The organism is Gloeocapsopsis crepidinum LEGE 06123, from assembly GCF_015207655.1.
GTDB lineage: Bacteria > Cyanobacteriota > Cyanobacteriia > Cyanobacteriales > Chroococcidiopsidaceae > Gloeocapsopsis > Gloeocapsopsis crepidinum.
Genome location: NZ_JADEWN010000042.1, coordinates 1 through 51348, shown reverse-complemented (window position 1 = coordinate 51348; position 51348 = coordinate 1). Strand labels below are relative to the sequence as shown.

53 protein-coding genes are annotated in these 51348 nt (G+C 41.8%); 30 read left to right on the top strand and 23 right to left on the bottom strand.

Annotation, left to right across the window (positions count from 1 at the left end):
• The first annotated feature begins 322 nt into the window (after window positions 1-322).
• Both IQ230_RS16560 and IQ230_RS16555 read left to right on the top strand, forming a co-directional pair.
• Window positions 323-547 (top strand): hypothetical protein, encoded by a 225-nt coding sequence (locus IQ230_RS16560; RefSeq protein ID WP_193933252.1) that lies wholly within the window; start codon window positions 323-325, stop codon window positions 545-547.
• Window positions 548-550: 3 nt separating this feature from the next.
• The gene (locus IQ230_RS16555) at window positions 551-820 is read left to right on the top strand and encodes a type II toxin-antitoxin system RelE family toxin (protein WP_193933250.1); all 270 of its coding nucleotides are present in this window, start codon (window positions 551-553) and stop codon (window positions 818-820) included.
• Between the two features lie 93 nt (window positions 821-913).
• Here IQ230_RS16555 and IQ230_RS16550 read toward each other — a convergent pair whose 3' ends face one another.
• Both IQ230_RS16550 and IQ230_RS16545 read right to left on the bottom strand, forming a co-directional pair.
• Complete coding sequence (locus IQ230_RS16550; RefSeq protein WP_193933248.1) at window positions 914-1357, bottom strand: type II toxin-antitoxin system VapC family toxin; 444 nt, start codon at window positions 1355-1357, stop codon at window positions 914-916.
• Window positions 1357-1599, bottom strand: a complete 243-nt coding sequence (locus IQ230_RS16545; RefSeq protein WP_193933245.1) for a ribbon-helix-helix domain-containing protein — start codon at window positions 1597-1599, stop codon at window positions 1357-1359. Before IQ230_RS16545 ends, IQ230_RS16550 begins: the two co-directional genes overlap by 1 nt.
• Window positions 1600-1961: 362 nt before the next feature.
• Here IQ230_RS16545 and IQ230_RS16540 point away from each other — a divergent pair, with 362 nt between their 5' ends.
• A complete protein-coding gene (locus IQ230_RS16540; protein ID WP_193933243.1) occupies window positions 1962-2477 on the top strand; it encodes a putative toxin-antitoxin system toxin component, PIN family in 516 nt (171 codons plus the stop codon).
• 9 nt (window positions 2478-2486) lie between these two features.
• Here IQ230_RS16540 and IQ230_RS16535 read toward each other — a convergent pair whose 3' ends face one another.
• Together IQ230_RS16535 and IQ230_RS16530 are read right to left on the bottom strand one after the other, a co-directional pair.
• Window positions 2487-3821 carry a class I SAM-dependent methyltransferase gene (locus IQ230_RS16535; protein ID WP_228055039.1) on the bottom strand — a complete coding sequence of 445 codons (1335 nt, stop codon included), beginning with the start codon at window positions 3819-3821 and terminating at the stop codon, window positions 2487-2489.
• Between the two features lie 137 nt (window positions 3822-3958).
• The gene (locus IQ230_RS16530) at window positions 3959-4294 is read right to left on the bottom strand and encodes a HepT-like ribonuclease domain-containing protein (protein ID WP_193933239.1); all 336 of its coding nucleotides are present in this window, start codon (window positions 4292-4294) and stop codon (window positions 3959-3961) included.
• A gap of 155 nt (window positions 4295-4449) precedes the next feature.
• On the opposite strand from IQ230_RS16530, the gene trxB reads away from it, so the two are divergent.
• The 3 genes from trxB to IQ230_RS16515 all read left to right on the top strand — a co-directional run bounded on the left by trxB (window position 4450) and on the right by IQ230_RS16515 (window position 8249).
• Window positions 4450-5820, top strand: a complete 1371-nt coding sequence (gene trxB / locus IQ230_RS16525; protein ID WP_193933238.1) for a thioredoxin-disulfide reductase — start codon at window positions 4450-4452, stop codon at window positions 5818-5820.
• A 287-nt stretch (window positions 5821-6107) separates the two neighbouring features.
• Window positions 6108-6920 carry an ABC transporter permease gene (locus IQ230_RS16520; RefSeq protein WP_407646676.1) on the top strand — a complete coding sequence of 271 codons (813 nt, stop codon included), beginning with the start codon at window positions 6108-6110 and terminating at the stop codon, window positions 6918-6920.
• An 87-nt stretch (window positions 6921-7007) separates the two neighbouring features.
• Complete coding sequence (locus IQ230_RS16515; RefSeq protein WP_193933236.1) at window positions 7008-8249, top strand: inorganic phosphate transporter; 1242 nt, start codon at window positions 7008-7010, stop codon at window positions 8247-8249.
• Here the strand turns inward: IQ230_RS16515 and IQ230_RS16510 are convergent.
• From IQ230_RS16510 to petJ, 5 genes are all read right to left on the bottom strand, one after another.
• On the bottom strand, window positions 8246-9289 hold the full coding sequence (locus tag IQ230_RS16510) for a hypothetical protein (RefSeq protein WP_228055037.1): 1044 nt from the start codon (window positions 9287-9289) through the stop codon (window positions 8246-8248). The two genes, IQ230_RS16515 and IQ230_RS16510, sit on opposite strands and share 4 nt — an antisense overlap.
• Window positions 9290-9377: 88 nt before the next feature.
• On the bottom strand, window positions 9378-9680 hold the full coding sequence (locus IQ230_RS16505; protein WP_193933234.1) for a hypothetical protein: 303 nt from the start codon (window positions 9678-9680) through the stop codon (window positions 9378-9380).
• 8 nt (window positions 9681-9688) lie between these two features.
• A complete protein-coding gene (locus tag IQ230_RS16500) occupies window positions 9689-11794 on the bottom strand; it encodes a TonB-dependent receptor plug domain-containing protein (protein ID WP_193933232.1) in 2106 nt (701 codons plus the stop codon).
• Between the two features lie 364 nt (window positions 11795-12158).
• Complete coding sequence (locus IQ230_RS16495; protein ID WP_193933230.1) at window positions 12159-12392, bottom strand: hypothetical protein; 234 nt, start codon at window positions 12390-12392, stop codon at window positions 12159-12161.
• Window positions 12393-12497: 105 nt separating this feature from the next.
• Window positions 12498-12869 carry a cytochrome c6 PetJ gene (gene petJ, locus IQ230_RS16490; protein WP_193933228.1) on the bottom strand — a complete coding sequence of 124 codons (372 nt, stop codon included), beginning with the start codon at window positions 12867-12869 and terminating at the stop codon, window positions 12498-12500.
• Window positions 12870-13131: 262 nt separating this feature from the next.
• Between petJ and IQ230_RS16485 the strand changes: the two genes are divergently transcribed.
• Together IQ230_RS16485 and IQ230_RS16480 are read left to right on the top strand one after the other, a co-directional pair.
• Complete coding sequence (locus tag IQ230_RS16485) at window positions 13132-13551, top strand: BlaI/MecI/CopY family transcriptional regulator (protein WP_193933226.1); 420 nt, start codon at window positions 13132-13134, stop codon at window positions 13549-13551.
• Entirely contained in the window at window positions 13551-14387 is an 837-nt protein-coding gene (locus IQ230_RS16480; protein WP_193933224.1) for a M56 family metallopeptidase, read from the top strand. Before IQ230_RS16485 ends, IQ230_RS16480 begins: the two co-directional genes overlap by 1 nt.
• Window positions 14388-14828: 441 nt before the next feature.
• Here IQ230_RS16480 and IQ230_RS16475 read toward each other — a convergent pair whose 3' ends face one another.
• Window positions 14829-15230, bottom strand: coding sequence for an ExbD/TolR family protein (locus IQ230_RS16475; RefSeq protein WP_099701954.1), 402 nt, complete (start codon window positions 15228-15230; stop codon window positions 14829-14831).
• Window positions 15214-15867 carry a MotA/TolQ/ExbB proton channel family protein gene (locus IQ230_RS16470; protein WP_193933222.1) on the bottom strand — a complete coding sequence of 218 codons (654 nt, stop codon included), beginning with the start codon at window positions 15865-15867 and terminating at the stop codon, window positions 15214-15216. The genes IQ230_RS16475 and IQ230_RS16470 overlap by 17 nt, the downstream gene beginning before the upstream one ends.
• 382 nt (window positions 15868-16249) lie before the next feature.
• On the opposite strand from IQ230_RS16470, the gene IQ230_RS16465 reads away from it, so the two are divergent.
• On the top strand, window positions 16250-17788 hold the full coding sequence (locus tag IQ230_RS16465; RefSeq protein ID WP_193933220.1) for an energy transducer TonB: 1539 nt from the start codon (window positions 16250-16252) through the stop codon (window positions 17786-17788).
• Between the two features lie 72 nt (window positions 17789-17860).
• Here the strand turns inward: IQ230_RS16465 and IQ230_RS16460 are convergent, their stop codons facing one another.
• From IQ230_RS16460 to cbiT, 4 genes are all read right to left on the bottom strand, one after another.
• Window positions 17861-21406: a WD40 domain-containing protein gene (locus IQ230_RS16460; protein ID WP_193933218.1), complete on the bottom strand. Its 3546-nt coding sequence runs from the start codon at window positions 21404-21406 to the stop codon at window positions 17861-17863.
• Between the two features lie 107 nt (window positions 21407-21513).
• Window positions 21514-21840, bottom strand: coding sequence for a glutathione S-transferase family protein (locus tag IQ230_RS16455; protein ID WP_193933216.1), 327 nt, complete (start codon window positions 21838-21840; stop codon window positions 21514-21516).
• 667 nt (window positions 21841-22507) lie between these two features.
• Window positions 22508-23377 carry a phosphatidate cytidylyltransferase gene (locus IQ230_RS16450; protein WP_193933214.1) on the bottom strand — a complete coding sequence of 290 codons (870 nt, stop codon included), beginning with the start codon at window positions 23375-23377 and terminating at the stop codon, window positions 22508-22510.
• Between the two features lie 112 nt (window positions 23378-23489).
• A complete protein-coding gene (gene cbiT / locus IQ230_RS16445) occupies window positions 23490-24092 on the bottom strand; it encodes a precorrin-6Y C5,15-methyltransferase subunit CbiT (protein ID WP_193933212.1) in 603 nt (200 codons plus the stop codon).
• Between the two features lie 76 nt (window positions 24093-24168).
• On the opposite strand from cbiT, the gene IQ230_RS16440 reads away from it, so the two are divergent.
• On the top strand, window positions 24169-25545 hold the full coding sequence (locus IQ230_RS16440) for a serine/threonine protein kinase (RefSeq protein WP_193933210.1): 1377 nt from the start codon (window positions 24169-24171) through the stop codon (window positions 25543-25545).
• 67 nt (window positions 25546-25612) lie between these two features.
• Window positions 25613-25783 (top strand): twin-arginine translocase TatA/TatE family subunit, encoded by a 171-nt coding sequence (tatA, locus tag IQ230_RS16435; protein WP_193933208.1) that lies wholly within the window; start codon window positions 25613-25615, stop codon window positions 25781-25783.
• A 216-nt stretch (window positions 25784-25999) separates the two neighbouring features.
• Here the strand turns inward: tatA and cphA are convergent, their stop codons facing one another.
• Both cphA and IQ230_RS16425 read right to left on the bottom strand, forming a co-directional pair.
• The gene (gene cphA / locus IQ230_RS16430) at window positions 26000-28693 is read right to left on the bottom strand and encodes a cyanophycin synthetase (RefSeq protein ID WP_193933206.1); all 2694 of its coding nucleotides are present in this window, start codon (window positions 28691-28693) and stop codon (window positions 26000-26002) included.
• A gap of 137 nt (window positions 28694-28830) precedes the next feature.
• On the bottom strand, window positions 28831-29691 hold the full coding sequence (locus IQ230_RS16425; protein ID WP_193933258.1) for a cyanophycinase: 861 nt from the start codon (window positions 29689-29691) through the stop codon (window positions 28831-28833).
• Between the two features lie 365 nt (window positions 29692-30056).
• On the opposite strand from IQ230_RS16425, the gene trmD reads away from it, so the two are divergent.
• The 4 genes from trmD to IQ230_RS16405 all read left to right on the top strand — a co-directional run bounded on the left by trmD (window position 30057) and on the right by IQ230_RS16405 (window position 34096).
• On the top strand, window positions 30057-30767 hold the full coding sequence (gene trmD, locus IQ230_RS16420; protein WP_193933204.1) for a tRNA (guanosine(37)-N1)-methyltransferase TrmD: 711 nt from the start codon (window positions 30057-30059) through the stop codon (window positions 30765-30767).
• A gap of 158 nt (window positions 30768-30925) precedes the next feature.
• Window positions 30926-31405, top strand: coding sequence for a 2-C-methyl-D-erythritol 2,4-cyclodiphosphate synthase (gene ispF, locus IQ230_RS16415; protein ID WP_193933202.1), 480 nt, complete (start codon window positions 30926-30928; stop codon window positions 31403-31405).
• Entirely contained in the window at window positions 31406-32317 is a 912-nt protein-coding gene (locus tag IQ230_RS16410) for an SMP-30/gluconolactonase/LRE family protein (RefSeq protein WP_322742443.1), read from the top strand. It begins immediately after the preceding gene.
• Between the two features lie 3 nt (window positions 32318-32320).
• Entirely contained in the window at window positions 32321-34096 is a 1776-nt protein-coding gene (locus IQ230_RS16405; RefSeq protein ID WP_193933200.1) for an ABC transporter substrate-binding protein, read from the top strand.
• Between the two features lie 129 nt (window positions 34097-34225).
• Here IQ230_RS16405 and IQ230_RS16400 read toward each other — a convergent pair whose 3' ends face one another.
• A complete protein-coding gene (locus tag IQ230_RS16400) occupies window positions 34226-34945 on the bottom strand; it encodes a Uma2 family endonuclease (RefSeq protein WP_193933198.1) in 720 nt (239 codons plus the stop codon).
• A 117-nt stretch (window positions 34946-35062) separates the two neighbouring features.
• On the opposite strand from IQ230_RS16400, the gene IQ230_RS16395 reads away from it, so the two are divergent.
• The 3 genes from IQ230_RS16395 to IQ230_RS16385 all read left to right on the top strand — a co-directional run bounded on the left by IQ230_RS16395 (window position 35063) and on the right by IQ230_RS16385 (window position 38780).
• Window positions 35063-36886: an ABC transporter substrate-binding protein gene (locus IQ230_RS16395; RefSeq protein ID WP_193933196.1), complete on the top strand. Its 1824-nt coding sequence runs from the start codon at window positions 35063-35065 to the stop codon at window positions 36884-36886.
• Between the two features lie 38 nt (window positions 36887-36924).
• Window positions 36925-37701, top strand: coding sequence for a nickel pincer cofactor biosynthesis protein LarB (gene larB, locus IQ230_RS16390; RefSeq protein WP_193933194.1), 777 nt, complete (start codon window positions 36925-36927; stop codon window positions 37699-37701).
• 74 nt (window positions 37702-37775) lie between these two features.
• On the top strand, window positions 37776-38780 hold the full coding sequence (locus tag IQ230_RS16385) for an endonuclease/exonuclease/phosphatase family protein (protein ID WP_193933185.1): 1005 nt from the start codon (window positions 37776-37778) through the stop codon (window positions 38778-38780).
• A 93-nt stretch (window positions 38781-38873) separates the two neighbouring features.
• Here the strand turns inward: IQ230_RS16385 and IQ230_RS16380 are convergent, their stop codons facing one another.
• Window positions 38874-39482: a hypothetical protein gene (locus tag IQ230_RS16380; RefSeq protein ID WP_193933183.1), complete on the bottom strand. Its 609-nt coding sequence runs from the start codon at window positions 39480-39482 to the stop codon at window positions 38874-38876.
• 181 nt (window positions 39483-39663) lie between these two features.
• Here IQ230_RS16380 and psbP point away from each other — a divergent pair, with 181 nt between their 5' ends.
• On the top strand, window positions 39664-40206 hold the full coding sequence (psbP, locus tag IQ230_RS16375; protein ID WP_193933181.1) for a photosystem II reaction center PsbP: 543 nt from the start codon (window positions 39664-39666) through the stop codon (window positions 40204-40206).
• A gap of 116 nt (window positions 40207-40322) precedes the next feature.
• On the top strand, window positions 40323-40913 hold the full coding sequence (locus tag IQ230_RS16370; protein WP_193933179.1) for a Maf family protein: 591 nt from the start codon (window positions 40323-40325) through the stop codon (window positions 40911-40913).
• On the opposite strand, the gene IQ230_RS16365 is transcribed toward IQ230_RS16370, so the two are convergent.
• Window positions 40910-41149, bottom strand: coding sequence for a hypothetical protein (locus IQ230_RS16365; RefSeq protein ID WP_193933177.1), 240 nt, complete (start codon window positions 41147-41149; stop codon window positions 40910-40912). The two genes, IQ230_RS16370 and IQ230_RS16365, sit on opposite strands and share 4 nt — an antisense overlap.
• Before the next feature lie 312 nt (window positions 41150-41461).
• Here IQ230_RS16365 and IQ230_RS16360 point away from each other — a divergent pair, with 312 nt between their 5' ends.
• Window positions 41462-42190, top strand: coding sequence for a phycocyanobilin:ferredoxin oxidoreductase (locus IQ230_RS16360; RefSeq protein WP_193933175.1), 729 nt, complete (start codon window positions 41462-41464; stop codon window positions 42188-42190).
• A 186-nt stretch (window positions 42191-42376) separates the two neighbouring features.
• Here IQ230_RS16360 and IQ230_RS16355 read toward each other — a convergent pair whose 3' ends face one another.
• Window positions 42377-42862 carry an allophycocyanin subunit alpha-B gene (locus IQ230_RS16355; RefSeq protein ID WP_193933173.1) on the bottom strand — a complete coding sequence of 162 codons (486 nt, stop codon included), beginning with the start codon at window positions 42860-42862 and terminating at the stop codon, window positions 42377-42379.
• 84 nt (window positions 42863-42946) lie between these two features.
• On the opposite strand from IQ230_RS16355, the gene rlmD reads away from it, so the two are divergent.
• Window positions 42947-44344 (top strand): 23S rRNA (uracil(1939)-C(5))-methyltransferase RlmD, encoded by a 1398-nt coding sequence (gene rlmD, locus IQ230_RS16350; RefSeq protein ID WP_193933171.1) that lies wholly within the window; start codon window positions 42947-42949, stop codon window positions 44342-44344.
• 17 nt (window positions 44345-44361) lie between these two features.
• Here the strand turns inward: rlmD and IQ230_RS16345 are convergent, their stop codons facing one another.
• A complete protein-coding gene (locus IQ230_RS16345) occupies window positions 44362-44580 on the bottom strand; it encodes a hypothetical protein (RefSeq protein WP_193933169.1) in 219 nt (72 codons plus the stop codon).
• Between the two features lie 482 nt (window positions 44581-45062).
• Here IQ230_RS16345 and IQ230_RS16340 point away from each other — a divergent pair, with 482 nt between their 5' ends.
• Entirely contained in the window at window positions 45063-45467 is a 405-nt protein-coding gene (locus IQ230_RS16340) for an ATP-binding protein (RefSeq protein ID WP_322742447.1), read from the top strand.
• 17 nt (window positions 45468-45484) lie between these two features.
• Here IQ230_RS16340 and IQ230_RS16335 read toward each other — a convergent pair whose 3' ends face one another.
• A complete protein-coding gene (locus IQ230_RS16335; RefSeq protein WP_193933254.1) occupies window positions 45485-45766 on the bottom strand; it encodes a DUF6439 family protein in 282 nt (93 codons plus the stop codon).
• Window positions 45767-45872: 106 nt separating this feature from the next.
• Between IQ230_RS16335 and IQ230_RS16330 the strand changes: the two genes are divergently transcribed.
• From IQ230_RS16330 to IQ230_RS16300, 7 genes are all read left to right on the top strand, one after another.
• On the top strand, window positions 45873-46208 hold the full coding sequence (locus IQ230_RS16330; protein ID WP_193933165.1) for a DUF2203 domain-containing protein: 336 nt from the start codon (window positions 45873-45875) through the stop codon (window positions 46206-46208).
• A gap of 88 nt (window positions 46209-46296) precedes the next feature.
• The gene (gene asnS, locus IQ230_RS16325) at window positions 46297-47685 is read left to right on the top strand and encodes an asparagine--tRNA ligase (protein ID WP_193933163.1); all 1389 of its coding nucleotides are present in this window, start codon (window positions 46297-46299) and stop codon (window positions 47683-47685) included.
• A 134-nt stretch (window positions 47686-47819) separates the two neighbouring features.
• On the top strand, window positions 47820-48026 hold the full coding sequence (locus IQ230_RS16320; RefSeq protein WP_193933161.1) for a DUF6887 family protein: 207 nt from the start codon (window positions 47820-47822) through the stop codon (window positions 48024-48026).
• Window positions 48027-48184: 158 nt separating this feature from the next.
• The gene (locus tag IQ230_RS16315) at window positions 48185-49246 is read left to right on the top strand and encodes a sulfate ABC transporter substrate-binding protein (RefSeq protein WP_193933159.1); all 1062 of its coding nucleotides are present in this window, start codon (window positions 48185-48187) and stop codon (window positions 49244-49246) included.
• A gap of 76 nt (window positions 49247-49322) precedes the next feature.
• Window positions 49323-50168 (top strand): sulfate ABC transporter permease subunit CysT, encoded by an 846-nt coding sequence (cysT, locus tag IQ230_RS16310; protein WP_193933157.1) that lies wholly within the window; start codon window positions 49323-49325, stop codon window positions 50166-50168.
• Complete coding sequence (gene cysW, locus IQ230_RS16305; RefSeq protein ID WP_193933155.1) at window positions 50158-51033, top strand: sulfate ABC transporter permease subunit CysW; 876 nt, start codon at window positions 50158-50160, stop codon at window positions 51031-51033. The genes cysT and cysW overlap by 11 nt, the downstream gene beginning before the upstream one ends.
• A 9-nt stretch (window positions 51034-51042) precedes the next feature.
• On the top strand, window positions 51043-51234 hold the full coding sequence (locus tag IQ230_RS16300) for an NIL domain-containing protein (protein WP_193933153.1): 192 nt from the start codon (window positions 51043-51045) through the stop codon (window positions 51232-51234).
• Window positions 51235-51348: the final 114 nt, after the last annotated feature.

The window sequence follows — 51348 nt, the reverse complement described above, 5'->3', positions numbered from 1 at the left end:
CTGATTGAGGTGTCACCTTGTGTGTATGCCTTAACTATTTTTTCTCGCAAGTCGAGCGAGTACGGTTTCATTAGACTTCATTTGTGTACTCCTCTTACTGTACCTCATAAACTTGCAATAGGCTGTAACATTAACCATAGCGCGATCGCCTGCATTACTGATTAACAAAAGTGCAATTTTGCTGTTGATAAATTGAAAGTGCGGTTGCTCTGTTCAATCAGAGTCATTCTAAAGAAGTGCGATCGCCTGAGTTAGCATACCAACTCACAACTTAGGTAAAATTGACTCAATATATTACTGTACAATGCTTTGTAATTGAAACATGACTGAACTACTTCGCCGTGCGATCGCACAAATCGAAAAACTCCCAGACGAGCAACAAGATGCGATCGCGCTTAAGCTTCTCAATGAACTCCAAGATGAACAAGCGTGGAGAACTCGCTTTGAGGCAACAACCGATCAACAATGGGATCGACTGGCTGCTACAATCCGCCAAGAGATTGCCAATGGTGAAACTATTCCACTCGATGACGTTTTTCCAAGTTAAATAATGCAATCGAGTGTAACCAAATCATTTCGCAAGCAACTTCGCCAACTTCCTACATCTGTGCAAGAACAAGCAGCAAAAGCTTACAAACTCTGGCGCGAAGATCCTTACCACAACAGCTTACAATTTAAAAGAGTGAGTCAACGTCAACCGATTTATTCAGTTCGCATCAGTAGCAATCACCGCGCACTAGGTTTGATTGAGTCAGAGTGCATTTATTGGTTCTGGATTGGAGTGCATGATGAGTATGATGAGTTGCTCCAACGGTTGTAAGTTCAAATCAATTGATGTGCGATCGCTCTGTTCAATCAGAGTCATTCCCAGAAGTGCGATCGCTTTTAGTGGTGCGCTACGCGCAATCGCTGCTCATTCTCTATCTGCTAACCCTTGATAATGACCTAAATACTCTACAAAATCTAACTTTGAAGCAACCGCATTATATAAGCGGAGATCAGCAGTAATCATATTAGCACTATTGACTTGAGCTAATGCAAGATATAAGGCATCATATACTGTTCGGTCAAAGCACTCAGCCAAACTATAAGCCTCTGCTAAGATGACTTGCGACTCGACAGTTGGGATCTCTAAATCGAGTAAGTCCAAGATCGAACTTGTTGCTTCTTCTTGCGTAATCAAGCCCAAACGCTGCTTTTTCCAAATAATATTACCAACTTCAACAAACATCAAGTTAGGAGCAATCAATTCAACTGTTGAGGATTCCCAGTCTTGACGTAAAGCCCTTGCTTGTGACTGCAACGGTTCTGGAAACAACCATTTAGCTAGAACGCTACTGTCAATCACTAATAGCATCAACGCTGGCGATCTTCTGCAATCATTTCAGCCGAGTCAGGTGTTATCCCTACACGTTTGGCAATTGTCGCGTTTCGTTGATCGATACTTGCTAATACTTCAACTCGCGATCGCTTCTGCTGCAATGACTGCTCTAGAAGTACAATAATTTGCTGATTTACTGAGCGACGTTGGCGATCTGCAATTTCTTTAATTCGCTGATAAAGGTCTTCTGGAACATCTCGTAAACTTAGGTTTGCCATAATTTGAAGAGCTTAACTTACTAGAGTCATAGCACAATGCTAGCAATTTGGTGTATTTTTGTATTAAAATTTATACACTTTAGCAACAATTTCCTGATGAGGAGTATGGCAGAAATGCGATCATCTAGGATCGTGACTTTGAGCAGTCAAACGCACTAGCTAGCTGAACTACTTCGCCATGCAATCGCAGAAATCGAACAACTCCCAGACGAGCAACTGTCTGGCGATCGCGCTTAAGCTTCTGAATAAACTCCAAGATGAACAAGCTTGAGTAACTCGCTTTGAGGCAACAACCGATCAACAATGGATTGAGCGATCGCATAGCAAGATAACTCAACCAACCGCGAGTTTGCCCTTGATAAATGATCGTAGTAACTGCTATTGTTCTTGTCTCTGCTATTTTGCGAGACAGAGATCCAGAGCCAGTAATTCAGTTCATTGTAGATTGCGCTGAGTTTGAGTGGATTATCTCACAGGAAATACTGATTGAGTACAAAGAGGTCTTGAGCAGACGTAAATTTCGATTAACACAAGAAGTAAAAGAGCAATGGTTTAAACTACTTGATACATTTCCAATTTGTGTTGAAGTCGATATATCTATTGATTTTCCTATAGATCCCAATAACGCTAAATTCCTAAACTGTGCAATTGCTTCAAATGCAGATTTCCTGATCGCAGGTGATACAGATTTGGTTCAGGGGCAGAATTTAGTAGAGACAGCTATTGTTACAGTAGCCACGTTTAAAACCTTTTCTATGACGCATAGTAAGCAAAATATGATGAACTGCTCCAACGGTTGTGAGTTCAAGTTTGATAGATACGAGAGGATGTCAATTGCGATCGCACGCAAAACACAAATCTCATGCGATCGCTCATGAAAAATGATTTTACCGCTCTACAAGAAGATAACCACGACTTTCTAAACCAAGTAGAGCATTACTTAGCACATCCAAAGCCTCCTTTTCACTATATGGCTCAAGTGTTGCCAGATTCACAGGGCGTAATTTCTGCCAGTGTTTTACTAGTGAGAGCATCGACCGCGGTGCTTCCCATAAAGGTAATAAACAAGCTGCAACTGTACTATCTACTGATACATGTTTTTCTGGAATAGGTAAATACTGGCTAATTTCAAACGTGTTTAATTGCGAGATGGATTTAAGCAGTTCTTGTTTAATCTCTGGTGTTCTTAGCTGCGGTACTATGTGAATTTGTGCGGTTTCCCAGTTAGATAACTCCCACTCGGCAACTGGAACAAAATCTTGACTTTGTTGCGGATGACCACACCAAAAGTCTAGTAACCGATGAACTGGATGCAACAATTCAAATAAAGTGAGTTGTTCTTCTACAGATGTTTCTGGTAAACTCATTGCAAGAAAAGCTGGTAAATCATCCGGTTCTTTAAATAATTCCATCAAATTCCATTGCCGCCAATTTACCATACTGATAAACTCAAGCTCAGCTTGATAAATAGCTGCAAATGTTTCAGGAATTGTATAGCCTTTATCTCCCTGAAATAAGAGATTCATCAAAATTCGTTCTGGATCAGCTTCTAACGCAGAACTCCATGTATAAGCTTTGAGTTTTACTTGATCTTTCAAAGCCTTCATTGTGTCTCGCACCAAGTCAATCTCTAATTCTTGTGGGTTGTCATCCATCAGCCCCATCATCTTGAAAACTTCTTGGGCGCGGTAGTAGTGGGTACGTTGCAACGAACTATGCAGATTAGCACGGATAATACCATCAGGCTTGAGAACTGACTTCATCGCCTGCAACCCAACAGCTGGTTCACTCAACAAATACAACACATCATCACAATTAATATAGTCAAACTGCAATCCTAAAGTTGCTAATTCTTCAATACCGCATACATAAAACTGTGCATTGTCAAAACCGTGATGTTGCAATCGCTGTTTTGCAAGTTCAATTGAGTTGGTAGAGATATCTACACCCACAATCTTTGCACCAGGGTTGGCTTGAGCTAATATGAGTGACTTATATCCAGAGCCACACCCAGCATCTAAAATTAACTTACCTTCAGTACTTATAACTTTTTGATTTCTCAAATAATACGCATTCACCAAGCTATGGATATACAGCGCGATCGCATCATTCTTCGGAGACTTCTCTAACGGAATGCGCGGATATGGTCCGGTATCAAACTGCTGCCGAATTTTTTCACTCAGTTCTTTAGTCTCTACCTGCATCGTGCGCTTCTCCTGCATGGACTTGTTTAGCATTCACTCACTAATATGCCCACAGGAAACAGGAATCTTTACAATGAATTTTGGGGAATTGGTAATTGGGGTTGCGATTGCCTACGGCACTGCGCTACGCGCAATCGCCTATATTACTGTGATAGTTAACAAAAGTGCAATTTTGCTTTTGATGAATTGAAAGTGCGATCGCTCTCTTCTAATAAGTCAAATGTATTAGCTATCAGTTGCTTGTGTTTTTTCACTTGCTCTTGCAGAGGTGGTACTTTATTTTGCACGACATCCCAGAAAATTGGCGTACTGAGGCGAAAATAAGTGTGAATTAGTATATCTTGTAAACCAGCAATCTTGCGCCACTCGATATGAAGATAGCGATCGCGTATTTCTTGAGGAATATTTTTCGCGGCTTCACCAATGACCTCTAGATTACGCACGACAGCATCAAAAGTTCGATCATCAGCAATAAACTCCTCAAAACCCATTCTGGCGGTAATGTACTACCAGGATTTGTCTTGGATTTGCACGATATTTTTTAACTTTGACTCAATTTCAAATCTGCAACGCTATGACTAGCTCTATATGTAACTTTTTGTTATACTGATTTAAACGTAGTCATTATGAGTTTATATAAGTATCCATGACAAATCCAACAGTAGAGAACTTGGTAATTATTGGTTCAGGTCCGGCTGGGTATACCGCTGCAATTTATGCTGCACGAGCTAACCTCAAACCGATTGTATTTGAAGGCTTTCAAGTTGGAGGTTTGCCTGGTGGACAGCTCATGACAACGACTGAAGTAGAAAATTTTCCAGGCTTTCCCAAAGGAATTACAGGACCTGATCTCATGGATCAGATGAAGGCACAAGCCGAACGCTGGGGAGCTGAATTATATACAGAAGACGTTACCTACGTTGATCTAAGTCAGCGTCCATTCACAGTACGCTCAGAAGAACGCGAGTTTAAAACGCATAGCGTAGTGATTGCGACTGGGGCGACAGCTAAGCGGTTAGGATTACCCTGCGAAGGTGAGTTTTGGAGTCGAGGAATTTCAGCGTGTGCAATCTGCGATGGTGCAACACCTATTTTTCATGGTGCTGAACTTGCGGTAGTTGGTGGTGGAGACTCTGCTGCTGAAGAATCAATTTACCTTACCAAGTATGGTTCGCAAGTACATATGCTGGTAAGAAGTGACAAAATGCGGGCAAGTAAAGCGATGCAAGACCGCGTTTTGAGTAACCCCAAGATTCAAGTGCATTGGAATACCGAACCAATAGATGTGTTTGGGAACGAAAAGCATATGGAAGGCGTAAAAGTCCGCAATACCCAAACTGGTGAAGAAGGCAAAATTCATGCCAAGGGGCTATTTTATGCTATTGGTCACAAACCAAACACATCACTGTTCCAAGGACAAATTGAACTCGATGATGTAGGCTATATTGTCACTAAGCCTGGTTCGCCAGAAACAAGTGTTGAGGGTGTTTTTGCAGCAGGTGACGTGCAAGATCATGAATACCGTCAAGCAATTACAGCGGCTGGTTCAGGTTGTATGGCAGCAATGTTAGCTGAACGGTGGTTGTCTTCTAATGGTTTAATTCAAGAATTCCATCAAGAGGGAGAAAACTTACACTTAGATAATGAGTTAGTTCACGAAGCAGCCAAAGCGGAGCAGAATGGCGAATTTAATTTAAATGCAACACGTCATCAAGGTGGTTATGCTTTACGGAAATTGTTCCACGAGAGCGATCGCCTAATGATGGTTAAGTATGTTGCCCCTGGATGCGGTCCTTGTCACACATTAAAACCAATTCTCAATAAAGTAGTAGACGAGTTCGATGGCAAAATCCACTTTATTGAAATCGACATCGACAAGGAACGTGATATTGCGGAAACTGCTGGAGTCTCTGGAACACCAACCATTCAATTGTTCAAAAATCAAGAACTATTAATGGAAGTTAAAGGTATCAAACAAAAGAGTCAATACCGCCAGTTGATTGAAGCCAATTTGTAATTGTGTTCGTCAGAACCATTGATTTAAGTCCGCGCAGGCGGACTTTGTTTTTGTAGGTGCGAGTTTCCAATCGCCGCATCATTCGAGACGTTGAGGGGCGAATAGAATTCGCGGCGACACAGACGAAACTGCAATTTCAATCACCAAACTCTTGTCAAAAATTAGAACAATTCTGTAAAAATGGTCAGCAGATCCTGCTCATTGTGCAAACATCGATGGCTGTAACCAAACATCCACTTCCGCTGCGTTTAAAATCTTCTAGCAATTCCAATGTCTCGCGACAACTGATGCGCATTGGGTTTATTATGACCCTGATCTTTGTGCTGATTGCTATCTTTGCTCCAGTGTTTCAAGCTTGGGGATGGATTCAAAATCCACTAGAATCGTTGAATAATCCTAGCCATGTACCGCCCTCAGCACAGTATTGGTTTGGGACAAATCGCGAAGGTTATGATGTTTTTTCTCGAACGCTGTATGGAACTCAAGTAGCGCTGCAAGTTGTTGTTCTTGCTACAGTGTTGAGTCTGATTATTGGTGTGCCGTTAGGACTTGTGAGTGGGTATTTGGGTGGTAGCTTGGATCGCACTTTGCTGTTTTTAATGGATACAATCTATACTCTTCCTGGATTGTTGCTATCTATTACACTGGCGTTTGTTGTGGGCAGAGGAATATTAAATGCAGCGATCGCAATTAGCATTTCCTACATACCGCAGTATTATCGTGTTGTGCGCAACCATACTGTCAGTGTCAAAACTGAATTATTTGTCGAAGCTGCTCAAGCTATGGGAGCATCAACTTGGCGAGTGATTTCGCGATATTTATTCTTGAATGTAATTCAAAGTGTTCCGGTATTGTTTACCTTAAATGCTGCTGATGCGATTTTGACACTGGGAAGTTTAGGATTTCTCGGACAAGGTTTACCGCCAAGAGTTCCTGAATGGGGACACGATTTACGTCAAGCTTTACAAGCACTACCTACTGGCATTTGGTGGACAGCATTTTTTCCAGGAATGGCATTAACATTACTTGTTGTCGGATTATCCTTGTTGGGTGAAGGCTTAAGTGAGTTTATTAATCCCCACTGGCGCAAGCAAAGGTGAGTAGTGGTTAGTTTTGAGTTTTGAGTTTTGAATAGATAGAAAAGAGTATTCTTCTCTGCTCCTTATTTGTAGCAACCTTAGAGCAAAATGATACTACAGCTAGGATTAACTGCATTACTGGCATTTTATGTTGCTTGGAATTTAGGAGCAAACGATGTTGCTAACGCTATGGGAACCTCTGTTGGTTCAAAAGCTGTTACCCTCCGCCAAGCTTTGATTATTGCTGGAGTTCTAGAATTTGCTGGTGCTGTACTATTTGGTCATGAAGTATCAGAAACTTTAGCAACTGAAATTGTCAATCCGGCTTTTTTTGTTGCAGAACCGCAAGTTTTGTTAATTGGTATGTTTTCGGTACTACTAGCCGCTGGATTATGGTTGCAAATTGCAACATCGCGAGGCTTTCCGGTATCTTCATCTCATGCAGTTGTTGGTGCGATCGCAGGCTTTAGTTGGGTAGCTGTTGGGATTCAAGCAATTGATTGGTCATTAATTGGTACTATTTCTTTAGCCTGGGTTGTCACTCCACTTATTAGCGGCACAATTGCAGCTTTGTTTTATAGTGTCATCAAGTTCTCAATTCTCGATCGCCAAAATTCTATCCAACAGTTAAATGAGTGGATTCCTTGGTTAAGTACTGCACTTTTGAGTGTTTTTGGTGTTATTGTATTACCAAAAATTAGTCAACCAATTTATACGTATTTTCACGAACAACTGCATTGGAATATTCCCAAACACGATTTACCAATTGGTATTGGTGCGATCGCAGCAATCTCACTGACAATGGTGAGTTGGAAACAACTTAATGGTGTGAAGCAAGATATCATTCAAGTCGAAAAACAGCTAGCTAAATTTCAGCTATTGAGTGCGTGTTTTGTTGCATTTGCACATGGTTCTAACGATGTGGGTAATGCGATCGCACCTTTGGCGGTAATTAACTATATTAGTTTAAATAATACTGTTCCTGTTGATGGAATCACAATTCCCTTGTGGATTTTAGTTTTAGGTGGTGCAGGAATTGTTACAGGATTAGCAGTTTGGGGTAAAAAAGTCATTGCTACGATTGGAGAAGGTATTATTCCACTGCAACCGAGTGCAGGTTTTTGTGCTGAACTTGCTACTGCAACGACAATTTTACTCGCTTCGCGGATTGGAATTCCGGTTTCTACCTCCCATGCACTTGTTGGTGGAGTTGTTGGAATTGGACTTGTACAAGGTAATAAGTCAATTCAATTTAAAACTGTGCAAGGCATCATCATGGCATGGTTAATTACAGTTCCTGCTGGTGCCTTGTTGGGTGCCACGATCTTTGCGATTGCGCGTTATCTTTAGTGCCCAGTATGATGCTTGCGGGCGACACAATCTTTATGCGCCAATACTGTTTTATTACCAATTTGATAGCGTTGAATCCAATCCCAACCCCACCTTACCATCGGTGCATGACAAATTCCACATACGTATTCATCTATCGTATTTAGTTCAGTGCCAATGAGATATTTAGTGGCATCTGGAAAAATACCTGATGCTTTAAGAAATTCACAAATAACTCGATAAGGATCTACGCGACACCACCAACTGGCAACTTGATAAATCTCATATCCTAATTGGTTTAAGAGCACAGTATTGTTTGTTTTTCGTTGATTTCTACTCAAAAATTCGCCTTCTCCTACAATCTCTATCCCTAATAATCGGAGTTGATTGATATTATGAGAAACTACCCATAATTGATCTAGAATATGCGGATTTTTTTGAACTGTACTTGTAAGTGGAATAATAAATTGAGAAGAAATTAATTTAACACACTTATACCAATTTGTGTATGTATGAATAAAATTTTGAGAATAAGATTTACTTAATAAAAAGTCAAAGGCATTACGTTGCATTATTTCGTGGACAGCATAGTACATTTCATACTGTCCATAGCAAAATTTATGCTCTTTCAAGTAATCGTCACTAACGCTATAACCTCGTTCTTTAGCAACTTGAAAAACATAAGATTTATTAATTTGTTGGAAATAATCTTCTTTACTGATAGGAACAATTTTGTAGCCTGAGTTAATATACTCCCAACCTGTTTTAATTGCTTTAAATAGTAGTTCGTGTTCGCTAATATCTTCGTATAACTGATCAACATATTCATAAGATTGCTTAACTTCCTTAGGAAGTTCTAAGGAAATTTGTTGACGCGGTGAACTCAGGATGACTGGAGAACTCCTTAGTGGTAAGTTTGTGAGTTTTTCTAGTTTCTGGATATAGTCATGAATTTTTTCTGCACGTTGAATTTCTAAAATAGGCATGACGGTATTAATTGCAATAGCATAATGTATAAAAATATACGTATATTTACCAAGTCTGTCTATGTGCGATCGCATGGATTCTTTAAAACTTTATTTAAATTCCATGCATAGTAAAGATCTTACGTAGAAACACCGAGTCATTATATATAGAGAATCGGATATATTACTCTTCTTGCCAAGTAGCAATAGGTCGTAAAACTGCTGGAATTTCACCTTGAGATAGGGAAAACTCTATTGTTGTTTCTTGCAAACCAAGATAACCCGACTCTGAAAAAGACAATAGCATACGACACAGAGCTAGCCAAACCTCAGTTTCATATTCCCAGTCGCGATACCGCGAAGCTTGACCAGCAATTGATCGTAGCGCCCAAAAATAACTGTTACGTACTACCGAGCCACCTTTTTTAAAACTTGGCACATCCTCACGGTGAAGGAAAAGAACCATATTTTCAATTCTGGCTCGCATACATTTCCTTAAAAATCAGAGGTGATACCTATACGATATGTCCTTCCAGGATGATAAATCCGGTTTGATTTCTCGTAAGCAACATCAGCCACGTTCTCTACATACAATGTTAGCGCGAGATTACTAAGTAAAGGAACTCGTACGCCAATATCTAAATTAAGCCAAGATGGAGAAAAATCAGTGTTATTCACACCAGAAGTGTTGAAGAACGCCCGACGCGCACCGCTGAAATAACTTGCAAATAAATTGACTTGCCATCCTTCGGATTGATAACCAATTCCTAGCTGTGCGACTGAGTAAGGGACAAAACCGAGTTGTAATCCTTCTTCAATACCGCTGGCAATTCTAGCATCTGTGTAAGTGTAGTTAAGAAATGTTGACCATTGAGGAGCAATTTGCCACCTTAGGGCTGCTTCTAAACCATTAGTATTGACTAAACCAATGTTTGCCCAGCGTCCAAACTGAATTCCGAGGCGATCGCTTAAACTACTGCCAAAATACGTAAATTGCCCTGTCAAATTAGTTGCAAATTGGACATCAATGCCTGCTGTCCATGATGAACCTGTTTCGGGTTCTAAATCTGGATTTGGTAGCCAGTTGTGAACAGTATCATAGACATATAACTGATCTAAGCCAGGGTTACGTTGTACAGAAACCCAGCTACCGCGTAGCGCCACATTTGGACTTGTAGCCCAGCGTAAACCGACACTTGGGTTTAGATAACTTCCGTATTCACTCGTAACATTCTGTCTGAGTCCTAATTCAGCTTGCCAAGTATCATTAATGTTCCAGGTATTTAAGGCAAATAAAGCACCTTCAAACCTTTCACGATATTCGGTTTCGTTCAGAGCTATCCTATCAGGATCAGTACTTAAAACATCACCATTTAAATATCTGTTGCGTAAATCTAATCCCCACCGCAAGTTATTTCTTGGATTAAATTGCCATTCGTGTTCTACTCGTGCTGCAATAGATTGTGAATTGAGAATACCTTGACGATAGAAAATATTTTGTGTGGGACCATAAGTACTAAAGTAATCTTGGTTATAAGAAAGTGTTGTATTTAAAATTGAATCTTCACTGCCATTGAGTAAACTTCGCCATGATAAACCAATATTTACAACATCATGGTCTAAGCGATCGCGTTGTAGAGGAAAACCAAAATAAAGTAAACCGCGACGACTACTAATTATGTATGCATCTAAACTTAGTGTATTATTGGCATCTAAATCTAAAACAGCACTGCCGTAATAATTACTTGTTGCAGTATCTCCATTAAACAGTAATCCTTCCGCATCGCGATTTGCTGCGCCCTCAGGAACCGGATAACGGTTTTCAGCAAAGAAATCTTCGTAACCAAAATTTAGCCTCAGAGAACCAAAAGTTCCGCCATAGTTGGCACGATAATTAGAGCGATCGTATGAACCAAATTCTGCTAAACCATTGAACCGAGGAATTTCTGATCCCTGTTTAGTAATAATGTTGACAACACCACCAAAGGCTTCTGAACCGTACAACGTTGAACTGGTGCCACTTGAAAGTTCTACTCTCTCAATTGCATCAACGGGAATGCTATTAAGATCGATATTACCGTGATAGGTGCTGATGTTGGTATTAATTGGTCTACCGTTGAGAAGAAAGACTGATTGATTAATTGAATTTCCTCGGTAAAATGTCCCTGTGTGAATATCTGCACCAAAGCCAACATCATTAATCGCAAAACCTGGTAAGTTACGTAAGACTTCGGCTAAACTATTAGGTCTTTGCCTTTGAATCTCTTCTTCAGTAATTTCGTAAATGGGAGTTGAGGTAGTAGGAAAAGTGTCTCTTATGCCTTCTACTTCAATTAAAATTTCATCATCTACAATGATTGGTTCGGATGGACTATCAATTGTTGGTCGCTGCTGAGTCAATAATTCTGCCCTTGTATGTGAATGTTTGATTTCACTAAGTTGAGGGATATTAGACCGATATTGTCGTAAAAGTTTGAGTAAAGTTATTTTAGATACAGTATTATTTGAGGTTTGCTGTGTTTCTTCTGCCACAGCAGTCAAGGCAAAAGTTGTCACTAAGTTGAGTAATGTAATCCAAAATAAAGAAATTGGTAATTTCACTTTTGTTATCTCAAACGTCTCACACCAAAGAACATGACAGCGATCGCACTTTTGGAAACATCTTATGCATCGCAGATTGCCTGAATTAAACTAATTGATGTGGTGTTTGTAGTCAAAAGACAGGCTGTCGTACTAAAGCGATGAGCTTTTAGCTGTTAGCCTTTAGCTAATACTTGCAACTTGCCACTCGTTGGTATAGTAATTTGACACAAAGCTTGATTATATGCGATCGCACTTGGATAATTACCAAGTCGGTGATCAGCTAACCCTTGATGTAAGTAAGCTTCTGTACTGTGAGGAGATAAAATTGTTGCTTGGCGACAATCTTGAATTGCCTGATGGTACTGTTCTAACTGTAGGTGGGCTAAACTCGATGACTATAAGCTGGAGCAAAATTATCTTGATACTGAATCACTTGGGATAAGTGATAAATCGCTTCGGTGTATTCACCTCGAACAAGTTCTTCAATTCCTTGCTGGAACAATGGGAAAGTCGCAACTAACTCTAATGACTGTGCTAGTGTAGCTTGCGGTGTCCCAAAAAAGATATTAGTGCAGATTATTAGAATAATGAAGTGAGGTGTAATCCCCGTAATCATACGACACCAACCTTACTAAATGACTTGTGGTTAATAAAAAGCCCCAAAAGGTAGATTTTTAGGGCAAGATATGTATATTTTGGATCGTTATTCAATCAATACAACTTAAGTCCAGCTTTTAGCTGCCTGTTCTAACACATAGGCTGCTACATCTTCAATTTGTCGATCGCTGAGACGTCCTTTAAAAGCAGGCATAGCATTTTTGCCATTTTTCACTTGATTGATAATCGCTTCTGCTGAGTTCATGCTGTACTTATCTAAATCATCTTGCTTCAAAGTTTTCTGGGCAGCGACAACGTTACGCCCACCCATATGACACGCCGCACAATTTGCACTAAAGATTTTTGCACCACTCGCAGCATCTGCGGCTAAAGCTGGGCGCGTCAAAGCGAAAGTGCAGATGACTAAAAGTAAGACAATTGACAATATTTTTTCATGCTTGTGTTTCCTCAATAACCTATGCGCCAGACACTTCATTGTGAAGTGGCAGAAATATTTGCGTCAAAAGACAGCCTGTCAAAGGAAAGTTGATGTAGTTAATAACTGATAATCTAATAAAAGAATGCAAGTGCGAATGAATTCGCTGCTAAATAAAGTCCACGGAGGTGGACTTACTAACCAAAACCTTGTCTTAGTGTACGAAGGTCACTTTGCTTGGGTAGCCTCGACTTTAGTCGAAAGGCACATTTACAATTCACACCAGAGATTTAGTAATAGTTAATCTAAAATCCAGACTAATATGTCTCCATTGCCTGACTACAGTCCAAAACAACTATCACTTGGTCCATTAGAGACAGAGATTTTAAATATTGTTTGGGAAGTTGGTTCTGTCACTGTTAAAGATGTCCACGATCGCATCTTGAGCGATCCCAATCGCGAATTAGCTTATACTTCTGTTACCACAGTACTGAGGCGCTTGACTGATAAAGGTTGGTTAGCGTGCGATAAAAAAGCAAAAGCTTTCTATTGGCGTCCACTCGTTACCAAACAGCAAGCGCAAATGATTAAAGCCCACGATCAGTTGCATCGGTTTTTGGCTGTGGGTAATCCTGAGGTTGTTGCTGCTTTTGCTGATAGTCTCGATCAGACAAGTCTGGAAAAACTACAAGCGATCGCCCAACGGATTCAAGCTGCACGTCAAGCACGGGAGGAGAAGTAATGCACTTACTCATTATCTTAGTAGCGCTAGGAGTTGCTTGGTCGTTAAGATATTTGCCTGTATTGGAAGGAAATTGGCAACAGCGCTTTGAACGTGTCTTATTTTTATTCTTATTTCCTCCTACATTGCTACTCATGACAGCGATCGCTGTACTATGTATGGGACCGCAGGGACAAATGGTAGGATTGAGAGTAGGCTGGCTGAGCTACATGCTAGCGTCATTGTGTCTCGTAATTGCTGCAATTTTATGCATCAAGCTCGGTTGGCAAGGCTGGCAATCGACTAGACGCGCGCGAGAATGTCCTAAAATAGACCTTGAAGGTAAAGATGTTCGGATTCTCGATACAGACGCTTTATTTGCTGCACAAATTGGTTTTTGGCAACCTGAATTAGTTGTCACTCAAGGATTACTGCAAATTTCATCAGCACATTTGCATTCTGTATTAACTCACGAGCAAGCACATTATCATTATCGAGATACGTTTTGGTTTTTCTGGCTTAGTTGGATTCGCGATTGTACAGCTTGGCTACCAAATACTGATGCGTTGTGGCAAGAGTTATTAGTTTTAAGAGAACTGCGTGCAGATCATTGGGCCGCACAACAAGTCGATCCGCTACTACTTGCTGAATCTTTACTTATGGTAGTCGGTCATCACGTCCTAGAATCAGATGTTTTTTGTGCTGCATTAGCTTCTAGTCAAGTTGGCGATCGCTTAGAACAAAGAATTGATGCGCTGCTATCATACTCAGAAGAAATAGCAAAACCAAACTTACAGTCTTGGAGTTGGTTTGTCTGCGCGTTTTTACCATTATTAACCGTGGTGCTGCACTCTTAACTCTTAAGAAGAGCAATTCACAGTGAATAGTTAGTCGTGAAGTGTTGAGTGTTGAGTTTAAGAGAAGAGAGTTGGGAAAGTTCCTCAATTCAAAACGTGCTAACGCACCGCTACGCTAACAAAACTGAGAACTCAAAACTCTACTCTTAACACTTTGTCTAAGTAGCCCCAAAGAGAGTCGGAGGGCATCTGCCTTTATGAATTTATGCACAGAGTTATTGCATATCATTGTCATCAAATTTAGAGAGATTTCTAAAACATTCTTTCTCAAAATGACACGAGCATTCTCAGAAAAAAATAAAGTTGCGGTTTTGCTCTCTGCTACTTGCAGGCGAGTTGCCACGCGCAACCTTAAAATGCACCTAAGTCAGGTATCAACCGCTAATACCTGACATCAATCTAAACTTAATAAAAATAGTTGTCAAGAAGCACAGAAAGACTTTACGGTCGTTGTGCAGCGATCGCTAGTTTTGCTCCAGGAACTCGACGAATTCGATCCATAACAGCGATGACTTGACCATGGTTAACTTGTTCGTCTGCATTGAGTACAACAACAGCTTCTTGATTAGGTGCAATTAAGCCAGAAACTCTTCCTTCTAGTGCAGCTAAATCAACCGGTTGACGATTTAATGCGATCTGACCTTGATTATCTAATGTCACCGTAATTGTAGATGAGCGCTGTACTTGTGTGGTCGTTGCTTTTGGTAAATTGACTGGTAATCCTTGCGATCGCGTCAAAAACAAAGTGGACATAATAAAGAACGTCAAAATTGCAAAGATCACATCGATCATCGGTACGATGTTGATTGTGGCAGGACTTTCTGGTTCATCTGGCAGGCGCATAAGTTATCTCCCTCTGTTCGTAGTTACGGCGATAGAGTAATTCCATTTGTCCGCCATATTCTTGGATCAACGCTGCTTGACGTTGATAAAGTCCGCGAAAAGTATTAGCAAAAAACAGCGTGAAAATGGCAACTACGAGTCCCGCAGCTGTTGACACTAATGCCTCACTGATACCTGAAGTGACACCCGCTGTTTGTGTACCGCCAAGATCGCCCAAATTAAGCGAAGCAAATGAATTAATTAGACCCAAAACTGTTCCTAAAAGCCCTAGAAGTGGAGAGAGACTGATAATTGTGTCAAATACCGTATTAAACCGTTTGAGGTGTGGAATTTCTGCTTGGGCTTCACTTTCGAGGGCAAGACGAAATTCTTCGGGAGTTGGTTGTTCAAGTTCGAGTGCTGCTAAAAAAATCCGCGCCATAGGCAAATCAGCATTTTGCTTCAATTTATCTATAGCACCGACTACATTATCTTTACGGTAAAGATTCAATACATCTCGCACCACTCGACTTTGACGACGATTAATTCTTGCCCAAAAAGCAATCCGCTCGATTATTAGCGCGATCGCTAGTATAGAAAACCCTAGCAGCGGCCACATCACTATGCCGCCCGCTGCAAATAGATTACTTATTCCCATGTATTGTCTCTAAGTTCATCAAGTCAAGCTTGAGTCTTGTTGCTTTTAGCAAAAATGATATAACTTCTCAATAGTAAAATAAACCAAATGAAAAATAGTTTTAACTTTGTTACACAATTGTCATAGCACTATTAATTTTTTTAGTAAAAACTCAGTTTTGTCAAAAGACAAGAAGTCAAACTCAGAACTTTATAATGGATGTGAGGCTTCATTTCATCGCTTCATGCTTGTTTAACTAAGAAAGAATATAAGGAACTATTGCTGTAATTGCTGAACAAATAAGCAGATGTTTGACAATTTTAAACTGCTGTGTTGGTTGACTTGACAGGAGTAGCCTAAAGCATTAATCTAGAAAACTAGTGAGAACTAGTAGCAATAAAATATGAGTGTTTCCAACATTGCTATCGCGCAGCGAGAGAGAGAAATCAAGTCACTTAAGTCTTTTTTGGCATATAGCTTGATTGGGTCATTAGCATTGCATGTTGGAGTATTGAGCTTAACGATTGATAATATTTGGAATCGCACAGCAGAACTAGAAGAAGAGCCAATTGAAGTCGTGTTGGTCGATCCTCCAACTCCAGAACCTGAGCAAAAACCTGAAGTTGAACCACCTAAACCTGAACCAGTAACTCCGCCACCAGTTGCGGCGACAACAATCGCTCCCCCACCGCCACAACCCGCACAGCAGGCACAAACGCCACCAAAACCTGTAGAAAATACTAAACCAGAACCTGCGCCTCAGCCACAAACGCCACCAAAACCTGTAGAAAATACTAAACCAGAACCTGCGCCTCAGCCACAATCATCACCAGCACCACCAGTAGCAGCAACACCACAACCAGTTGCTCCACCATCTCCTATCCCCACTGCCCCAGCGGCTAGCCCAGCACCACAACCAGTGCAACCCAATGAGCAACTCACTGCAGAATTGCGCTCACTAAGCGAAACACGAGCAGCATCAACGGTTCCTGTTCCCAGTGTTACTCAGCAGCCAAGCCCTAGTAATACAGCGCCAACTGCTCCCCCTGCAACGACAAATACAGCAAGATCAACTGCTCCGAGTACTCCTCGCCAGCCAGCAAATACCACAGTAGCTACTGGCTCAACTCCAAGACCTACTGCACCTGCACCTAGCGCTCCGAGTAGTAATACTGATTCTGGTTCGGGTCGTTTAGCTTGTCGCGATTGTAGTAAACCCAAGTATCCTGAACGTGCTAGGCGTCAAGGAGTTGAAGGAAGAACCGAAGTCAAAGTTGACGTTGATGCTAAAGGCAATGTCACCAATGTGCAAGTGGCTCGTTCGAGCGGTAATAGAGAGCTAGATGAAGCTGCCGTACGAGCAGCAAGAGACTGGAAATTTAATTCCACACAAGAAGGTAGACAAGGAGTTTCTGCTAAAGTTGATTTTGCTTTAGAAGGATCGCAGCGATCGCGTCAGTTACGAGAACGCAGACAGCGGCAAGCTTCACAGAAGAAACCAGCAACTCAAAAACCACCAGCCTCGCCAGCACCACAACGCCCTCAACAAGCAGCAACTCAAAAACCACCAGCCTCGCTAGCACCACAACGCCCCCAACAAGCAGCAACTCAAAAACCACCAGCCTCGCCAGCACCACAACGCCCCCAACAAGCAGCAACTCAAAAACCACCAGCCTCGCCAGCACCACAACGCCCCCAACGAGCAGCAACTCAACAACGACGTGTAGAAACTCCACCACGCCGTGCTAATGAGCCAACGCCACAAAGACGACGACGAGTCGAAGCTGCATCACCAGCACCTCAAAATCAATCGAATGTAAGACAGTCCCTACGGCGTCAACGTCAACAGTCTCAACCACAGCAAGCTGCTCCTTCTAGCCCTAGTCAAAATGGTTTACGCGATACACTTCGTCGTAGTAGAGATCAATCATCTGCACCCTAGTGGTGTTGAGTTATGAGTCATAACACTTCTTTTAATTCAAAACGCGCTAAGGCACCGCTACGCTAACAAAACTTAAAATTCAAAACTCTCAAAGTCTACAGCTCCTAATGCTTGCAAGCTTGATTTTTGTGCTGTAGTTAAGCCTGTGACACCTGTAATGTTCATTTTTTCATAGATTCTAGGTACTGGTAATGTTCTGATACACTTGCCAGTGGCAACATCCCAGAGTTTAATTGTTTGATCTGTTCCACCACTCGCTAACATATTTCCATCAGAGCTAAACGCGATCGCCCACACTTCACCTAAATGTCCACTTAAGGATTTAAGGCACACACCTGCGTCAACATCCCATAATTTCACTGTTTTATCGTGACTACCGCTAGCTAAAATCTTACCTTGAGGGCTAAACGTAACACTCCAAGCGACACCTTTGTGTTCCTGTAAGGTGTGCAAACACTTGCCATGCCTATTCCATAACTTGACAGTTTTGTCGTCACTTGCACTTGCAATCACTTCGCCATCAGGACTAAACGCAACCCCAAAAACTAAACTTGTGTGTCCGACTAAAGCTGCTACGCACTCGCCTTCTAAGTTCCACAACTTGATAGTTTGGTCATCGTGACCACTAGCTAACATGTTTCCATCAGGGCTAAACGCGATCGCCCAAGCCCGACAATCACCAGATAACAATTTCAGACATTCACCCGTGCGGATATCCCATAATTTGATCGTACGGTCATTATCACAACTAGCAATGATGTCACCAAGAGGACTAAAAACTGCCGAAAATACTGTATTAGCACGACTTTGAAAACCTTGGAGAATCCGTTGAAGTTTACCTGTAGTAGTATTCCATAACTTAATTGTGCCGTTGTTACTAGTGCTAGCTAAAGTTTGACCGTCAGGGCTAAATGCGACACACCACACCCAACTATCATGTCCTGAACGCGATTGAATACATTCTCCCGACTGGACGTGCCATAACCTAATTGTTGTATCATCACTACCACTCGCCAAAAACTGACCATCAGGACTAAATGCAATCGATTTAATACTTGCGCTATTGCCTTGCAGTGTGCGCAGCGATCGCCCTGTATTCATGTCCCACAAAGTTACTGTGTTATCAAAACTACCACTCGCTAAAGTTTGACCATCAGGATGAAATGCAACTGACCAAATCCAGCCGGAATGCTTTTGCAAAGTTTTTAGACATTGTCCCGTCGCGACATGCCATAACTTCACCGTACAATCGTAGCTACCACTTGCAAGCATCGTCCCATCAGGACTAAAAACAACTGATGCTGCGGGTTCGCTGTGTCCCTCTAATGTCGTGAGACATTTACCAGTGTTGACATTCCATAACTTGAGCGTACGATCCCAACTACTACTGGCGATCGCTTGACTGTCAGGACTAAACGCAATCGATCTTACCCAATGCCCGTGTCCCTGTAAAACCTTGATGACTTCTCCACTGTTGAGATCCCAAAACCTCACAGTCTGATCGTAGCTGCTGCTGGCTAATAAACAACTATCGGGACTAAATGCTGCGGCTGTGACGTGATTTGTATGTCCTTGGAGGATTTGTAAGCATTCGCCAGTAGAGACATCCCATACTCTGAGCGTACAATCAAAACTACCTGTAACTAAAAGATGACCTTGAGGATGAAAAGCGATCGCGTGTGCCCAACCTGTATGTCCTTGTAGTACGTGAAGACATTCACCTGTCGCTAAATCCCAGATTCGCACTGTTTGGTCAAAACTTGCACTCGCCAAGTATCCATTAGGACTAAACGCAATTGAAATCACCCAACTTTTGTGTCCTTCACAAGTCAATACTTCTGTGTAGTCAGCAGTGCGCCATATTCGTACTTTACTATCAGCATTGCCCATTGCAAACAAGCTACCATCAGGACTAAATGTGACTGATAAAGCACTATTTAAAACACCTGTAAAAACCGATTTATCTAAGTCTGCACCAGAAAAGTTCACTTGCTGTAAGTTAGCACCAACAAGATAAGCTTGCCAGATTTGCAAATACGAGAAATTATAACCACAAAGATCGACTTGTAAGTAACGTAAGAGATTAATGACATTACCACCACCGTATCCTACTAAACAGGGTGGCGATCGCATCTGCACAATAATATTGCTTAGTTGATGTTCTGCTTGCTGAAGAGAGCCTAAATCAGCAATTAATCTAGCTGCGAGTGGTGCAAGAACAATTCGTGTTTGACTTTCGCGAATGTAGTCTTTGGAAGACGCTTTAATTAAGGCATGGCTCAAGAATAGCTTAAGTTGCTGTGTTATGATTTCTGCACGATTTTGCTCAATTAGCTGTTCAGTCACATACTCCATGACAACAGGCTGTAGAGTAAATAATCCATTTGTTTTTTCTAACAGCGATCGCCGCCTTAAAGATAGCAAGACTTCTAATAATTTCGATTGCGAGATTCTCGGCACAAAATCTTCGCGCAGTTCTGCCAAAGTAACCCACTCGCGGTTAATTGCCAGCCAATACATTACCTGTTTTTCTAACTCAGATAAACGTTGAAACTGTTCATCTAGTAACGCACTAATATCACCAAATGCGATCGCCTCTTGTGCTAAAAACTCTGTTACACTTCCATCAAATAAGTCGCGGACAGTTGTTGCCACAATCTTGATTGCTAAAGGATTTCCTGCATAACTTGCTTGTAGTTGCTGCCAATCTATTTCTGAAGTGCAAAAACAATCATTACTTTGACAAATTTCTTTCACTTCCGCTGTACTTAAACCAGTTAAAGATAAACTGCGAATTGGTAAAAGATTTCCTTCTAACGCTGTTAAAGTTTTCGGTTGTTCGCGACTTGTCAGCAAAAGACAACTTGAATGAAGTTCTGCACCTACACGCCTGATAACCTCGCCGTAGCCTTCGTAACCTTCGCGATACTGTCCAGCGCGTCCATCACTGAGAATTGCATCTACATTGTCCCAGACAATTAAACACCGCGAGTTGCGTAGATACTCCAATAATAGTGATAGTTGAGCTTCGTAAGTTTCAGGTAATGTGTCCTGCTGATTGAATTGGAGTAGCTGGGTGAGAATTTCTATAACAGGCGGCGCATCGCGTAAAGATTGCCAAATCAAAACATCGAACTGATCTTGAATTTGAGTCGCTAACTTCGTTGCGAGTGCCGTTTTACCAATACCGCCCATACCCAAGATTGTCACTAATCGGCAGCGTTGAGTCACCCACTGCTGCAATAATGCCAGTTCCTCACTGCGACCATAGAATACAGAAACGTCGATTGTTTCTCCCCAATGTTGAGATTTTTTGTGTGTCAGGGCGATCGCTTCTTTAGAAATTGTGACGTGTTGTATTTGTCGCCGCAATACTGCTTGGAGGTTATTTTTTGTGACTTGCTCTCCCAATGCTTGTGTCAGTTGTTGCCATAGATGAGAACCGACATCACGAATGTGTCCTGTATCATAGCCAGCGTGTGCCGCAATTTTAGGATAAGTCCACCCTTGCCAGGAGTAACGAAAGACGAGTTCCTGGACATCCTTTAACTTTTGTCCTGCTAATAATTTGTCTAGCAGTATTAAAGCCTCTTCAGCAGACATCACTACATCTTGCATACAACACTCCCCGCCTAATTTAGGATAAAATAGCTGTTATGTGGCGCAATCTTTATTAACGTGTAACTAGATTGCTAGGCTGCTGAGCAAGCATCGATAAGTACGAGTTACGCCGTTGTCACGAGAATATTGGCACTAAACTCAATCCAGGCGCGATGTTTTGCCTTTTCCAGCGGATCAGATGGGTGAAGCGATCCTGGGGTAATTTCGTCTAAATGCTCACAAATAACCACTGATTCAAAGAGAACTGCAGCATCAACTTTGAGTAGTGGGATTTTCCCTAGCGGTGAAATTTGGCGAAACCAATCTGGCTGATTGGCTAAATCAATAGAAGTTTTCTGGTGAGGAATGTCCTTTTCGCGCAATAGAATAACTGCACGTTGTGCGTAGGGACAAAGATGATGACTCACTAGTTCTAGATGTGGATAAGACATGATAACTGTATGTTAGAAGGATGAATTTACGCTCACTGCTGTTGTCATTCTTCAGTGAACTGTTACCCTCTGTTTGACTTCACACTATCTAATACTGATTACGCAAAGCATTTCAAGAAATTGCGTTCGCATAGCGTACCGTAGGTAATCGCACTCTCCCAAAATTCTGATATAGCGATCCTATTTAAGTTGTAAGGTTTTTTGGAAACGCAGACACATAACGGTGAGTAGCGCGTTGGACGGGCAACGCCCGACTTGAAGCGACTGCGAACCCGAAGGGCTTGCCGTAAGTTACCAGTAAGAACACATTCCCTGTAGGAATTACTATCAGTGTAGCAAAAGCGTTAGCCGCAAGCGTTAGGCTAAGACACAAAGAGGGATTTCTATGAATTATTTAGGATGACTGTAGTCATCAAAAGCTGTTTAATTTTCATATAAGTTTGCTATGCAAGATTTTTGAGGAACATACCATTTCACTCAATGAGAAATACAAACAAGCTCTCATATGCCCCTGAAGCTTCTATTTGCATCAAGTTTGAAGTGAAACGGTATGAGAGTTCTACATTCACCACAGTAGTTTTGAACTGCACATTTGTCTTTACAGCAAATCTCTGGACTTTACCGAGTGAAAACCTCAGAAAATCTCAGGTCAACCCAGAATTATGATTCAACTCTTCAGTAGAGGTAACAGGAGGGTGACAAAGTAATATACTAATGGGGCGGTGAATACGTAACTATCCGCACGGTCAAGAATGCCACCGTGTCCAGGAATTAATTGCCCTGAATCTTTCACTCCCGCATCTCGCTTCATCATTGACTCGGTTAAGTCTCCGAGTAAGCTAGCAATTCCTATTAGTAGTCCTAAACCAAGTCCTGTTAAAGACCATAAAGGCCATTGTAAGTACCAAGCACCTGCCATAGCTACTGCAACACTTGCAACTACGCCAAAAGCTGCACCTTCCACTGTTTTCTTAGGGCTAATATCTGAAAGCCGAGTGCGACCAAATAATCTACCAAAGGTGTAAGCGCCAATATCAGCCGCCCAAATACAGAAAAAAGCAAGCAGTGTGTAGATTAATCCTGGAGGAAAGTTCTGAAAATCTGCCCATGTGTCAGGTAAATATCCAGAAAAAGGCAAATTACTCACAGCATCGTTTCCCAGCGCTCGTATTCTTACCCAGTAACTTGGTAAGTATCCTCCATAAAATAAACCCAAAATTGAAGTTGAAATATCAGCAATTGTTGCAAGTTTAGGCTGAAATAATAAATAAAAACAGATAAATGTTCCTGCCACTGGCACAACTGCATCTGCTAGCGTTGATGATACTGTTGCAATAAAGAGCAAAGCTTGACTAACCGCCAAAGTTGTTTTAGCAGCGGGGGCAATTCCTTTAGCACGGACAAGCTGGAAATATTCCAACTGACCTAAATAGACAATGACGGCAAACATGACCGTAAAATACCACCCTCCCAAGATACTTCCGGTGAGGGCGATCGCGATCGCAATGATTCCACTAACAATTCGAGACCAGGGCATAGATAGGAGTGAGGGGCGAGGGGCGAGGAGTGAGAGGATAAATGATAGTTTATTCTCCTGTATCTCTTGAATTCTCTATATTTTTTATCCAATAATGTTTAAATAATTGGCTTTAGTCTAACTTTTCACCGCTAAGAATAAAAATTGGATCGACGGCAGCAAAACTTTGGGAAAAACCCCGCGATTCCAAACGATTAACAGCAGACTGGACAACTTCAACATTACGAGCCTGCAATTGTGCAAAGCTCTGAGATACAGCATACAGAGTTTCTAGATTACTTGCTGTGGCAACTACTCTACCTTGAGGTAACAAATATTGCCAGACTTCTTGCAAGATAGTTTTAATTGGACGACCACCTTCTATACATACGCGATGGGGAGGGTGGGGTAAGTGTGATAAACATTCTGGGGCGCTACCTTCGACAACTTCGACATTCTTGACCTCAAAGCGATCGCAGTTACGACGAATTAAATTTGCCACTTCTTCATCGCGCTCAACAGCAATTATGCGTCCGTGAGGACACAGCAATCCCACTTCTACAGGAATTGTACCGGTTCCTGCACCAATATCCCATAAAACTGAATTGGGTTGAATCCGTAACTGTGCTATCAGTAATAGCCGGATTTCGCGTTTACTGAGGGGAATTCCTGGTAGGCGTTCAAATAACTCATCAGAAATCCCTGGAGTGAGGTAAGGCCATAATTTTGAGGGCATAGGAAAAAGATACCATTGCAGTCGCCGATCTTCCAAAGCTATAACAGCTGTATACGCTCACAACAGCATGCAGTACATGGCTCAGATATTAGGCGATCGCTACGAAGTGCAACAACAACTAGCAAAAAAATCTGGACGCCGGACGCTATTAGCCCGCGATTTAACAACTCAAAATTTAGTTGTTGTGAAGTTACTGTCGTTTAGTCATGATTTTGAATGGGACGATTTAAAGCTATTTGGGCGAGAAGCAGAAATTTTAAAGACCGTTACGCATCCAGCAATTCCGCGTTACTTAGATTATTTTGAGCTTGATTCAGCACAATTTAAAGGATTTGCCCTCGTCCAAACTTATCTTCCAGCAAAGTCTTTAGAGGAACATTTAAGGAAAGGAATAGTATTTAACGAAGTTGATGTCCAGCAAATTGCTACAGCACTTTTAGAAATTCTGATTTATCTCCACAGCCATCAACCTCCAGTCATTCACCGCGATATTAAGCCAAGTAACATTCTCTTGACACGATCAGAAAATCATTTGTGTGTTTATCTTGTTGATTTTGGTTCAGTACAAACACTTGCTGCTCGTGAAGGTGGAACAATGACGGTAGTTGGGACTTATGGTTATATGCCACCAGAGCAATTTGGCGATCGCGCAGTTCCAGCATCGGATCTCTACAGTTTAGGCGCTACTCTCATGGCGTTAGTCACAGGGACACACCCAGCTGATTTACCACACCGCGATGGACGAATTCAATTTGAGCAAGTCACAACGCTTAGCCCTACTTTTACAAGATGGTTAAGGCGCATGACCGAACCTAGCTTGGATCGCCGCTTCTTGTCTGCTAAACAAGCTTTACAAGCACTGCATCAGCCAATTGATGCTGCTTTAACAGTTGGCAAGCCATTTGATAGCAAAGTTTCATTGTATAAGGATGCCAACCTTCTAGACATTACACTGCCTGCGAAAGGATTTAGCCCTGAAATTGTAGGCTTAACTTTATTTGCAATTGCTTGGAATTCCTTTGTTGTGATGTGGACGGGTTTTACTGTTGTTGCCGCACCTTTTCCTGTTAATCTATTTTTTACCCTATTTTCTCTACCATTTTGGGGCGCAGGCGCAGGAATGGTGTGGCAAATCGTCTCTAACTTATTTCGACGTGTCCGGTTGAGAGTTGATCAAAAACAAATTTTGCTCAGTCACGAAATATTAGGCTGGCAGTATCGTCGTCCGCGTGTTGCTGGTATCCAGAATATTACGAAATTAGAACGTACATCCAAATTCATGAGCATGGTCAAAAATAGTGAGGGCGATCTCGTTGAGATCAAGCCACAAATTAATATCTGGGTGGGAACCCAAAAATATGAATTAGGCGATCGCGTACTCACTGAACCAGAAATCGATTGGTTAGCTCAAGAACTTAGCGACTGGTTGGCTATGCCAGTTATCAAAGAGTAGGTGTAATAATACAAAAAAGGTTCGCTTCCTGTTTATAGTAATTCAGGAAGGATTCCAGGAGGCAAATATGTTTGGTTTAGGATGGCCAGAGGTGGGTGTTATTGCTTTAGCTGCAATATTGATCTTTGGTCCTAAAAAGATTCCAGAGATGGGTAGTGCCTTGGGTAAAACCTTGCGTGGCTTTAAAGAAGAGTTAAAAGGATCTGAAGATGGTGTCGAGCAAGATCGTGATAGATAGGGGTCAAAGGTCAGAGGACGCTACGTAAGCCTGCACTTCAAATCGTAAATTACAGATGCCTTGCAACTGAAGTCGAGGCTACATCAACGAAGTTGACGAGCGCACACTAATATAAGAGTTTTAACAGTAAGTCCACCTCCGTGGACTTAGCTTGTTTAGCTGCGAATTTATTCGCTAAGCGTTCATGCAAGAGATCCGCGAATTTATTCGCTAAGCTTACAACTGATTAGCAACGGAAGATTGTACGCTAATTTGCGTATCTGCTGTTGAATTCTCATTTGGTTGTTGGATATCATCTCCAACAGGGCGACGCGCTTCAATTAAGCTAATTGCCCGCGTTACACTTTCAGGTAAGATGACAACTAAACTGCCGTCAGAGGCGCTATCTAGTCCTTTATTGATCGCAGTTGTCTCGTCCAAAATTGACTCGTAAGGGCAATCAGGCTTGACTTGCATGATACCTTTGAGGATAAGTTCAGCAGCTGAACCACGCGATCGCCCACGAGTATCATCATCTTCTTTGATAATAATGCGATCAAAAATTCCGGCAGAGAGTTTACCGAGTGTAATAAAATCTTCATCGCGGCGATCGCCTGGTCCACCAACGACGCCAATTCTCTCACCAGTCCAATTGCGAATGAAACCACCTAATGCTTCATAACTATGAGGATTATGAGCATAGTCAATGAGTGCATGATAGCGACCTAAATTGAATAGATTCATGCGTCCTGGTGTTTGATTCACCGAGGCTTTAAATGTAGTCAACCCAGCGCGAATTTGCTCAATCGAGACTCCTTGCACAAAAGCGGCTAAACTAGCGGCTAAGGCATTAGCAATCATAAACGGTGCTTTACCTGCCATTGTCAGCGGTACATTCACTGCTTGTTCGATGCGTAGTGTCCAATCACCTTTGAGAATTGATAAGTAACCGTTTTCATAAACTGCGGCTAATCCACCTTGTTGAGTGTGCTGCTTCACCAGTTCATTGTCAGGACTCATGGTAAAGAAAGCAACTTGTGATTTGACGCGATCGCGCATCGCAGCCACGCGTACGTCATCTGCATTCAATACAGCATAACCATTAGGTAAGACAGCTTCAGCAACGACACTCTTCAGGTGTGCCATTTGATCGATGGTGTCAATGTCGCCGATGCCTAGATGGTCGGCAGCAACATTCAACACGACGCCAACGTTACTAGCATCAAATGCTAACCCTGAGCGTAAAATGCCTCCGCGTGCCGATTCTAATACAGCAACTTCCACAGTCGGATCTTGTAGAATCAGTTGCGCACTTTGCGGACCTGTATTATCACCTGGTTCGACTAAGTAGTCGCCAATATATGTCCCGTCAGTTGTTGTATAACCGATAACCTGACCTGTTTGTTTGAAAATATGGGCGAGTAGTCGTGTTGTTGTCGTTTTACCATTGGTACCAGTCACCGCTAAAATGGGAATGCGGCTGGGTTTTTCGGGAGGAAACAGCATATCTAATACAGCCCCCGCAACATTGCGAGGAATTCCGCGACTAGGGCTGACGTGCATTCTAAACCCAGGGGCAGCATTAACTTCCACAATCACGCCATCAACTTCACGCAAAGGACGCGTGATGTCTTCTGTGACAATATCAATTCCTGCAATATCTAAACCAATAACCTTAGCGACTCGCTGTGCTAACCAAACGTTTTCGGGGTGAATATCGTCAGTACGGTCTACAGCAATGCCACCAGTACTTAAGTTTGCTGTCGCGCGCAGATAGCAAATTTCATCTTTAGGTAGCACAGTATCAACAGTATACCCCTGTCGTTCTAAAAGCTGGTAGCTAGTGCGGTCAAGTTCAATGCGAGTCAGAACATTATCGTGTCCTTCACCGCGATTCGGGTCGCGATTCGTTTGCTTAATAAGTTCTTCAATTGTACTCGCACCATCACCGACAACGTGGGCAGGTATGCGTTCTGCTACAGCTACAACTTTACCATCAACAACTAAAACGCGGTGGTCGCGACCAGTATAGTATCGTTCAACAATAATTGACCGTGACACCTCTCGTGCTGCATCATAAGCCGCTTCAGCTTCTTCCCAATTACGAATATCAATCGTAATCCCTCGACCATGATTGCCATCAAGAGGTTTAATTACAATCGGGTAGCCGCCAACATCCGCGATCGCAGTTTCAAGTTCATCAAAATAGTTAATCACTGTGCCTCTAGGAACTGGCACACCTGCATCTGCTAAGATCCGTTTTGTTCCTTCTTTGTCACAGGCAAGTTCAACTCCCAAAATTCCTGTTTGGGCTGTCATCGTCGCTTGAATGCGTTTTTGATGGACACCGTAGCCGAGTTGAATTAAAAAGCGCGTTCCCAACGACATCCAAGGCATACCTCGTGCTTCGGCTTCTTGGACAATCGCATCGGTACTTGGTCCTAGTGCGGCATCGCGCTGTAGTTCGCTAAGGTCTTCGATGTCTTGCTCAAGTTCTTGTCGGAGATAGTACCCTTTATTAACAATGCTTTGACAAAGGCGCACTGCTGCCCTGGCGGCATAACGTCCTGCTTGCTCTTCTTGGTACTCAAAGACAACTTGATACACTCCAGGAGTTCCCGTTTCTCTTGTCCGACCAAATCCTGCGGGCATTCCTGCAAGTTCTTGTAATTCTAGGGCGACGTGCTCGATAATGTGCCCCATCATTGTGCCTTCACGCACCCGCATCAAAAAACCACCATGACAGCCAGGCGAACACAAGTGTGATTCCAGACTTGGTAGTGCCTCGACTAATCCTTCGTAGAAGCCTGATATTTCGTTGGAAGGTTTCTCAGCTAACTCTTCTAAGTCTAATCGCATGACGATTAGCTTGTGCCGTCGAATACTCCAGTAATTGGGACCGCGTAATGTCTGGATTTTGAGGATTCTCATGTGCGCTCTTGAATTCGCATCCAATAATCTAGTTTCCACTTGTGCGTAAGCAGGAAACTGTTCATTGAGAACAGTTTGTCAGCTATCTATGGTAGGAAGTTATAACTTACTTAATGATAGTGCCACAGTAACTCCAATTACTTCTGGAGATGACTCGTAGATAAAACTTTGCGCTTATACAAGTGATAGCGATCGCCATAACCGAGAATGTGTAGACGTAAGTTATGTAGGCTCAAAGGTTCGGTAGCTGTAACTTCACTGTAATTAGTATGTGTTACTTCACCAGGATCAATTACGGTGACAGTTCCTTTCCCCATCACTTGTAAAGTTCCATCACTTTCTATCAAAGCGCAGGTATCTTCATCAATACCAATACCCAAACGATCTGGATAGCAAGCGATCGCACTAATTAAGCGTGCCATGCGGTTGCGGTTTTGAAAGTGTTGATCGACAATCAACTCAGGAATAATCCCTAAGCCTGTTCCTAAATCAACCAAGGAACGATTTGGCGACTCGCCACTGCCACCACCCGCAATCATATAATGACCCATTACGGCGGCTCCGGCACTCGTTCCAGCTAATGTTAGTTCGTTGCACTGTACGCGCTGGCGAATTGTCTCCATTGCGGGAGTATCAGCTAATACACCACATAAACGAAGTTGATCTCCACCAGTCCAAAATACTCCGGTGCAAGTTTCTAAACACTTTTGGACATTAAGATCTTCACACTGCTGTCGCTCGCGAATGTCTAGTAGCTCAATTTGCTTAGCTCCCATTTCTTCAAAGATACTCATGTATCTGTTACCAATGATGGCTGGTTCGCGTGAAGCTGAGGGAATAATCGCGATGTGGGCATTTTGTCCGCCAGCGCGGTTAAAAAACGTTTGTAATATTTCTCTGCCGTGAACTTTGTCTTCAGCACCACCTATAATCAATACGGCGGTTGTAGTAGATTGGGGCTTTCTCATTTCTAGCAATTGAGCTTCTAATTGCGCCATGTGTCTTCCTCTTTTCAGCCTCAGGGAACTTAAACCCGACCGCAGATCAGTGAATTCAGATCGCATCCGCGATCTGATGCTCAACAGACGCCCGCGATCGCTCATTGCTGCACCACAAGTACGAACAGGTCTGATAAGCAACTGCTTTGCTGAGGATTGCTCCTAAGTCGAGCAATTTTTAACCCTGAATCTTTAATAATAATCCGCAAGATGTGAAAATATTTAAACATAATTTAAGCAATTAGAAAAACTTTTAGCTAAAACATTAAGTTACAGAAGTCACAGGCATCCCACCTGTACCATTAGCCACTAGCTACTAGTCACTAACTAATTCATCAAATTAGCTGTTTCTTTACTGGATTACTGTGCGATTTGATATAGTTACTCTGTTTCCAGATTTTTTTTGCTCTGCCCTGAAGTCAGGATTGTTAGGGAAAGCTTTAGCAAGACAAATTGCCACAGTTAACTTAATCAATCCCCGCGAGTTTACAACAGATAAGCATCACAAAGTTGATGATGAACCTTATGGTGGTGGTGTGGGAATGTTGATAAAGCCTGAACCCATCTTTGCGGCGATTGAATCTTTACCCACTTTACCTCGACGGGAGGTTATTCTGATGACTCCCCAAGGTCAAACATTGAAGCAACCTTTACTTCAAGACTTAGCGACATACGAGCAATTAGTCGTCATTTGCGGTCATTATGAAGGTGTCGATGAGCGAGTACTGCATTTAGTCACGCGAGAGATTTCTTTAGGTGATTTTGTGCTGACTGGAGGCGAAATTCCGGCACTAGCGTTAATTAATGGCGTCACGCGGTTACTTCCTGGAACAGTAGGTAAAGTTGAATCACTCAAAGCCGAAAGTTTTGAAGCTGGGTTGTTAGACTATCCACAATATACACGTCCGGCGGAGTTTCGCGGGTGGAAAGTGCCTGATGTGTTGCGTTCAGGAAATCATGAAAAAATTGCACGGTGGCGCTATGAACAACAAATTGAACGTACGCGCGATCGCCGCCCCGATCTCTATGCTGAATGGTTGGAAAGTATCAAATCGCAATCAGATATAGACAGGTAATAGGTCATCGGTCACTGGTAATAGGGTGAGAACTTGAATGCGATCGCTAAAGCTAACAGATAATCAATAACTACTCTACTCTTGTCAATTACCAACTACCTATTACTAATTAACAACTGATGTATCGTTACTAAAAGAGGGTTTTTATAACTGCGCTCATGAACATTCGGATTGGTAACGGCTACGATATTCATCAATTAAGCTTTGATCGGCGTTTGATTTTGGGTGGTGTTGAAATTCCACACGATCGCGGTTTGCTCGGACATAGTGATGCTGATGTCCTTACTCATGCGATTATGGATGCGATGCTAGGTGCTTTGAGTTTGGGTGATATTGGGTTGTATTTTCCACCAACTGATCCGCAGTGGAAAGGTGCAGATAGTTTAGTTTTACTTGCAAAAGTAAATCAATTCATCGGCGATCGCGGCTGGCAAATTGGCAATATAGACTCGGTAGTTGTCGCGGAACGTCCAAAATTAAAACCGCATATTCAACAAATGCGATCGCGCCTTGCAGAAGTTTTAGCAGTACAACCCGATCAAATTGGAATTAAAGCAACAACAAATGAAAAATTAGGTCCCGTAGGCAGAGAAGAAGGAATCGCCGCGTATGCAGTAGCATTACTTCAACAGGCTTAAGTGCAGAGGTCAGAGGGTGCGATCGCTATGGTAAATTTTGTTAATGAATCGCCTAAAAACATTCTCACGGCTAGAGCAAGGCTAGGGGAGGGTCCTTGTTGGCATTCACAAAAGCAATTACTATACTGGGTTGATATTTACAATCACCGAGTTCACGAATTCGATCCAAAAACAGGCGAACAAAAATTCTTTGATGTGGGTGAAGTTGTTGGTTGTATTGCACCAGCAGGAACAGACCGTTTTATTATGGCGCTGCGCCATCGATTGGCTTTTTTAGATACTAGTAATGGTGAAGTGACACCGATTATTGAGGTTGAAAAAGAGAAACCATCAGATATTCGCCTCAATGATGGTAAATGTGATGCAGCAGGGCGTTTTTGGTTTGGTTCAATGTCTACAAGTGGCAATAAAGCGCGGTTGTTTCGCTACGATCCTGATGGTTCTTTGCACGTTCTTTTAACAGGGTTAACGGTATCAAATGGACTTGGATGGAGTCCCGATCAAAATACATTTTATTTAACTGACTCGCCTTTAAAAAAGATTTACGCATTCGACTTTGATTTAGACAATGGCAATGTTAGTAATCAGCGCGTGTTTGCTGAGATTGATATTGATTCTGGCGTTCCTGATGGCTTGACGGTAGATCGCGATGGATGTGTTTGGTCGGCGATTTGGGATGGCTGGTGTGTTGTTAAGTTTGATCCGATAGGAAAAGAGATGGCGCGGATTTCTATGCCTGTGCAGCGCCCTACGTGTTGTGTTTTTGGTAATCAAGATTTAGCAACACTTTATATTACAACTGCGTCAGTCGGTTTGAGTGAGGAAGAAATTCAAAAAAGCTTTTATTCAGGAGACTTATTTAGCCTCACTACGAATACTTCAGGTATGCCTACTTATGAATTTGCAGGGTGAAGGATGAACGCTACAATACCAAGTATTTTACGTCGTTGGGTTGCCATTGGGTTGAGTTTTGTTTTAGCGATCGCGCTTTCGGGTTGCAATCCTGCTAATTTTGAAACAGTAGCCGCACAAGTTCCACAAATCGTAGTTAGTGTCTTAAGCGATCCGAAAACTTTTAACTATGCGCTGAATCAAGAGTCCCCAAATATTTTTGGTTTGACCTACGACGGTTTAGTCACAGAGAATCCGCTGACTGGTGCAGTTGAACCAGCTTTAGCCGAATCGTGGAAGATTGCTGAAGATAACCTGAGAATTACCTTTACGTTACGCGAAGGACTAAGGTGGTCTGACGGAGAACCATTAACTGCTGATGATGTAGATTTTACCTACAACAGCGTTTATCTTAACGAAGCAATTCCCACTGATACTAGGGATATCTTGCGTATTGGCGAAAGTAGAGCGTTACCAACTGTTCGTCAACTTGATGCACGTACAGTAGAATTCACCACTCCAGAACCTTTTGCACCTTTTTTACGGATTACAGGTTTACCTATCTTACCTGCTCATGCTTTGCGCGAAGCAGTCGAAACCAAAGATTCTCAAGGAAATCCTCGATTTTTAACAACATGGGGAGTTGATACACCACCGCAGCAAATTATTGTGAATGGTCCTTATCAACTTGAGGAATATGTTACTAGTCAGCGTGTTGTATATCGACGCAATCCATACTATTGGCGGCGCGATTCTCAAGGCAATCCACAACCTTATGTTGAGCGTCTCATTTGGCAAATTGTAGAATCTACTGATACATCCCTCATTCAGTTTCGTTCGCAAGGTTTAGATGCTGTTGCGGTTACACCTGAATACTTTTCACTCCTCAAACGTGAAGAAGATCGGGGTAACTTCACCATATACGAAGATGGTCCTGCACCTGGAACTAACTTTATCTCGTTCAATCTCAATAAAGGTAGCAGAAACGGTCGTCCATTAGTCGATCCAGTCAAGTCACGATGGTTTAATTCTCCAGATTTCAGACGGGCGATCGCCTACGGAATTGATCGTCAACGGATGATTAATAATATCTTTCGTGGTTTGGGGGAATTGCAAAATTCACCAATTTCTGTACAAAGTCCTTATTACCTCTCACCAGAGGAAGGACTAAAAGTATATGAATACGATCCCGATCGGGCAAGAGAACTATTCCGCCAAGCAGGATTTCAGTACAATAGTGCAGGTCAGTTGCTTGATGCTGATGGCAATCGCGTCCGCTTCTCAATGATTACAAATGCAGGTAATCGCATTCGGGAAGCAATGGGCGCACAAATTAAACAAGACTTGAGCCAAATTGGTATTCAGGTTGACTTTAATCCGATTGCTTTTAGCGTTTTAGTAGATCGCCTTGTAAATACGCTTGATTGGGATTGTCATTTATTAAGCATTTCGGGTGGCGTTGAACCTAATAGTGGCGCTAACATTTGGTCAGTTGACGGCGGTTTGCATAGTTTTAATCAAAAACCACTTCCAGGACAACCACCACTTGAAGGGCGAGAAGTTGCAGACTGGGAACAGCAAATTTCCGATCTTTATATTGATGCGGCGCAGGAGTTAGACGAGTCACGACGCAAAGCAATTTATGCTGAAACTCAACAGTTGACTCAAGAGTATTTACCGTTTATTTATCTTGTAAGTCCTTTAGCAATGACAGCGGTACGCGATCGCATTCAAGGCGTGCAATATTCTGCATTGGGTGGTGCTTTCTGGAATATTTATGAGCTGAGAATGGTAGATTAATGTGAATTTGGTAGATCGCCTGGCGAATTTATTCGCGGCTAAAAAACTAAGTCCACGAAGGTGGACTTGTGTAACAATCTATCTTTGTAAAAACTTATGAAGATAGGTTTTGTTTGTATAGCTGCGGTTTTAACCGCTAAGCTTTGTCAATTTTTGCACAAATTCAGCGTGTTCTGGAGAATTTAATCCTTGCTGTAGCACAGCTAAAACTTGAGCCATTTTTCCTTCAAGAAGTTCACTGACAGCTAACCACAGCCCAGGAAAAACGTGCGATCGCACTATACCTTCTATATCAGGTTCGAGTTGTCGATATTCACCTTCAAATAACTGAAACCAATCCAATTTATTCTCGTAGATCTGCCAAACTAAATACTCTTGTACCCCATTACGACGATAAGCATTTTTCTTATCATAGAGGTCATACGCTGCACTACTCGCAGCAATTTCTACCACTAATTCTGGTGCGCCTTCGAGATAATCATCGTCACTCAACTGCACTTTTCCTCCCACAGTGGAATCGATAAACAACACTCCATCAGGCTGTGGTTCGTTATCTAAATCTAAACGTACTGTCGCGTTATCACCCAACCTTACTCCTGGTGTAGCAGTGCGGTACGTCCACATCCAGCCAATGAGATTACTATGAGGTTCTGCATGATTTGTAAAACGCAACGGTGACGCCACGTAGACGACTCCTTCGATCAGTTCTGCTTTTTTAATATCTGGAATGGCGGTATAGCGGCGTTCAAATTCGTGGCGGGTTAGGCGATCGCCACTTTCTAAGGGAGGAATGGATTTATACTCGTGTTCATTCGGTTGCTGTTTTTTTAGCGATTGATTGAGTACCATTGCAAAACCTGTGGTATCTAATCGAAGATTTGATTGCCTTAATTTTCACATTCTTAGCAAGATACTGCTGCAACTCGGCTAATATCAACAGCATCTCCAAGAATTCGTTTTTAGCTCATGTTAACTGCTAACATTCTTTCTCGCTTAACTTGTCGTCGACTTTCATTATTATTAAGTGTAGTTTTTTTTATAGTATTTCAATTTATACTTATTGGTTGTCAGCCACAAACTTTGAAAGCTGAGACAGCGCGATCGCAATGGGTTGTCAGTACGTTAGGCGATCCTAAAACGTTCAACTATGCATTTAATCAGGAGTTTCCTCACGTATTTTTATTCACTGCAGAAGGGTTAACTTCACTTAATGCAATCACCACAGAAATTGAACCAGCGTTAGCTGAAGCTTGGGAAATTTCTGACGATCAAAAGCGCATAGTTTTTACACTTCGCGAAAACTTAAAATGGTCTGACGGCGAACCATTAACTACTGATGATGTTGTTTTTACTTATCAAGATATTATTGCTAATCCAGCAATTCCTACAGATTGGAAAGATACTTTTAAAGTAGGTGAAAGGGGAAGTTTTCCTCAAGTTAATAAAATAGATGATCGCCGTGTTGAATTTCTCCTACCGGAACCTTTTGCACCTTTTTTAAGTGCAACTACAGGTGGTGCAAGCAATCAAGTTGGAATTTTACCAAAACACGCATTATCTCAATATATTACTACTAAAGATAGTGAAGGAAAACCTCAATTTTTATCAGTATGGGGCACAAACACAGATCCTAGCCAAGTTATTGTTAATGGTCCTTACAAAATTGAAAGTTATAGTCCAGGTCAACGCGTTATCTTTCGTCGTAATCCTCACTACTGGCGTAAAGATAGTGAAGGAAATCAATTACCGTACATTGATCGTGTTGTTTGGCAAATCATCGAATCAACTGACACAAGTGTTTTACAATTTCGTTCGGGAGGATTAGATAGCATTGAAGTTTCACCCGAAAACTTTTCATTGCTGAAACGCGAGGAAAAGCGGGGTAGATTTACTGTCTACAATGGAGGACCAAGATTTACTCAAACTTTTATTTCTTTTAATCTTAACAAAGGTCGTAGAGAAAGCGGAAAATATGTCGTCGATCCCGTTAAATCGCGTTGGTTTAATACATTAGAATTTCGCCAAGCGATCGCCCACGCAATCGATCGTCAAACAATGCTCAATAATGCATTTCGTGGCGTTGGGATGATTCAAAATTCACCGATTTTTCCCCAAAGTCCTTATTATCTTTCACCTGAACAAGGCTTGAAAACTTACGAATACAATCAAGATAAAGCAAGAGAATTATTAATGAATGCTGGATTTAAATATAATCCCAAAGGTCAATTAATAGATGCTGAAGGTAATCGCGTTCGTTTTTCACTGATTACAAACGCAGAAAATAGAACTCGTGTCGCAATGGGAGCGCAAATTAGGCAAGATTTAAGTAGAATTGGCATTCAAGTTGATTTTAATCCCATGAATTTTAATACACTTGTCGATCGCCTTTCTAATTCACTTGATTGGGAATGTCATCTTTTAGGTTTTATCTCAGGAACCATTGAACCTCACGATGGTGCAAATACTTGGCTCCCTGATGGTGGATTGCATACTTTTAATCAAAAACCTTTAGCAGGACAAGAACCATTAATAGGCTGGGAAGTCGCAGATTGGGAAGCAGAAATTGGGCGACTTTACATTCAAGGGGCGCAGGAGTTTGATGAAGTTAAACGTCAAGAAATTTACGCACAGACACAACGTATTGCTCAAGAGAATTTACCTTTTATTTATTTAGTGAATCCACTCTCAATTGCTGCAATTCGCGATCGCATTCAAGGCGTAAAATACTCAGCCCTCGGTTCGCTTAGCGGTACGCTGTGGAACAAGTATGAACTAAAAGTGACAGAATAGTGAGTGGTTAGTGGCTAGTAGTTAAAGAAGAGAAAACGGTGACACAACCTGAAGCTTTGCGATCGCTCTTAGAATCTGTTGCTGCTGGTGAAGTTAATCCAGCAGAGGCTTTAGATAAGCTCAAACATCTAAACTATGAACCTGTAGGTGATTTTGCCCGTGTCGATCATCATCGCCGTTTACGCACAGGTTTTCCCGAAGTTATTTGGGGATTAGGTAAAACACCCGATCAGATTGCCCAAATTATGATGGCAATGCGCGATCGCGGTTCTGTTGTCATGGCGACGCGGATTGAACCAGAAGTTTATGCACAACTACAAGAAAAAGTGCCGAATTTGCATTACTATGCAATGGCGCGAATTTGTGCAATTGCTCCTACCATAGAACCTCAATACTCCGGTACGATTGGGATTCTTTCGGCTGGTACTGCCGATTTACCCGTAGCAGAAGAAGCCGCTATGACTGCTGAACTTTCTGGGTTTCGCGTTCAGAGGTTGTGGGATGTTGGCGTTGCTGGTATCCACCGTCTACTGAATAATCGCCATGTCATTGAATCAGCAGATGTCTTAATTGTCGTTGCAGGGATGGAAGGCGCGTTACCAAGTGTGGTTGCTGGTTTAGCCGATTGTCCTGTAATCGCAGTTCCTACCAGTATTGGTTATGGTGCGAGTTTTGGTGGATTAGCCCCCCTCTTGACAATGCTCAACTCTTGTGCTGCGGGAGTCGGAGTCGTAAATATTGATAATGGTTTTGGTGCGGCTGTTTTAGCAGGACAAATTTTGAGAACAGTGAACAAGTGGCAATCACAAAAGTAAATCTGGAATTGATTTTACGTCAGCTGTAGTAGACAGCGGGTGAAAAGGCAAACTCTACTTTTCTGGAGACTTGTATGGTAGGCACCTTATCAAATTCTAGTATCCCTATTGCTGATAATGACCATCTTTCCGAGTTTCTCAGTGACTTTGTTCCGGATGATTTACAAGGAACAGATCATTTTCTAGATGTCATCACGTGGAATATCAAGTTCTTCAATACACGCGATCCAAAGCGCGTAGAACAAATTACAAATATTATGCAAGAGTTAAATGCAGATTTATTTGTACTTCAGGAAATAGAAGCAGGTTCACTCGATAAAGTTGCTCAAAGTTTAACTGAAGCAGGAGCCGGATTGTATAAAGTTGTCTATGGAACAACAGGCGGAGATCTGCGAGTCGCCTTTATGTATGACATGGAGTGGGTCAAAGCTTCTACAGATATCGAAGAAATTTTTACTGACAATCCTACAGTTGTTGTGGGGACAGGACGAGGTTCTAGTAGAAAAGCAGTTTTTCCTCGCTTACCATTGTATGGCAAGTTTGTTGTTAGAGCTATAGAGGAGCAGGAAGGGGAATTACAAGAAGACCCGTTTGATTTTGAACTGATTGGCGTACACTTAAAATCACAACGCGGTGGCGGTCGAGAACAACGTTCTGAAGCTGCGAGACTTTTAGCAGATTGGCTGTTAATGGAAGCTACCGATGAGGATGTCATCATAGCAGGTGATTGGAATGCTCCAGCCGATCGCCCAGAATGGGAAGCAATTCAAGAATTAGAAGAACAAAAAATTCTGAAATTTGCAGGGTTTCATGACGACGGTGAAGGTAGTCATTTACGAGTTGGTGGGCAAAGATCTCGTTTAGACTTTATTGCGGTTACTCACGCGATCGCTGATGCAATCGAAGAAAAATCAGCAGATGAAAATAATGCTTTAGGAAAATCAGTAGTCATTGAGTGGAATGCACTACTCAAAAATCAACGAGGACAGCGAACGAGAAAACTTCTAGAAGAAATTATTGGTACTATCAGCGATCATCTTCCTGTACTAACACGATTTTACTTTACAGATAAAGACTAATAAGTTACTGATGGATAGTGAAGAGTGACCAGTTGCTCTTCACTCATTACTTTAATTGTTAGTAATTAACTAAATTTAATATCATTACAAATATTACTTAATAACTAAAGATAACCAGTGGGGATAAGCATAAGAGTCTTTCGCTTCTAGTTGCCGATGGTGATAGTTTTGAAGTATCCTGCTGGCTGTTTCTTTAAGATTTTCTAAGGTGCGATCGCTTTTACTATAAGCTTCAAAAGCTAAACTCCACCACACATTACTACTAACTTCTAATTCAGTGAGTTCTACATTACAGCCTTCTTCATTCTCGTCTCCCACATTTACACTGATTAATTGATCAGCAAGACTTTTATATGTATGCTGAGTGCGTTTTTTCTTGACACTTACCCAAAATTTACCTGTCACCTCGTTCGGTTGAAAGCATTCATTACTGGAATCTTCACACAGCCACTTTGTCCACTTTTCTGCTTTACCTATAACTTTGCCAAATTGTAAATCACCTAATTCGGCTTTGCGCCATTTAATTTCTAATCTTCCCTGTCGCAGTTTAATTCCCACAAAATCACTTTCAGGAACATATAAGTAAATATCCTCGCGTTCCTCCGCTGATGCTAATCCAAGCTGATCTTGCTCAAACCACTGTAAGACGCCTTCTGGTAGTTTACCAGGATAAAACCAGCGTAGTTCTGCCGTTGTCAGCATATGCGTATTCCCAATCGAGTTGTGATTTCATCTTGACAAGTAACACTCATCAAAGCGAGTATCCCAAGGTGAGATAATTGAAATTGCATTGATTTATGCTTTGCTTATCGCTACCGAGAAGAGTGTATTTTTGCTACCTAAATTTTCCCAATCAACTGATCGCTAAAAATCTTAGAGAAAAATGTTAAGACGACTGTTAGTCATTTTGTTAATCGCTGTTAGCGTTGGTCTGACAAGCTGTACATCCGCCGTTTCTGGCTTGAAAAGTTATGTTGATAGCACTGATGGATATGAGTTTTTGTATCCGAATGGGTGGGTTCCTGTTAGTGTAGCGAATGGTCCCGATGTCGTACTTCACGATTTGATTGAGACAACTGAAAATGTTTCTGTCGTTATTAGTGATGTTCCTCAAGGCAAAACCTTAGCTGATTTGGGAAACCCAAGCGAAGTAGGTTATAAACTCGGTAAAAGTGCGATCGCACCTGTTGACTCTGGGCGAGAAGCCGAGTTAGTTAATGCTGAGGAATTGGAAACAGATACAAAAACCTATTACCTTTTAGAGTACACAGTTAAACTACCCAATCAACAGCAAAGACATAACATGGCTAGTGTTGCCATCAGTCGTGGTAAGCTATTCACTTTCAACGCTTCTACCCCCGAACGACGTTGGACGAAAGTCAAGCCTACACTAGATGCAGTCGTCAAATCTTTTACAGTTTATTAGTGACTCTGTGGATTTATAAGTTCTTTAACAGTTACGAGTAATAACTATTGAGTTAAGAAGTTTAAGAGTTTTCTAAAATTCAAAACTCAAAACTCACGCATTCAAATCTCTCTCAAATGGCTATGCAATTTGTACTTGCTTCTGCTTCCCCAGCGCGACGTCGTTTGTTACAAAGTGTAGGAATTGAACCGACAGTTTCTCCTAGCAACTTCAATGAATCTCAAATTCAAGAACGCGATCCTCGGTTGTTAGTCAAAACTTTAGCCCGAAGTAAAGCTGAAGCTGTTGCACCTCAATTTAATTCTGCGCTGATTATGGGGTGTGATTCTGTTTTATTAATTGGTAGCGAGATTCATGGGAAACCAGCTAACACTGAAGAAGCGATCGCCCGTTGGCAGAAAATGCGGGGTAATGTTGGTGAACTTTATACAGGTCATGCTCTCGTTGACCTACAACAACAGCATACCTTAGTACGCTGCCAAGTCACGCGAGTTTACTTTGCCAATGCAAGCGATCGTCAAATTGAAGCTTATGTAGCGACAGGAGAACCTCTTAAATGTGCGGGAGGTTTTGCCTTAGAAGGCAAAGGTGGTTTATTTGTAGAGAAGTTAGAGGGCTGTCACACAAATGTGATTGGTTTGAGTTTACCGCTACTACGCCAAATGTTGAGCGATCTTAGCTACGATATTACAGATTTTTGGCTCTAGTGTAATGCGCAAAACTGATGTGCATGGAGAATAACTTCTCCATGTTGGGGAACCCACGCTACCCATTCATCATGCGACAACTGACACAATAGCAGCGCTTCATCGTGACTATAATCGCTAGGAAGATCTTGTAGCTGTACCCAACTATTTGCTGTAAATTCTGGCTGTACTTCATTCAGAAAATGTTCAATACTCCAGATCGGGGCGTCTGTCATTTTATGGACATCAAGCTTCATTACTGTTTCCTTCAATAGCGACAACGCTGATTCGGTTGAAACCGCAGCTATAAAGACAAAACCTGTCTTCACAGGTTTTTTTTGACATTCAACTTTATTAGTCCACGCACCAGCTGGACTTTACCTGTAAAGCAGCGACTTCAGTTGCTGAGCCTTAAAGTCAATACAAATATTTTATATATTTTCTGTAGCTTATGCTACAAAACCTTAGTAGCCTTGAGCAAGGAGTTGTTTCATAAATTTACTTTTGTGCTAGCAGTACTACTGCTAGCGGTAATCTAGTTAAAACAACCAGTTCACAAGTGTTGTTTTATGACATCCACGACCTACTCACTACGATCACAACAACATCCTTTAATTCGTCAATTGGCTGATAGTATCGAGTCAGTTTGGCAGCGTCTAGAACTTTCTCCTTACCAGTTACCCCATGAGTTTGGGTATGTAGAAGGAAAATTAGAAGGAGAAAAACTCACAATCGAGAATCGCTGCTATCAAACGCCGCAGTTCCGCAAAATGCACCTCGAACTTGCCAAAGTAGGAACAACGCTCGATATTCTACATTGCGTTATGTTTCCCCGCCCTGAATACAATTTACCCATGTTTGGTTGCGACTTAGTCGGCGGTAGAGGGCAAATTAGTGCAGCGATCGCCGATTTATCTCCTGTTTGTGATGGTAGCTTACCTAATTCCTATTCCCAAGCACTAGCAACGCTTCCAGAAGCCAATTTTTCGCAACCCAGAGAACTTCCAGACTGGGGTCATATTTTTTCAAAGTTTTGCCTATTCATTCGTCCTAATGGTGAAATCGAAGAAGCAATGTTTCTTCAGCAAGTGCAAAGCTACCTAGAAATTCACGTTACCCAGGCGATCGCTGCTCAGCCTGTATCTACAGCGCAACAAGCACAAATTCTAGCAGGTCAACGCAATTACTGTACACAACAACAGCAAAACGATAAAACCCGCCGCGTTCTAGAAAAAGCTTTTGGTAAAGAATGGGCAGATCGTTATATGACTACAGTGTTATTTGACTACATTGAGTGAATCAAAACAGTCCCCACCACCTGCGATCATTCTAACAGAAATGCCAGTAACAGTCGTAGACAGTGGGGCGTTTGTTGAAGCCTAGCGACTCAAGTCGCGGTTTAATAGACTAAAGGAATTCAGTGTTAGAGAAACCTGTCAAGACAGGTAAAGTTTAGTGTAGCTGCGGTTTTAACCGCCAAGCTTCTAAGACATAGCTTGAATAATATAATCAAAGTAGGGTGCAGCTTCAGCAGCATCTTCTGCACTTAACAAGCCCAAAGATGCTTCCTTAAGACAACGAATTGATTCAACCATTCCTGGTACTGGTACACCGAGCGAATTATACATTTCTCGAACACCAATCAAACCAATTTTTTCAATTGGTCCTTTATCACCAGAAAGAACACCGTAAGTAATCAAGCGCAAGTACCAACCGTAGTCACGCAGACACAAAGCCCGTTGGCGTTCGCCATAAGCATTTCCGCCAGGGGCAATAAAATCTGGGCGTTTTTGCCAAAGTTGTTTGCTGGCTTGCTGCACGATCTTCTTTTCATTTTCTGCTAGCGTACTAGCAATACGCATCCGTTGTTCGCCGGTTTGCAAAAAATCTTTAATGTTTTTTAGTTCGCCGCTGCTAGGATAACGCAGTTCATCGTCGGCTTTGAGAATAACGTTGCTAACTATGCTCATGATTAAGGGTATCTCAAAGATCAAAAAAGAATATCACTTGTAGTTTAACGAGTCAGTGGCACTCAAAGAAAGAGAGAGAATACTGTGTCTTTAACAGAATTATCTAATATCAATGCTCAAAATCAGTCAAAAGATTTGTGGCGACAGGGAAATTTAATTGAAGTTGTTATTTACGACTTAAGTGATACAGGTGATGGAGTAGGGCGATTTGACGATCGCATTGTCTTTGTTCCTGATACTGTACCAGGCGATCGCGCTTTAGTACGACTCACCTACACTAAGCCCCAATTCGCTCGTGCTAAGCTTTATCAGTTACTCACATCGTCTCCACACCGCATTCGTCCGAGTTGTATCGTTGCTGATAAATGTGGTGGTTGTCAGTGGCAACATATCAATTATGAATATCAGTTAGAAGCAAAGCAAACTTTAGTTGTTCAAGCTTTGCAACGCATCGGCGGATTTAGCAATCCTCCCGTTAATTCTGTTCTCGCTGCACCTTCAGCGTTAAGCTATCGTAACAAAGCGACATATCCTTTAGGAATTTCAGCGGCAGGGCAAGTCCAAGCTGGTTACTATCAAAAAAACACTCATCAATTAATTAATCTTAATCAATGTCCCGTACAAGACTCGCGATTAAATCCTCTACTGCGCGAAGTCAAGCAAGATATTCAAAATCATAACTGGCAAATCTACGATGAAAAACACCACAAAGGGCAAATTCGTCACTTATCTTTGCGGATTGGGCGTCGTACTGGAGAAATGCTTTTAACATTAGTAGTTAAAGATTGGATACCAGAAATTGCGGTTCAAGCTCAAGAGTGGTTACAGCGCTATCCAGAGTTAGTAGGAGTAGCCCTCAATCGAAACCCCGATCGCACCAATGCCATTTTTGGGCAAGAAACTCGGTGTATTGCAGGAAAAGCTTACTTAATTGAAGAATTTGCTGGATTGCAATTTCAAGTCCGTCCAGAAACATTTTTTCAAGTGAATACCGAAATTGCCGAAGCTTTGTTGCAAGAAATTAGCCAGCAACTCAATTTACAAGGACACGAAGTCTTACTCGATGCGTATTGTGGAATTGGTACGTTCGCTTTACCTCTAGCACCACAAGTTAGACAAGCTATTGGTTTAGAATTGCACCCAATATCAGTACAGCAAGCACAACACAATGCAAATTTAAATCATATCAATAATGTTACCTTTCAAGTAGGCGCAGTTGAAAAATTGCTACCACAGCTAAAAATTGTACCTGATGTTGTCTTACTCGATCCTCCACGCAAAGGATGCGATCGCACAGTTATTGAAACTTTATTGCAAGTTCAACCATCACAAATTGTCTACGTTAGCTGTAAAGTCGCAACTCTTGCCCGCGATCTCAAGTTACTGTGTCAAACAGGCTATCATCTCGTTCGAGTACAACCCGCAGATTTTTTCCCGCAGACATCGCACGTAGAATGTGCAGCCTTTCTTGTTAGTAGTTAGTTGATAGTGGCTAGCAACTAGTCACTAGTCACTTTTTCTTCAGGTAAAATTTTTACGATATCTTCTACTAGTCCTTGAGTCACTTCAGGCTCTGACAGCGGTGTCATAATCTCTAATGTGCCTTGAGTGTAGGCAACTCGTGAGCTACGATATCCACCTAACTCTGCTAAAAACGTCCTCAAATTGCTGCTTTGACCTGGTGAGACATCAACTCGACTAAGTTGCAGCATTACCATAATTCACAATTGACAACAATTAGATTTTGTCGAGCATCATTGTAAGTTGCGATCGCACATACCAATACTTAAAGTATTGTTTCTAAGCATATAAATGTTAGAATATATATAAACCTGCTTTTTTTGGCTAGAAAAACGGTTTACAAGTATATCAGCAGGTAAGCCAACTTAGGTTAGGCTTTTGTTTTATAGATTGGCAGAAAACGACGAGGAATCTATGCTTTTAAGGGCTGAAAGCTTGATACAACTAAATGACTGCACAATCATATTTATCACAATAGACTATAGCATCAGATCACAAACTGCATTTCGCTGAAATGTTCCAATTTTTTTGATATCTATTTTATTTTTGCTCAAAGTGAATTGGATTTAAGTAACTAAAATCAGCAAAAAATCAGCCGATATTTACTAGCTAAAAGTTACGAGGTTTTTGATCTGTGATTACTATTTCACCTCGTCCAGTAGGACGTCCCTGGGGTACAATTAGCTTTGCCTCAACTCTTTATCTTTGTCCAATCTTGGACTTACTTTTAGCAGAGGTACCCTGTAGATGGCAAGCTGAACTGCGCTTAGGACTTCAAGAAGCATTAGTCAACGCAGCAAAGCACGGAAACAACCTCGATCCCAGCAAATTAGTTATCGTTAAATTCAAGATAGAAGACGACCACTATTGGTGGTTGATTTCCGATGAAGGTTGCGGATTTACTCCCCCTTGTGAGTGTAAGGGAAACCCTCATGAACACTTACCTCCCGAAGAATCAGAAAATGGTCGGGGACTGTGTATTCTCCACAAAATTTTTGATCGCGTGCATTGGAACGATAACGGAACAGAATTAAGACTCGGCAAACACTTTAATAATCGTTTTCGCCTACCACTATTACACTAGCCCCTCGCTCCACGCTCTTACTCCCTATTATGTCCATGTGTAGGGCAAGGTGGTGCTGAAATCGAACGATCTAACCAGCCAGATGCTTGCTGTAATCGTTGTAAAGCTTCTTCAGGTTGATTCTGCAGCAAAAATATAATTGCTGCCGCAGCTTGTTCACTCGCACGTACTTTGCGGTTAGACTTCAATCGATGCCAGTCTTGAGGAGAGATCGCAAGTCTTGCCATTAAAGCTTGAGCTAATTCTAAAGTACTCAAGTCTTGGAGATCAAAATTCTTATTATGTTCAGTTTGCAACATAGTCATCAAAAAGTATTTTCATTTATTCTTACTTATAATTTTGAATGCATACTAATTAATTTAGTGTTTGCTATACAAGATACACAAACCTTAAATCTTCAATAAAATGGCGCAGTCGCCCCTAGATCCATTATCCAGTGAAATAGAGCGATCGCTTGCAGAAATAGAGCGATCGCTTGTTGCATTAAAACAACGCTACAACCAAGTACAAAACGATTTACAGCGTCAAGCAACACTTCAGCAGCGCCAAAAAGAACTTGGTAGAACAAAAGAATTTCAAGCTGAACTAAACCGCATCAAAGCCGAACTCGAAGAAATCGAAATGAATTTAGAAAGTCAGTTGTTTTCTTGGGGAAGCCTGAAAGAACCATTTTGGCAAGCCGTACGCTTTGGTGGTTTAGGAATACTGATCGGGTGGATGTTACGATCCTGTGTAAGGTAGTAACGTAGGCTTCGCGCCTGCCAGCGTCTAGGAAAGTATAATAATCTTTACATTTGCCATTGTTGCTGCGCAAGGATTGCTTCTATTCATGCACAAACGGATTATAGATATTTTGCGGCACGGTCAACCGGACGAGTCTGTATTAATTCAAGGTTGGGTACGGACAAAACGCGATCTTAAAGGATTTGCTTTTATTGAAGTTAACGATGGCTCTTCTTTAGCTAGCCTGCAAGTCGTACTTAATGCTGAACTTCCAGAATATGAGTCGCTGTTAAAGCAAGTCAATACTGGAGCTTCCGTTGAGGTTAACGGAAAACTTGTCGCTTCGCAAGGTAAAGGACAACGCATAGAACTACAAGCACAAAGCGTGAAAGTCTACGGAGAAGCTGATCCCGAAGCATATCCACTGCAAAAGAAACGTCATTCGTTTGAATTTTTACGCACCATTGGACATTTGCGATCGCGTACCAACTCTTTAGGTGCCGTTTTTCGCGTACGTAATGCTTGCGCAACTGCGGTGCATCAATTCTTTCAAGAACGCGGCTTTTTGTGGGTACATACGCCAATTATCACGCGCAACGATTGTGAAGGTGCAGGCGAATTATTTACTGTCACAGGTTTTGACCTCAAGGATGTCCCGCGTACAGAAACCCAAGATATTGATTTTAGCCAAGATTTTTTTGGTGGCAAGGCGTATCTCACTGTTAGTGGGCAACTCGAAGCTGAGGTCATGGCAATGGCATTTAGTAATGTTTATACATTTGGTCCCACTTTCCGCGCTGAAAATTCTAATACATCGCGCCACCTAGCTGAATTTTGGATGATTGAACCTGAAATGGCATTTTGCGATCTTCAGGGAAACATGGATTTAGCTGAAGCGTTTCTCAAGCATATCTTCAAGTATGTGTTAGAGACTTGCCCCGAAGATATGGAGTTCTTTAACCAACGGATTGATAACTCGGTAATTGCAACGGCTGAAAATATTATTCATAACCAGTTTGAACGAATTACTTATACAGAAGCGATCGCTCTTTTAGAAAAAGCTGATACACAGTTTGAGTATCCTGTCAAGTGGGGCTTAGATTTACAATCAGAACACGAGCGCTATTTAGCCGAACAGTTATTTAAAAAACCCGTTATTGTTTCTGATTATCCTGTTGAGATTAAAGCATTCTATATGCGGCTTAACGACGATGAAAAAACCGTTGCCGCGATGGATATTCTTGCACCTAAGATTGGGGAGATTGTTGGCGGTTCGCAGCGGGAAGAACGATTAGCCGTATTAGAGCGTAGAATTGTAGCTCAAGGTATGAATCCTGCTGATTTGTGGTGGTATTTAGATTTACGCCGTTATGGTACAGTTCCTCACGCTGGGTTTGGTTTAGGATTTGAGCGCTTGGTGCAATTCATGACAGGTATGGGCAATATCCGCGATGTGATTCCGTTTCCGCGATCGCCATTAAGTGCAGAGTTTTAACATAGTAGGAGGTAAATCACAGTTCAACCAACTGTAGCTCAAGCTTTTGCTTGTTTGCGCGTATGTCAGATGCTTTCTCACAGCAGACAATATTCAGGTAATTGTAAGGCGTGACGGTAATTAAGAGCTTTTTAATGAAACCTGATTTTAAAGCTATGCCTTTAGCAGAGTTGCGAGATTATGTCAAGGAGCGTCGCAATGATGATGAAGCTACCTATGAGTTATTCGTGAATCGACGAGATCCTAATGCTAAAAAGTATCCAGCACCTTTAGATGAGGCAGGGATCAAGACTATGGAAGAAGCTTTTCGCCGCAAAATTCAGGGCAAACCAGAACTATAGCCTTCTTTAAAATACAAGGTCATAACTTAATGTAGAAACTCAGCAAGTGCGATCGCTGAGTTTCGTTGCTTTTCTCCTGTTTGCTGTGTATAATCGACTTCCAGGGAATTAAATCCGGTATCCCGACCGAATAACCGGAGTTTCAAGGAGAAGGTTTCATGGGGCTGCTGCAAATTATCCCAACGCTACGAGCATCGTGGAAGAAGTTTGTGTCCCTATTCTTAGTAGGAGTCGGATTAAGTGTAGCGATCGCATCGTGTGCGCCTTCTAGTGCTCAAAACCGTGATGTCGAGATTACACTAGTGTCCTACGCTGTTACGAAAGCCGCGTATAAAGAAATTATTCCGCAGTTTACAGCGATGTGGAAACAGCAACACAATCAAAATGTGCTGTTTAACGAAAGTTATGGTGGTTCTGGCGCTCAAACTCGTGCGGTAGTCGATGGCTTAGATGCTGATGTTGTAGCGTTAGCATTAGCACTTGACATGAAAAAAGTTGAAAAAGCGGGCTTAATTCAACCAGGCTGGGAAAAAGAAGCGCCAAATAATGCGATTGTACACAAATCTGTAGCCGCTATTGTGACTCGTGAAGGCAATCCTCAAGGCATTCAAACTTGGTCAGATTTAACTAAAAATAACGTCAAAGTTGTTACAGCTAATCCAAAAACCTCTGGTGGGGCGCGGTGGAACTTTTTAGCATTATGGGGCGCAATTAAAGAAACTGGAGGAAGCGATACCGAAGCTTTGGACTTTGCCCGCGAAGTTTATCAAAATGCGCCTGTGCTACCGCGAGATGCGCGTGAAGCGAGTGATGTCTTCTTTAACCAAGAAGAAGGCGATGCTTTAGTTAACTATGAAAACGAAGTTCTATTTGCAGCCCAACGAGGTGAAAAGCTGCCATATGTAGTACCAAAAGTCAACATATCAATTGATAATCCGATTGCAGTCGTAGATAGAAACGTTGACAGACACGGCAATCGCGAAATAGCAGAAGCTTTTGTTCAATTTCTCTTTACTCCTGCTGCACAACGAGAGTTTGCCAAAGTAGGATTTAGACCAGTTGACCCTACAGTAGAAAAAGAATTTGCCAATCAGTTTCCCAAGATTGAAACGCTATTTACAGTACAAGACCTGGGAGGCTGGAATACAGTACAACAGCAGTTTTTTGAAGATGGCGCTGAGTTTGACAAAATTCAAACAAGTTTAGCTGCAGCAAGATAGGCATCGTGCGACAAAGGGCGATCGCTTCTTTAAAAAACCACTTCATAACTACCACATATATCATTCTGCTTAATTTATGGCGGTATCCTCCACTCAACCCATCCCTGTACGTAAAAATCCGAAGTTCCACCTAACATGGCCGTGGCGGATTACGATTACTTACATGACATTTATGCTGTTTTTGCCAGTTGCTGCGTTATTTTTGAGGGCAGCAACGGTATCACCAGCAGAATTTTGGCAAATTGCGACAAGTCCTGTAGCGCTTTCAGCATATGATGTAACATTTGTTACTGCAATATTTGTAGCTTCAGTCAATGCAGTATTTGGAACTTTAATTGCTTGGGTTTTAGTACGATACGATTTTCCCTTGAAGCGATTTGTTGATGCAGCAATTGATTTACCCTTTGCTTTACCAACAGCAGTTGCAGGATTAACCTTAGTATCGGTTTATAGTGAAACCGGCTGGGTTGGTTCTTTACTCACACCTTTAGGTATCAGAGTTGCCTTTACGCGGTTAGGTGTTGGTGTGGCAATGTTGTTTATCTCTTTGCCATTTGTCGTGCGATCGCTGCAACCAGTTTTACAAGAATTAGATATTGATGTTGAAGAAGCTGCTTGGAGTTTAGGTGCTTCTCGCATCCAAACCTTTTGGCGTGTAGTCTTACCACCATTATTGCCAGCGTTGCTAACAGGAGTTGCACTAGGCTTTTCGCGTGCAGTAGGCGAGTACGGTTCGATTGTGATTATTGCTTCCAATATCGCATTTAAGGATTTAATTGCATCTGTACTAATTTTCCAACGCTTAGAGCAATACGACTATGCAGGCGCAACTGTCATCGGTACTGTTTTATTACTAATTTCGCTACTTATTCTCGTGGGGATCAATTTATTACAAGCTTGGAGGAGACGCTATGAGGTCTAATGCTTTAAGTAGTGATGTTATTGCCCAAAATAAAGCAGGTTCTCAAACAAAAGAAGCCCCGTGGGTCAAAATTGCATTAATTGGCATTGCAATTACCTATCTTGGACTAGTATTATTTCTTCCTGCAATCAATGTTTTCATCCAAGCTTTCAGAAATGGAGTAGGACCTTTCTTTGCGAATTTCTCGGATGCAGCATTTATCAATGCAATTCAATTAACAGTTCTAATTGCTTTAATTGTTGTACCAATCAACACTGTGTTTGGTTTATGTGCAGCTTGGGCGATTACACGGCACAAGTTTCCTGGTCGTGCTTTAGTTGTTAGTATTATAGACTTGCCCTTTGCCGTATCTCCTGTAGTGGCAGGCTTGATGTTGATACTACTTTACGGTAGAAGCGGTTGGTTAGGACCGAGTCTAGAAGCAATTAATGTCAGAATTATTTTTGCACTACCAGCAATGATTATTGCCAGTGCTTTTATCACTATGCCTTTCGTTGCTAGAGAGGTGATTCCTGTATTAGAAGAAGCTGGTACAGATCAAGAAGAAGCTGCTAAAACCTTAGGGGCAAAAGATTGGCAAATATTTTGGCGTGTTACCCTTCCTAACATTCGGTGGGGTTTACTCTACGGTGTGATTTTGACTAACGCTAGAGTCATGGGTGAATTTGGTGCTGTCTCTGTTGTATCTGGCAACATTATTCGTAAAACACAAACGTTACCACTGTATGTTGAAGAAGCTTATAAGCAATACGAGTCACAAGCAGCATTTGCTGCATCGGTATTACTCGCTTGTTTAGCACTAGTTACCTTAGTACTTAAAGAAATTCTAGAACGCAAAACTAGCATTAAGGATGTAGAGGAATAGGTCATTTAAATGGTAGTTTCCAGTCAAGCTGAAAATAGATCAACCACAACTCGTATCAAAGTTTGCATCCTTAAGCAATTACGTGAGGAACCAGTCATTTCACATCTGATTTCTCAGCATAATCTGACTGTTAATATATCTGCTGCATTACTCAACCCTAACGGTCGCGATGATGGCTGGTTTGATTTAGAGGATGTCTGAAAAGTCAAAGACTATACCAATCGTCTCAACATAAGACGAATCATCGCAACTTGAATCATCGCCTCAGAAGTGGCAGGTAAAACCTCATAATCTTTGCTCAGTCTCCGACACCAG

Excerpts from the sequence above, each read along its gene's own strand:
- IQ230_RS16560 (WP_193933252.1), top strand. The coding sequence starts at position 323 with ATGACTGAACTACTTCGCCGTGCGATCGCACAAATCGAAAAACTCCCA.
- IQ230_RS16555 (WP_193933250.1), top strand. The coding sequence starts at position 551 with ATGCAATCGAGTGTAACCAAATCATTTCGCAAGCAACTTCGCCAACTT.
- IQ230_RS16550 (WP_193933248.1), bottom strand. The coding sequence starts at position 1,357 with ATGCTATTAGTGATTGACAGTAGCGTTCTAGCTAAATGGTTGTTTCCA.
- IQ230_RS16545 (WP_193933245.1), bottom strand. The coding sequence starts at position 1,599 with ATGGCAAACCTAAGTTTACGAGATGTTCCAGAAGACCTTTATCAGCGA.
- IQ230_RS16540 (WP_193933243.1), top strand. The coding sequence starts at position 1,962 with ATGATCGTAGTAACTGCTATTGTTCTTGTCTCTGCTATTTTGCGAGAC.
- IQ230_RS16535 (WP_228055039.1), bottom strand. The coding sequence starts at position 3,821 with ATGCAGGAGAAGCGCACGATGCAGGTAGAGACTAAAGAACTGAGTGAA.
- IQ230_RS16530 (WP_193933239.1), bottom strand. The coding sequence starts at position 4,294 with ATGGGTTTTGAGGAGTTTATTGCTGATGATCGAACTTTTGATGCTGTC.
- trxB (WP_193933238.1), top strand. The coding sequence starts at position 4,450 with ATGACAAATCCAACAGTAGAGAACTTGGTAATTATTGGTTCAGGTCCG.
- IQ230_RS16520 (WP_407646676.1), top strand. The coding sequence starts at position 6,108 with ATGCGCATTGGGTTTATTATGACCCTGATCTTTGTGCTGATTGCTATC.
- IQ230_RS16515 (WP_193933236.1), top strand. The coding sequence starts at position 7,008 with ATGATACTACAGCTAGGATTAACTGCATTACTGGCATTTTATGTTGCT.
- IQ230_RS16510 (WP_228055037.1), bottom strand. The coding sequence starts at position 9,289 with ATGCGATCGCACATAGACAGACTTGGTAAATATACGTATATTTTTATA.
- IQ230_RS16505 (WP_193933234.1), bottom strand. The coding sequence starts at position 9,680 with ATGCGAGCCAGAATTGAAAATATGGTTCTTTTCCTTCACCGTGAGGAT.
- IQ230_RS16495 (WP_193933230.1), bottom strand. The coding sequence starts at position 12,392 with ATGATTACGGGGATTACACCTCACTTCATTATTCTAATAATCTGCACT.
- petJ (WP_193933228.1), bottom strand. The coding sequence starts at position 12,869 with ATGAAGTGTCTGGCGCATAGGTTATTGAGGAAACACAAGCATGAAAAA.
- IQ230_RS16485 (WP_193933226.1), top strand. The coding sequence starts at position 13,132 with ATGTCTCCATTGCCTGACTACAGTCCAAAACAACTATCACTTGGTCCA.
- IQ230_RS16480 (WP_193933224.1), top strand. The coding sequence starts at position 13,551 with ATGCACTTACTCATTATCTTAGTAGCGCTAGGAGTTGCTTGGTCGTTA.
- IQ230_RS16475 (WP_099701954.1), bottom strand. The coding sequence starts at position 15,230 with ATGCGCCTGCCAGATGAACCAGAAAGTCCTGCCACAATCAACATCGTA.
- IQ230_RS16470 (WP_193933222.1), bottom strand. The coding sequence starts at position 15,867 with ATGGGAATAAGTAATCTATTTGCAGCGGGCGGCATAGTGATGTGGCCG.
- IQ230_RS16465 (WP_193933220.1), top strand. The coding sequence starts at position 16,250 with ATGAGTGTTTCCAACATTGCTATCGCGCAGCGAGAGAGAGAAATCAAG.
- IQ230_RS16460 (WP_193933218.1), bottom strand. The coding sequence starts at position 21,406 with ATGCAAGATGTAGTGATGTCTGCTGAAGAGGCTTTAATACTGCTAGAC.
- IQ230_RS16455 (WP_193933216.1), bottom strand. The coding sequence starts at position 21,840 with ATGTCTTATCCACATCTAGAACTAGTGAGTCATCATCTTTGTCCCTAC.
- IQ230_RS16450 (WP_193933214.1), bottom strand. The coding sequence starts at position 23,377 with ATGCCCTGGTCTCGAATTGTTAGTGGAATCATTGCGATCGCGATCGCC.
- cbiT (WP_193933212.1), bottom strand. The coding sequence starts at position 24,092 with ATGCCCTCAAAATTATGGCCTTACCTCACTCCAGGGATTTCTGATGAG.
- IQ230_RS16440 (WP_193933210.1), top strand. The coding sequence starts at position 24,169 with ATGGCTCAGATATTAGGCGATCGCTACGAAGTGCAACAACAACTAGCA.
- tatA (WP_193933208.1), top strand. The coding sequence starts at position 25,613 with ATGTTTGGTTTAGGATGGCCAGAGGTGGGTGTTATTGCTTTAGCTGCA.
- cphA (WP_193933206.1), bottom strand. The coding sequence starts at position 28,693 with ATGAGAATCCTCAAAATCCAGACATTACGCGGTCCCAATTACTGGAGT.
- IQ230_RS16425 (WP_193933258.1), bottom strand. The coding sequence starts at position 29,691 with ATGGCGCAATTAGAAGCTCAATTGCTAGAAATGAGAAAGCCCCAATCT.
- ispF (WP_193933202.1), top strand. The coding sequence starts at position 30,926 with ATGAACATTCGGATTGGTAACGGCTACGATATTCATCAATTAAGCTTT.
- IQ230_RS16405 (WP_193933200.1), top strand. The coding sequence starts at position 32,321 with ATGAACGCTACAATACCAAGTATTTTACGTCGTTGGGTTGCCATTGGG.
- IQ230_RS16400 (WP_193933198.1), bottom strand. The coding sequence starts at position 34,945 with ATGGTACTCAATCAATCGCTAAAAAAACAGCAACCGAATGAACACGAG.
- IQ230_RS16395 (WP_193933196.1), top strand. The coding sequence starts at position 35,063 with ATGTTAACTGCTAACATTCTTTCTCGCTTAACTTGTCGTCGACTTTCA.
- IQ230_RS16385 (WP_193933185.1), top strand. The coding sequence starts at position 37,776 with ATGGTAGGCACCTTATCAAATTCTAGTATCCCTATTGCTGATAATGAC.
- IQ230_RS16380 (WP_193933183.1), bottom strand. The coding sequence starts at position 39,482 with ATGCTGACAACGGCAGAACTACGCTGGTTTTATCCTGGTAAACTACCA.
- psbP (WP_193933181.1), top strand. The coding sequence starts at position 39,664 with ATGTTAAGACGACTGTTAGTCATTTTGTTAATCGCTGTTAGCGTTGGT.
- IQ230_RS16370 (WP_193933179.1), top strand. The coding sequence starts at position 40,323 with ATGGCTATGCAATTTGTACTTGCTTCTGCTTCCCCAGCGCGACGTCGT.
- IQ230_RS16365 (WP_193933177.1), bottom strand. The coding sequence starts at position 41,149 with ATGAAGCTTGATGTCCATAAAATGACAGACGCCCCGATCTGGAGTATT.
- IQ230_RS16360 (WP_193933175.1), top strand. The coding sequence starts at position 41,462 with ATGACATCCACGACCTACTCACTACGATCACAACAACATCCTTTAATT.
- IQ230_RS16355 (WP_193933173.1), bottom strand. The coding sequence starts at position 42,862 with ATGAGCATAGTTAGCAACGTTATTCTCAAAGCCGACGATGAACTGCGT.
- IQ230_RS16345 (WP_193933169.1), bottom strand. The coding sequence starts at position 44,580 with ATGGTAATGCTGCAACTTAGTCGAGTTGATGTCTCACCAGGTCAAAGC.
- IQ230_RS16335 (WP_193933254.1), bottom strand. The coding sequence starts at position 45,766 with ATGTTGCAAACTGAACATAATAAGAATTTTGATCTCCAAGACTTGAGT.
- IQ230_RS16330 (WP_193933165.1), top strand. The coding sequence starts at position 45,873 with ATGGCGCAGTCGCCCCTAGATCCATTATCCAGTGAAATAGAGCGATCG.
- asnS (WP_193933163.1), top strand. The coding sequence starts at position 46,297 with ATGCACAAACGGATTATAGATATTTTGCGGCACGGTCAACCGGACGAG.
- IQ230_RS16320 (WP_193933161.1), top strand. The coding sequence starts at position 47,820 with ATGAAACCTGATTTTAAAGCTATGCCTTTAGCAGAGTTGCGAGATTAT.
- IQ230_RS16315 (WP_193933159.1), top strand. The coding sequence starts at position 48,185 with ATGGGGCTGCTGCAAATTATCCCAACGCTACGAGCATCGTGGAAGAAG.
- cysT (WP_193933157.1), top strand. The coding sequence starts at position 49,323 with ATGGCGGTATCCTCCACTCAACCCATCCCTGTACGTAAAAATCCGAAG.
- cysW (WP_193933155.1), top strand. The coding sequence starts at position 50,158 with ATGAGGTCTAATGCTTTAAGTAGTGATGTTATTGCCCAAAATAAAGCA.
- IQ230_RS16300 (WP_193933153.1), top strand. The coding sequence starts at position 51,043 with ATGGTAGTTTCCAGTCAAGCTGAAAATAGATCAACCACAACTCGTATC.